A 56,059-nucleotide genomic window follows, 5' to 3' on the forward strand; every position below is an offset into this window, starting at 1 on the left:
GGCCGTGCTCGGCGGGACGTCGCTCGCACGCACCGGCAACGACATGGCCGCGAGGTTGGAGGCCTCACGCGTCGATGGCGACCTGACGGCAGCGCGTGAGCTTCTCCCTTCACTGTGTGGACGTGATCCCTCGGTGCTTGGCGAAGAGGGCCTCACACGAGCTGCACTGGAGTCGGTCGCCGAGAACACCTCCGATGCGAGCGTCGGCGCATTGTTCTGGGGCGCAATTGCGGGCGTGCCAGGTCTGTTCGTCTACCGCGCCGCCAACACACTCGACGCGATGATCGGTTACCGCTCCGAGAAGTACCTTAGATTCGGGTGGGCCGCGGCGAGGTTCGACGACTTGGTCAACATCGTCCCCGCTCGGCTCACGGGAGCGCTGACGGCCGCGTGTGCACCGGTGGTGGGCGGCTCGGTGCGCGAATCACTGACAGCGTGGAAACGCGACGCAGCGGCTCATCCAAGCCCCAATGCGGGCGTCGCGGAAGCGTCGGCGGCAGGGGCATTGGGCATTTCGCTGGGAGGCCGGACCGAGTACGCGCACGGTGTGGAGATGCGGCCCGTCCTCGGAGGTGGGCCTGCGCCGGCGCCGAACGATCTGCGCCGTGCGTCGAGGCTTTCGGCGGCGGTGCAGATCAGTGCAGCAGTGGTGGCAGCGGGTATTTCAGCGGGTATTGCCGTATCGATCGGCAAGTTTGGCTTCCTGCGCCGTCAGCGGCACTGACTCCGGTTCCGGCTTCTTACGGCGGGTGAAGGTACGAGCCGGTTCAGCGGGGGGTGCGGCAGGCGCGGACGCCGTTGCCTCTGGGGTCTTCTCGGCAGCGGCGTCGTCGGTCGCAAAGCCCTCGACAGCTGCTTGAGCTGCCTTCTCCTTGCGACGTTCGCGCCACTCCGCGCGAATGAAGTAGGCCAGTCCGAGCGGCGCCATGATGCCGAAAGCCAACCATTGGAACCCGTACGAGAGGTAGGGGCCCGCGTCGAGTTGGGGGAGCGGAATCGTGCCGAGACCGCCGGGCTGGTCGGGTTCGAGCTGGATGTACGCGTCGATCAGGTCCGTTCCGATGAACTCGCCGATGGGTTGTGCGTCGATGGAGTAGACCTGCTTCGCGCCGTCCTCGAACATCGGAACTCTGCCGGGCGCAGTGCCTTCCGAGAGGCGCACGCGGCCGTTGAGCGTCACCGGATCGGTCGGCGGCGCAGCGATGGGAGGTGCCTCGGCGCCGTTGATCGGCCGAACGTATCCGCGATTGACGAGGATCGTGCGACCGTCGTCCAGGCGGAAAGGCGTCAGGATCTCGTACGACGGCGCGCCCTCGATGGACTGCAGGCGGACGAGAATGTCGGCGTCCGGCAGATAGGAACCTGCCGCGGTGATGTTTCGCCATTCGTCGTCCGGTGCGATCGTCGAATCGGAGATGACATCACCGATCGGCACGGTTTCCGCGTTGATCGAGTTCGAGATCAGATCATTGCGATGCTCGGTCTTCGTGTTTTTGCCGAGCTGCCACGGAGCGAGCACGGTGAAGCACAGGTAGGCGAAGAGCCCGACCACAGCTGCCAGTACCAACCAACCGGGCCGCAACAGGAATTTCAGTCTTCGCACACGTCCACGGTATCCGTTGCCCGAACGGGAGTGAATTTTGCTACTGGTTCAGGCCCGCTCACGGATCCAGTCGAGTATGTCGGGAATGGCCGCTTCGATCTGGTCTCGAACCAGTTCGAAGTCCTCCTGATCCCCGTAGTACGGGTCTGGCACAGATTCGCCGTCGGCCTCGGGGTCGAACGATCGCAGTAGCCGCCGCCGCTCGGTGGGCACGCCGAGATGAGCAAGCTCACGTTCGTGGCCGGTGTCGAGGGCGACGACCAGATCGGCCGCCAGATGATCTGCATTGACCTGCGCGGCGCTGTGGCCCGTCGGATATCCGGCCGCGCGGAGCACGATGTTGGTCCGCTCGTCGGCCTCGCTACCGGTGTGAAACCCCTCGGTACCGGCGCTGCTCACACGAACCCTGTCAGCGAGACCTTCACGGCCCAGATGCGCGAGCAAGATCTTCTCTGCCATCGGAGACCGGCAGATATTGCCGGTGCACACGAAAGTCACATGGAGCGGTTCAGGCGCGGCCATCGAGTAGTCCTCCCAGTTCGGATGCCGACGATACGGAGCAAAGAGCTTGCCGCGCTTCGTCGGCGGAGCCATAGCCCCATTCGACGACGACGGTGGGAATGCCGTACTTCGCGGCGCCGAGCACGTCGTGGTCACGATCGCCGATCATGAGCACGTCGGGGGTTCCGCCGTCGGCGGCGAGGACGGGAGTAATCCCGAGTGAGGTCAGCGAGTGCGCGATCACGTCCGGCTTCGCCCGGCGCGTTCCGTCGTCGCTCGCCCCGCCGATGAACTCGAAGTGCTCGGCCAGGCCGAAATGTTCGAGGATGCGAATGGCGAACCGTTCCGACTTCGAGGTGGCGACGGCGAGCCGGGTCCCGTTCGCACGAGCCTTGCCCAGGACGACGTCCATCCCCTCGTACACAGAGTTCTCCTGCCACCCGGTCGCGTCGTATCGCTCGATGTACGCGGCGATCGCCAGGTCGACGTCGGCCGGGGGCATGCCGAGTGATCTGAAAGTGTCGACCATCGGCGGGCCGATGACCGATGCCAGCATCTCCTCCGTCGGCTCCGGCCGGCCGACGGTGGCCAATGCATGTCGGAAGCCGCCGTGAATACCGGGCGCGGAATCGGTGATGGTTCCGTCCAGATCGAACAGAACTACGGGAAAACGGTCGAGCGGTGGTGTCGTCACGGCTCTCATTGTCCCGGACGGTGGGGGTGATGTCCGCGCGCAGTGCCCGACCGTAGGCTGGCCGGGTGAGTACCGGAACGGTTGACCTGGAGAGCTTGCGACATCACGGAGATGTCGAAGCCGAGCCCGGGTTGCTCGATTTTGCCGTCAACGTTCAAGGCGCCGGCCCACCGCAGTGGCTGCGGGATCGGTTGGCGGCGCGGCTGTCGACGCTCGGTTCCTATCCGTCGGCTGCAGCGGAACTGAAGGCCCGCGAAACCGTCGCGCAGCGGCACGGGCGCCGACCCGAAGAAGTCTTGCTGCTCTCTGGCGGTGCCGAGGGTTTTGCGATGTTGCCGCGCCTGAATTCTCGCTCGGCAGCACTGATCCATCCGTCATTCACCGAGCCGGAACTGGCGCTGCGAGAGGCCGGTGTACCGGTGACGCAGGTGATTCTGGAGCCGCCTTTCGAGCTTCGGGCTGCGCAGGTACCGGAATCCGCGGACCTTGTCGTTCTGGGTAATCCGACCAATCCGACGTCCGTGCTTCACCCCGAGGCCGATGTGTTGGCACTGCGTCGGCCCGGCCGGATCCTGGTGGTGGACGAAGCCTTCGGCGACGCGGTCCCCGGCGAAACGGAGAGCGTCGCGGGTGTCGAGTCGGCGGATGTACTCGTGCTTCGCAGCCTGACAAAGACGTGGGCGCTCGCCGGATTGCGGTGTGGGTACGCGATCGGCTCTCCGGATCTTCTGGCTCGATTGGCGCACGGTCGAGCGCACTGGCCACTGGGCAGTCTGCAGATCGAAGCCATCACGGCGTGCTGCGAACCGTTCGCGGTCGAGCAGTCGAGGATCAAAGCCGAAGCGATTGCCGCAGACCGCCGAGACATGGTCCGGCGACTGACCGAGATCGGGATTGTCGTGCACGAACCCGCGGCGGGGCCGTTCGTGCTCATCGACCTCTGCGACGGTGCCGCGATGCGAGAGCACCTGCGTGCCCGCGGTATCGCCGTCCGCCGGTGCGACACCTTTCCAGGGCTCGGGCCGGATCAGTTGCGTGTAGCGGTCCGTCCAGCCGAGCAGGTCTCGGTTCTGATCGAAGCGATGAAGGAGATCTTGTGAGCGGCCCAACTCTTGCGGACGTCATAGCCGTGCTGGAATCCGCCTATCCGCCTGCCCTGGCGGAATCGTGGGATTCGGTCGGTCTGGTCTGCGGCGATCCTGCCGACGCTGTGACGAGAGTGGTTTTCGCGGTGGATCCGACCGAGGCCGTGGTCGACGACGCCATCGCCTCCGGCGCCGACCTTCTCGTTGTTCACCATCCACTGCTGCTGCGTGGGGTGGATACCGTCGGTGCTCACACCCCCAAGGGCGCGTTGGTCCACAAGCTCATCAAGGCCGGGTGTGCGCTGTTCTCGGCGCACACCAATGCGGACTCCGCCGACCCCGGAGTATCCGACGCTCTGGCGCAGGCTCTGGGCCTGACCGTGCTGCGCCCGATCGAACCCAAGCCGACGCAGCCGCTCGACAAGTGGGTCGTCATGGTTCCGGTGGAGAATGCGTCGGTCGTGCAGGACGCACTTTTCGAGGCCGGGGCTGGGCGGATCGGTGACTACAGCCAGTGCAGTTGGACCGTCACGGGTACGGGTCAGTTCCTTCCGGCCGACGGAGCGAATCCGACGATCGGGACTGTCGGCGCTGTGGAGCAGGTTCGCGAGAATCGTGTGGAAGTGATTGCCCCGCGCGGAAAGCGAGGCGCGGTACTGGGCGCGCTGCGGACTGCCCACCCGTACGAGGAACCGGCCTTCGACGTCTTCGAACTCGCAGCGTTTCCCAGTTCGCTCGGTCTGGGTCGGGTAGGTGAGCTCGAGCACCCCGAAACCTTGCGAGAGTTCACTGCGCGAGTGGCGCGCTCACTGCCCTCGACCGAGTGGGGCGTTCGCGCCGCTGGAGATCCAGACGCGACCGTTAGCAGGGTGGCGGTCTGCGGCGGTTCCGGCGACTCGTATCTGGACGTGGTGGCGGCACTGGGCGCCGACGTCTACGTCACTGCGGACCTGCGGCATCATCCCGCGGACGAGCATCTTCGCGCCGGTGGCCCGGCACTGGTCGACGTCGCACACTGGGCGAGCGAATACCCGTGGTGTGCGCAGGCAAAATCTGTGGTCGATGCCGCGTTTGCCGACAATCCGGGGTGGGAAAGCCGGGTTTCGACAATTCGCACCGATCCGTGGTGTTTGAGTGCGCATTAGTGCAGGGCTGTGCAAGGTACGGTTGCACGAACAATTCAAGAGCAGTTCTTCGAGAGCCGTCCTTCGCGAGCACTGCCGACATCGGACTTACAGCAGGAGTTATACAGCGTGAACGTCGAACCACAGGTGCAATCCAAGCTTCTCGACCTCGCCGGGGTGGATGCTGAGCTCACTCGGATCACCCACCGACGCGGAGCGCTTCCCGAGCAGCAGGAAGTCGAACGTCTCGAGGCCGAGCGGATCAGCCGTAAAGACGCGTCCGTAGCCGTCGAAATCCAGATCGACGACATCGATCGCGACATTCGCAAGCTCGAGGGCGAGGTCGACGCTGTTCGTCAGCGCGAGGACCGTGACCGCACGCTTTTGCAGAGCGGGTCGGTCGGCGCGAAGCAGCTCACCGAACTAGAACACGAACTCGGCAGCCTGGTTCGGCGTCAAGGACTCCTCGAAGACGAGTTGCTCGAAGTGATGGAGCAGCGTGAGGCGTTGCAGGCTGATCACGATCACGCCGGTGCCCAGCTCTCCCAGGCCGAAGAAGAACTGATCGACGCCAAGCGTCGCCGCGACGATGCCGTCGCTGATCTGGACAAGGCGCAGGAACGTTGCGCCGCCGATCGTGAACGACTCGTCGGCGAATTTCCCGCCGATTTCCTCGCGGTGTACGAGAAGCAGCGCACCCTGGGCGGACCGGGCGCAGCGCTACTGCAGGCCCGCCGATGCGGCGCTTGCAGGATCGAGATCGACCGCGGTGAGATCTCCCGAATCGCCGCGACGCCGGCCGACGTCGTCGTTCGTTGCCCTGAGTGCAATGCAATCATGGTGCGTACCAAGGAGTCCGGTCTGTGAGTCTCTCGCAGGTCATCGTCGAGGCCGACGGTGGATCGCGGGGCAATCCCGGTCCGGCCGGCTACGGAGCTGTGGTGTTCGACGCCTCTCGCTCGGTGTTGGCCGAACGCAAGGAAAGCATCGGAATCGCGACCAACAACGTCGCCGAGTACCGCGGACTGATCGCCGGGTTGACCGCTGCCGGTGAACTCGGCGCGTCGACGGTCGACGTCCGTATGGACTCGAAGTTGGTCGTCGAGCAGATGTCCGGGCGCTGGAAGGTCAAGCACCCGGACATGATTCCGCTGCAGCGACGCGCTGCCGAGTTGGCGACGCAGTTCTCGCGGGTGACCTACACGTGGATTCCGCGCGGCGAGAATTCTCATGCCGATCGTCTTGCCAACGAGGCGATGGACGCGGCTGCCGGCATCGAAACCGGCCCAGTCGCACCTTCGGCCCCCGCACCTGCTGCACCCGCCGCGCCGTCCGAAGAGACGTCGGAGCCGCAGATCGCCGGCTCGCCGGGATGGATCGCTACCACCGGCAAGCCGACACGCATGTTGTTGCTACGTCACGGCCAGACTGCGATGTCGGTCGATCGCCGCTACTCCGGTCGCGGGAATCCGGAGCTCACGGAGCTGGGCCGAGCGCAGGCCGCCGGCGCTGCCGGACGCTTCGGGAACCGCGGCGGTATCGACGCCATCGTCTGCTCACCTCTCGGCCGAACCCGCGAGACGGCAGAGGCATCGGCCCGCGTGCTCGGCCTACCCGTCGTCGAGCACAAGGGTTTGATCGAAACCGATTTCGGCGACTGGGACGGACTCACGTTCCGTGAGGCAGCTGAGCGTGACCCGGAGCTGCATCGCGAATGGCTCTCGGACACTTCGGTGCGTCCACCGGGCGGTGAGAGCTTCGACGAGGTGCGAGAACGAGTCCTCGCCGCGCGCGACGACCTGATCGCCACCTACGGCGGCGCAACGCTGTTGGTCGTCTCTCACGTCACCCCGATCAAGACTTTGGTGCAGTTGGCTCTCGATGCCGGGCCTTCATTGCTGTACCGGTTGCATCTGGATCTGGCGTCGCTGAGTATCGCCGAGTTCTATCCCGACGGGGGAGCCTCGGTCCGGTTGGTCAACGACACGTCACACCTGCGCTGAAAAAGCCCAGACGGCTGATCAGCCGCGGATCAGATCACCAACCACAGGGCGCTCACCGCGGCGAGCAGCGTCAGTGGTGTCGTGATGACCCCGAGCAGAGTGAACGTCACCAGCGTGGGCGGTGCGCCCGCGCTGGTGGCAACTCGTCGCCAGAGCATCGTTGCCAGTGAACCCACGTAGGTGAGGTTGGGGCCGAGGTTGACGCCGATCAACATTGCAAGCACCAGAGCTGGAGGTGCCGCCGTTCCGAGCGCGGCGATCATCAGCAGCGTCGCCGGCAGGTTGTTGACTAGATTGGACGCAACAGCCGCTACCGCGGCGACAAAGAGCAGTGAACCGTAGCTGGTGTCATTGGGGAGGATCTGCGCAATCCATTCGCCCACGGGCCCGTTCGCGACCCCGGCGACGATGATTCCGAGGACGAGGACAAACGCGCAGAACCAGAGGTCGGCAGCGTAGACCATCTTGGCGGCGGTCGTACGGTGCCGAGCCAGAGCGATCGCTCCCAGAACACCGGCACCCACCACAGCGATCCAGGCGGGTTCGATCCCGAAGAAACCCGAAACCGCGAAACCGAGAAGCGTCATAGCGATCACCGTCAGCGGCAGAAGCGGCGCGGGCGAGGAGCTTTTACTCGCCGGTGGCTCTGTTTTTTCGGGGCGGACGAGTTCGGATCGGAAGAACAGTCGGAAGATCAGATATTCGACAGCGATCGTCACGACCCACGGCAACGCCATCAATGCGGTGAAGTGTAAGAACGTCAATCCTGTTGCGGCAAATGCGATGAGGTTGGTCAGGTTGGACACCGGCAGCAGGGTCGACGCCGAATTCGACAGGTGCGCACTGGCATAGGAATGCGGCCGGGGACTTGTTCCGATGGATCGTGCGGCCGCGATCACCGCGGGTGTCAGCAGCACGACGGTGGCGTCGAGGCTCAGGACCGCCGTGGTCAGGGCGGCGGCGCCGAACACATAGATCAGCAACCGGTGCGGATCGGCGAGGGATCGTTGCTGCAGGACCTGGCTGACCCAGCGGAAGACACCGAGAGCGTCCGCGGCGTGAGCCAAAACCAGCACGGCCACCAGGAACACGACGGTAGGCGCCATGCTTGTCAGTTCTTCGCGGGCTTCGTCGATAGTGACGACACCGGTCAGAAGCACGATCACGGCTGCTGGGCCGGCAACGGTGATTTCGGGAAGTCCGCGTGGACGCACTATCGCAAAAATGAGGACGGCGGCGACGAGCAGGATGGGAAGAAGAGTCACGCGTTTGTGCTCCGCGTCGGGGCGAGCGTCATTTGAGCAGTTTGTTGAGCGTGTTCAGGTTTCGGGTTGTCGTGAACGCCTTGAACTTCGGTTTGCCGGTGTTCTTGCCGAACGCGCTCTTGACAGTCTGGCCCTTTTCGACCTCCCAATACAGGACCCCGTCGCCGGCCGCGACCCGTTCGACCGAGGCATCGAGTTGCGCTGCCGCAGCGCTCAATTCCTCGAGGACTGCCGGCTCGGAGGCAACCATCGCGTACGCGTGCCAACCTTCGCGTTCGCGCTCGAACGGATAGTTGTCCACGATCGCCTGCAGTGCCGGGATGTCGAGGACGAATACCCAAGCCTCGTAGCCGAACTCACGGGCCAGGGCGGATTCGATCTGCTTCTTCAGTGAAAGTATGTCGGTGCTCGGACTGTCGAACAGCACGTTGCCGGAGGCCAGGACGGTTTTCACGCCTTCGAATCCGAGGTCGGTGAAGACTCTCGCGAGGTCCACCATCTTGATGTTGATGCCGCCCACGTTGATACCGCGTAGCAGGGCCACGTACCGAGTCATAAGGTGACCATAGTGCCGGCCGCCGACAGGCGCCCGGTAGCATACGGGGGCGGACGAGTTGGCCGGGCGGCCGCGGCTTCTGGAACCAGCGCGTATCGCGCACAGGCCTGGGGCCGAGGAAAGTCCGGACTCCACAGAGCAGGGCGGTTGTTAACGGCAACCCGAGGCAACTCGCGGGACAGTGCCACAGAAAACAGACCGCCTGCCTTTCGAGGCAGGTAAGGGTGAAACGGTGCGGTAAGAGCGCACCAGCACCTCGGGTGACCGGGGTGGCTAGGTAAACCCCGCCCGGAGCAAGGTTGAAGGTCGCATCGCTCGCGGTGCGGCTGCGCAGGTGTTCGAGGGCTGCTCGCCCGAGCCTGCGGGTGAACCGCTCGAGGCACCCGGCGACGGTGTGCCCAGATGGATGGTCGCCACTCGGCACTTCGGTGCCGCAGGACAGGATCCGGCTTACACGCCGACTCGTCCGCCCGCGATCTGCACAGTGAGAAAAAGAAGACCCCCACCGGATCGGTGGGGGTCTTCTTTGTTCGAAAAGCTGTCAGACAGGCTTGATGACCAGCAGCGTAGCCCAGTACGTTGCCGCGTCATGGCCCATGAGCGGGAGGAGGTAATCGTAAAGAATTGCGGACATGCGCACTCCATTTTCTGTTCGTAGCTTGTGTTGGGCATTCAAGCAGAACTCACCGTTCGAATGTCCGGTTCTCACCTGCCAGGCCAAGTAGAAAGAATATCAGTCTCACAGCGATCTACAAGCTTCTATCTCACTCTGATGTCACACTGTGGATATGACTGATGAAGATCGACTCTGGTACTTCGACGTGTCCGACGGTTCTGTCACGCAGGGAAAGGGTGCGTCCTCGCTGACGAGGATGGGGCCGTACCCTGATCGGGACTCTGCCGAGCACGCTTTGAAGATCGCTGCCGAACGCAACAAGGCGGCCGATCGGGCAGACGAAGACTGGAACAACTGAGCCTGGAACAACTGGGACCGGTACAGCTGCTACACCGGCCCGAACCGATCATGGAGGATGCGTGCCCGCAAGTCGAATGATGGTGCAGGGAATCGACTTCGGAGTGGTTCGGGCGGAGTTCGATTTGCCAGGAGCATTCTCGGCCCCGGCGCAAGCCGAGGCCGAGAATGCCGTGGATCGTTTCGGCGACGGGCGTGTCGACGAAACGGCAATTGCCTTCGTGACCATCGACCCGCCCGGATCGATGGATCTCGACCAGGCAGTGCACATCGAGAAGACTTCGACGGGTTTTGTGGTGCACTACGCGATCGCGGATGTCGCGGCAGTAGTGACGCCGGGCGGCGCCCTCGACATCGAAACCCGCAAGCGGGGCCAAACTTTCTATCTCCCGGACGGTTCCGTCCCGCTGCATCCTCGTGCGTTGTCCGAGGGTTCTGCGAGTCTGCTGCCGGACGTGGTTCGCCCCGCCGCGCTGTGGCGGATCGAACTCGACGCGCAGGCCGAGCCGACGTCGTGGCAGGTGAGACGCGCTTTGGTGAAATCGGTGGCACGTCTGGACTATTCGACCGTGCAGCGCGATGCCGACGCGGGAACCTTGCATCCGTCGATCACGGCGTTGCCCGAGTTCGGCCGTCTCCGTAGTGCCTCCGCGATTGCCAGGGGAGCAATCGAGCTGAAATTGCCCGAACAGTCAGTGGTTCGGGAGCAGCCCGAGGACGAGTCTTCGGGCCGCTGGCGGATCGAGTTGGAGCCGCGCACCGAAGCTGACGACTGGAACGCCGAAGTCTCGCTGCTCACGGGCATGTGCGCCGGGCGCATGATGATCGACGCAGGTATCGGGTTGCTTCGCACCCTGCCGCCGGCCGAGGAGTCCGCGGTTCGGACCCTGCGGAGAACTGCAGTGGCGCTGGGTATCACGTGGCCGGAGGGTCACAGCGTCGGGCAGATTCTTGCCGGCCTCGATTCGAGTGAGCCGTCGACGATGGCGCTGATGTCGGTTGCGCCGTCGTTGCTGCGCGGGGCAGATTACGCGGCCTTCGACGGCCAACTACCGGAGTTGACGGTGCATGCGGGGATCGGAGCGCCCTACGCTCACGTGACTGCTCCGCTGCGCCGCTTGTCCGATCGCTTCAGCACCGAGGTGTGTCTGGCGATCACAGCTGGTACGCCGGTACCGGAATGGGTGCGCGCTGCCCTTCCCGAGTTGCCCGACATCATGAGTGGGTCCGACTCACTGGCGAACAAGGTCGACCGCGCGTGCATCGATCTCACCGAATCCACCTTGCTCGACGGCCGGATCGGCGAGGTTTTCGACGCGGTGGTGATGCGCGCCAAGGACGGAAAGCGCTCGGCGGAAGTATTTGTCCCGTCGGTCGCGGTGATCGCGAAATGCGTCGGAACGCCCGACGACGGTGAGCGCGCGAAGGTGCGGCTCACCGCCGTCGACACTCTCAAAAGGACGGTGGAATTCACGTTCCCGGCGTAGGGAGTTACCGGTAAGAATCGGTGGCTTCCACCAGGTGATGCACGATGCCGGGCTCCATGGCGGAATGTCCGGCGTCGTCGACGATCACGAGCTTGGATTCGGGCCACGCCTTGTGCAGCGCCCAGGCGCTGGTGGCCGGGCAGACGACGTCGTAGCGGCCCTGGACGATGGTCCCCGGAATGCCCTGCAGTGCGGAGCTTTTGCGTAGGAGTTGGTTCTCGTCGAAGAACCCGCCGTTGACGAAGTAGTGGTTCTCGATGCGGGCGAAGGCCAAGGCGAACCTGGTCTCGGAGTTCTGTTCGATCTTGTCTGCCTGTGGGTACAGGTAGCTTGTCGATCCTTCCCAGGCAGACCAGGCGATGGCTGCGCGGGCCGCGACGTCGGGGTCTTCGGAATGGAGCAGTTGGTGATAGACCGCGACGAGGTCTTCGCCGCGCTGCGCCTCGGGTACCGGTTCGAGGAATTTGTCCCAGCGCTCCGGAAAGATGTTTCCCGCGCCGCCGTTGTAATACCAGTCGATCTCGCTGCGACGCAGGAGGAATATCCCGCGGAGGACGAGTTCGGTGACACGCGTGGGAAACGCCTCGGCGTAGGCGATGGACAGTGTGGAACCCCAGGACCCGCCGAAGACCATCCACTTGTCGATCGAAAGATGTTCGCGCAGCGCTTCGATGTCGCCCAGCAGCTTGTCCGTCGTGTTCACCGACAGATCGGCGCCGTCGGCTACATGCGGGGTGGATCGACCGCAGCCGCGCTGGTCGAGCAGAACGATGCGGTAGGCGGCCGGATCGAAGAACTGCCGTACCGCCGGTTGCGCGCCGCCGCCGGGACCGCCGTGCAGGAACACCACCGGCTTGCCGTCTGGATTTCCGCTGACTTCCCAGTACATGCTCTGGCCGTCACCGACGTCGAGGAAACCGGTCACAAACGGCTCGATCGGAGGATAGAGATTCCGACGAACAGACGGCTGTGCTGATGTTTCGGTCATCAGAAGCCCACCAGGCCGGAGGCGAGATCGGGGATCTCGAGTGCGGAAATCGCGCCGGTACGGACGTCGGGGCACGCGGCCGAGGTTGCCGCGTCGATACTTTCGCGGTTCTGGGCGAGATCGAGCAGGTTGATGCCGTTCTGCGTCGCCCACGTGATGACGATCGTGTTCAGTCCGCCCTTGCCGAGCGTCGGGGTGACGGTACGCCAGTTCTGCAGCTGCCCTTCCATATCCGAGCACAACTGCTGGACCTGCGCGTCGGTGAAGGTGGTGCCGGACGCGGACGTTGTTGCCGGCGCCGTCGTGGTGGAACTCGCGGGCGTAGTGCTGCTGGGCGCGGGAGAGTTGGTGGACCCTCCCGCGCATCCGCTCAGCACCGTGACGAGAGCTGCCGCGCCGACTACAGCTGCGGCAGTAGAACTTCGACGGTTACCGATCATTGAACGCACCCCTGGCTGGTTGAGAGACAGGCGGCGTTCGCCGGTCTCGGATCAGAAACTGTGTTCTGCGGCCGGGAATGCGCCTGTGCGAACTTCTGATGCATAGGCTGCGGCTGCGGAACGCAGTTCGTCACCGACGTTACCGAAACGCTTGACGAACTTGGCTGTCTTACCGCTCGTGTAACCCGCCATGTCCTGCCAGACGAGTACCTGAGCGTCGCATTCGGAACCGGCCCCGATGCCGACGGTGGGGATGGTGAGTTTGCGGCTGACCTGGCCTGCGATCTCGGCCGGGACCATTTCCATGACGACGGAGAACGCTCCGGCTTCCTGGACTGCAATGGCGTCCGCCACAAGCTGCTCGGCCGCGTCGCCGCGACCCTGGACGCGGAATCCGCCGAGCGAGTTCACGGACTGCGGGGTGAATCCGACGTGAGCCATGACAGGGATGCCGGCCGAGGTGATAGCCGCGATTTGCTTGCTCATCCGCTCGCCACCCTCGAGTTTGACGGCGTGCGCGAGGCCTTCCTTCATGAATCGCGTCGCAGTCGCCAGGGCTTGCTCGGCCGAACCTTCGTACGTGCCGAACGGGAGATCGGCGACGACGAGTGCGTGCGGGGCGCCGCGCACGACGCCGCGAACGAGCGGAAGCAGTTCGTCGACGGTGATCGGCACGGTGGTGTCGTAGCCGTAGACGACGTTGGCGGCAGAGTCGCCGACCAGCAGCACCGGGATGCCTGCGTCTTCGAAGATGCGTGCCGTGGAGTAGTCGTAAGCGGTGAGCATCGACCAGCGTTCGCCGTTCTGCTTCATCTCGGCGAGGTGGTGAATGCGCGTCTTACGCTTCGGTGCATCGGTAGAGCTTGCAGTGGGTACAGAACCATAGAGAGGTGTCTCGGACATCGTTGTCCCTTTCTGGCCTCGAGGCCCTGAGCGTTGATCGCCTTCGGGTCCCCGGGTGTGGGTGATGACGTGTTCAGTCTGCCACCGGACGTCGCCGACACGAATAGCTGACAGGGTGCAATGGGTCACATCACCGCGCGCGTACCAGGTAGGCGCCGAAACGAGGCGAACCGCTGGCTACCGAGGTTTCCTGGCACCATCAATGGCATGTCGAAGTTCGTTCGCCTCTCCGGTGCCCTCGCCGGAAGCGCAGCAGTACTCGTGTTGGTTGTCGGTTGCACCAGTTCGGAAGGCGCGCCCGAATCAGTGGAATCTACTGGTTCTGCCGCGTCCGCGGTGCCGTCCGGCCTCGAGAAATTCTACGAGCAGACGCTCGACTGGGGATCGTGCGACAAATTCGTCGAAGAAGGAACTGCGCCGCTAGGGCGTGGGGTCGACTGCGCCGAGGTGAGCGTTCCCGTCGACTACGCGAATCCGAACGGCGACACCGCGAAGGTAGTGATCTCGCGTTCGAAGGCCACCGGTGACCGCATCGGTTCGCTGTTGCTGAACCCGGGCGGACCGGGTGGGTCCGGACTGTCGATGGCGACGTCGGGGTCGGGCACCGAATTGCAGGAACGCTTCGACATGATCGGTTTCGATCCGCGGGGAATCGGTGCGTCGACCCCGCAGGTGCGGTGTCTGACGCCGGAGGAGATCGATGCGGAGCGCGCAGAGGTCAACGTCGACATGACGCCGGAAGGTATCGCCCTCGCCGAGGCGGACAGCAAGGACTACGCCGCCAAGTGTGCCGAGCGGACGGGTACGGAGTTCCTCGCCCACGTCGGTACCTACGAGGTAGTGCGGGACATGGACGTCATTCGGGGCGTTCTCGGTGATCCGAAGATGAACTACCTCGGGTTCTCGTACGGCACCCGGCTCGGATCCACTTACGCCGAGACCTTTCCGCAGAACGTTCGAGCGATGGTCCTCGACGGCGCGCTCGATCCCGAGCAGGATCCGATCGACGAGGTGGTCTTGCAGGGGCAGGGTTTCCAGGGCGCATTCGACGCCTTTGTCGCCGACTGTGTCTCGCGAACGGACTGCCCGTTGGGTGACGATCCGGCGCAGGCGCAGGCACGCTTCCAGGCACTCGTCGATCCGCTGATCGAGAAGCCGGCGGAGACCACCGATCCACGCGGGCTGAGCTATTCCGACGCGATCACCGGCGTCCAGCAGGCCCTGTATTCGCCGCAGTTGTGGACTCCGTTGCGTGGAGGTCTGTCGAGTCTGGCCGACGGACGCGGGGACTCGCTGCTCAATCTCGCCGACATGTACGAAGGCCGTGAAGACGACGGCAGCTACTCCAACATCAACGACGCGTTCAACGCCATTCGCTGCGTGGACGATCCGGCAACCACCGACCGCGCCGAGGCCGGCGAATCCGACACTCGGTACCGCGAGGCGGCACCGTTCCTCGACGACGGACGGGGGACCGGTCAAGCGCCGCTCGACCTGTGCGCGTTCTGGCCCGTTCCGGCAACCGGCAGCCCCCACGCGCTCGACCCTCAGGCGCTCGCTGACGCCGGTCTGCCGCAGCTGGTCGTCGTATCCACGACGCAGGATCCGGCGACCCCGTATCAGGCCGGAGTGGATCTCGCGAAGCAGTTGGGCGCCGCCCTCATCACGTTCGACGGAACCCAGCACACGGTGGTTCTGGACGGAAACTCCTGCGTCGACGATGCCGTCGTTGACTACTTCGTTTACTTGAAGGCTCCGGAAGAAGGTCTCACATGTTAGCCGGCGCGAGGCCGTACGCTGCGCCTATTCGATGGTGACCAATCACTCTGTTAACCGGGACCACTGATGTAACACAGATTTAACGTGGCTTGCTTAGTCTCGCGTGCATGGATCGCCAAAAAGAATTCGTGCTTCGTACCCTGGAAGAGCGCGACATTCGGTTTGTCCGCTTGTGGTTCACCGATGTTCTCGGGTACCTCAAATCGGTGGCGATCGCCCCCGCCGAACTCGAAGGTGCCTTCGAGGAGGGAATCGGATTCGACGGTTCCGCCATCGAGGGATTCTCGCGAGTCTCCGAAGCCGACACCGTCGCCCGACCCGACGCTTCGACATTCCAGATCCTGCCGTGGGCCCACAAGGACGGTGCGCAGCATTCCGCGCGCATGTTCTGTGACATCACGATGCCCGACGGTTCACCGTCGTGGGCAGATCCGCGCCACGTCCTGCGTCGCCAGTTGAGCAAGGCCAGCGATTTGGGCTTCAGCTGCTACGTTCACCCGGAAATCGAGTTCTTCCTGCTGGAAAACGGTCCGATCGACGGCACCCCGCCGATCCCGGCCGACTCGGGTGGATACTTCGATCAGGCCGTCCACGATTCGGCTCCGAACTTCCGCCGCCATGCCATCGACGCACTCGAGTCGATGGGCATCTCGGTCGAGTTCAGCCACCACGAGGCCGCGCCGGGGCAGCAGGAGATCGATCTGCGCTACGCCGACGCACTCTCGATGGCCGACAACGTCATGACGTTCCGGTACGTCGTGAAGGAGGTCGCGATCGGTGAAGGCGTGCGGGCGAGTTTCATGCCCAAGCCGTTCAGTGATCAGGCCGGCTCCGCGATGCACACCCACATGAGCTTGTTCGAAGGCGATACCAACGCCTTTCACAATCCTGACGATCCGATGCAGCTCTCCGAGACCGGCAAGGCATTCATCGCCGGCATCCTCGAGCACGCCAACGAGATCAGTGCGGTCACGAACCAGTGGGTCAACTCGTACAAGCGGCTCGTTCACGGGGGAGAGGCTCCCACCGCCGCGTCGTGGGGCCCGTCCAACCGATCGGCTCTCATCCGCGTCCCGATGTACACGCCCAACAAGGCGTCCTCGCGCCGCGTCGAGATCCGTAGCCCAGACTCGGCTTGCAACCCGTATCTGACCTTCGCGGTCCTGCTTGCTGCCGGTCTTCGCGGCATCGAGAAGGGCTACACCTTGCCGCCCGAGGCAGAAGACGACGTGTGGTCGTTGACCTCCGCCGAGCGTCGCGCCATGGGTTACAAGGAACTGCCGAGCAACTTGGACAGCGCTCTGCGCGAGATGGAGAAGTCGGAACTGGTGGCCGAAGCACTCGGCGAGCACGTCTTCGATTTCTTCCTGCGCAACAAGCGTCGTGAGTGGGAGGAATACCGCAGCCACGTGACGCCGTTCGAGCTCAAGACCTACCTCGGTCTGTGACGGTGAAACCGCCCGCTGCGAGATCAGCAGTTCCAGGACCGGGTCGACTCGGGCTGGTCGAGCCCACCGCTGCCGACGAGTTGCGTCAGCTCGGTTGGGTCGACGCCGAGAGCATCGAACTCTTGTGGTCGCTGTCGCGTGCCGCGAACGCCGACCTCGCTCTGCGCACCCTTGTGCGGATCAAGGACGGGCTCGGCGACGGGTGGCGCGAACTCGATCAGGCATTGCGCAAGGACAAGAGCCTGCGCGGCCGTTTGTTCGCGCTGGTGGGTGCGTCGTCGGCATTCGGCGATCACCTGGCGGCGGATCCGATCGGTTGGAAACTGCTCGACGGCACCGCTCTGCCGACCAAGGACGAGGCGACTGCGGCCTTGCTCGAGGCCGTGGGTGCCACGCTGGACGAAGGCGCCACCGAAGGCTCATTAACCTACCGTGCCTCCGTGACCGGACCGGAAGCTGTTGTGGCTCTGCGTAAGAGCTACAAGGATCAGCTGATGCTTCTGGCCGCGGCTGATCTTGCAGCGACCGTCGAGAACGAACCGGTGGTGCCGTATCAGACTGTGGGGCATCAGCTTTCCGACCTGGCTGACGCTGCGCTGACCGCTGCACTCGCGGTAGCCATTGCAACGGTGTGCCCTGAGGGTAGTTGTCCGATCCGGCTCGCAGTGATCGCCATGGGCAAATGTGGTGCGCGCGAGCTGAACTACGTCTCCGACGTCGATGTCGTGTTCGTGGCCGAACCGGCCGACGCGACGGCAAGCCGCGTTGCCGGTGAGATGATGCGTATCGGAACCTCCGCATTCTTCGAGGTCGACGCTGCGCTGCGTCCCGAAGGTAAGCGCGGAGAACTGGTTCGCTCGCTCGAATCCCACATCACGTACTACAAGCGTTGGGCCAAGACCTGGGAGTTCCAGGCGCTGCTCAAGGCTCGTCCGATGACGGGCGACATGGAGCTCGGTCGCCAGTACTCCGAGGCGATGAGCCCGATGGTGTGGATCGCCTCCGAGCGCGAGGACTTCGTCCCCGAAGTTCAGGCCATGCGTCGACGCGTCGAGGAAATGGTTCCCCCCGAACTGCGTGAGCGTGAACTCAAACTCGGCCGCGGAAGCCTGCGCGACGTCGAATTTGCCGTCCAGCTCCTGCAATTGGTGCACGGACGGGCCGACAGTTCGTTGCACGTGCAGAGCACTGTCGATGCGCTGACCGCCTTGGCCGCGGGTGGATACGTCGGCCGCGACGACGCCGCGAACCTGACCGCGTCGTACGAATTCCTGCGTCTGCTCGAGCACCGTCTGCAGTTGCAGAAGCTCAAGCGCACGCACACTCTGCCGCCGCCGGACGACGAGGAAGCGCTGCGCTGGTTGGCGCGCGCCGCACACATGCGACCCGACGGTCGGCTGGATTCCCTCGGAGTCCTGCGCGCCGAGATCAAGCGGAATTCGCATCGTATTCGCCGCCTGCATGCCAAATTGTTCTACCGCCCGCTTCTCGAATCGGTAGCGCGGATGGACAAGGAAGCGCTGGTCCTGGGGCCCGAAGCCGCGGTGAGGCAGTTGGCCGCTCTCGGTTACACGGCGCCCGAGCATGCACTCGGACATCTGACCGCACTGACCAGTGGCGCTTCGCGCAAGGGTCGTATTCAAGCGCTCCTGCTGCCGACTCTGCTCGAATCCCTCGCGGACACACCGGATCCCGACGCCGGTCTGCTCGCCTACCGCAGGCTCTCGGATGCGCTCGTCGACCAGACGTGGTTCCTGCGCCTGCTCCGTGACGAGGCTGCGGTCGCCGAGCGTCTGATGACCGTGCTGGGCTCGTCCGCGTACCTGCCCGACCTGCTCATCAAGGCTCCCGACGTGATTCGCTTGTTCGCGGATTCACCGAGTGGACCGCGCCTGGTCGAGCCGAAGCCCGAGGATGTCGCTCGCGGGATCCTCACAGCCTCCGGTCGACACAGTGATCCGAATCGCGCTGTTGCCGCGGCCCGCTCGCTGCGCCGACACGAACTTGCACGCATCGCTTCTGCCGACATTCTCGGCATGCTCGATGTTCCTGCAGTCTGCAAGGCACTGTCCTCGGTCTGGGCTGCGGTGCTCAACGCGTCGCTCTCCGCGGTGATCAAGGCGAGTGTCACCGAACTCGGGAGCGAAGCGCCGGCCAGTTTCTCCGTCATCGGCATGGGCCGATTGGGCGGCGGCGAACTCGGATACGGATCCGACGCGGACGTTCTGTTCGTGTGCGAACCCCGCGAGGGCGCCGACGAGACCGTTGCGGTCAAGTGGGCCAACAGCATTGCCGACAAGGTGCGCAAGCTTCTCGGGGCACCGAGTACAGATCCACCGCTCGAGGTCGACACCGGACTGCGCCCCGAAGGTCGCAACGGACCGATGGTACGAACGCTGGAGTCTTACGACGCGTACTACGCGAAGTGGGCTCAGGCGTGGGAGATTCAAGCACTCCTTCGTGCGCACCCGGTGGCCGGTGATCCTGAATTGGGACTGCGGTTCCTGCACATGATCGACAAGACCCGCTACCCCGAAGGCGGCGTCAGTGACGCGGCGGTGCGCGAGATCCGGCGTATCAAGGCGCGTGTCGATTCCGAAAGGCTTCCTCGCGGAGCCGATCCGGCAACGCACACCAAACTGGGTCGCGGCGGTCTGGCCGACATCGAGTGGACTGTGCAGTTGCTGCAGTTGCGGCACGCCGACAAGATCGAGTCGCTGCACAACACGTCGACGCTGGAGACTCTCGACGCCATCGGCGCCGCGGAACTGCTCAGCGAAGGCGACGTCGAACTGCTTCGTGACGCCTGGATCACCGCAACGAAGGCACGCAACTGCCTCGTTCTGGTCCGCGGTAAGCCGACCGATCAGCTTCCCGGCCCCGGACGCGTCCTCGCGGCCGTGGCGCAGGTCGCCGGATACGGCGACGACGCAGGGGAGTTCCTCGACAACTACCTGCGCATCACGCGTCGGGCAAAAGCTGTGGTGGAGAGGGTGTTCGGCGGCGAGTAGAGCTCTCGCTCAGTCCTGCCGAACAGGTGCGTTCGCGGCGAACTTACGCACTTCGGCGTCCTGCCATACGTGGGCGGGAACGCCGCCGCCGAGAAGCTCGCGCGCGAGCGCGGGTTGCCCGCCGATCGGTAGGGCGCTGCCCGCGATGATCATGTTGCCGTAGCGGCGACCCTTGAGCATTGCGGGATCAGCAATGATCGCCATGTGTTCGAACTGTGCGCCGATGGTCGCGGCCTCGCTCCGAGCGCCCTGCAGATCCGGGGTGTCGCCGCAGTTGACGATGTAGATACCGCCCGGGGCAAGTATGCGTCGTACATGGGTGGTGAATTGAGCCGTCGTCAGCGGAGTCGGAGTTGTGCTGCCGGCGAAGACATCTCGAATCACGATGTCGCGGGTGGACTCGGTGAGAGTTTCCGTGACGGCGCGGGCCTCGCCGACACGAATGCGCAGCAGTGGTGCGCGCGGAAGGTCGAACCAATCGCGCACGAGTTCTGCCAGAGCGCCGTCGATTTCGACCACCACCTGACGTGCGTCGGGGTAAGTGGCGGCGAAGTACCTGGCCATGGAGCAGGCACCGCCGCCGAGATGCAGGACCCGCAGACGCTCGGCCTTGTCACGTTCGGAATCGACCAGATGCGCGATCCACCGCATGTATTCGAAATCGAGCACCGTGGGATCCGCGACGTTCACGTGGGAACTGGGCACTCCGTTGATCTGGATGATCCAACTGTCGTCGGAGTACTGATCGCGAACAAGCTCGCACGTCCCGGTATCGATGGGGAAAGTGCCGGCGACTGGGCCGGACTCGCCTCGCTCGGGAGCACTGCTGCGAGTTCTGGTCTTGCGAGTTCCCTTGGCCACTGTGTCCATGTTAGCCGTGCGCCTTTTTGGTGGCGCCCTCTACCAAAAAGGCGCACAGACGGGCAGTATTCTCGCGCTACTTCAGGCACACTCGTACCTGGAGTGTGATCGGTGACACAAATGCCGGCGCGTTCTTTCGTCGTCCGTGCATCACGAAGAATTTCGAGGAGTGCAGGTGAAGGTCAAGGCAGCGGTAGTCAAGGCGCCAGGTCAGGCATGGGAGATCGAAGAGGTCGAGCTGGGCGACCCGGTCTCGGGTGAGGTGCAGGTCCGACTCGCCGCATCGGGACTGTGCCATTCGGACGAACATTTGCGTACGGGCGCCAGCCCGCTGCCCTTCTACCCGGCCTTGGGCGGGCACGAAGGCGCCGGAGTGGTGACGAAGGTCGGCCCGGGTGTCGCGAGCGTCGAAGAAGGCGACCACGTGGTTCTCGCCTTCATACCGGCGTGCGGACGTTGTCCGTCGTGCGCGAAGGGGCTACAGAACATCTGCGACGAGGGAGCCGGCCTGTTGACCGGGCAGGCGATCTCCGACAAGACGTACCGCGTCACCCTTAACGACGAGCCGGTCATCCAGATGTGCCTGCTCGGAACATTCTCGCCGTACGTGACCGTCAACGAGGCGTCGGTGATCAAGATCGAGAAGGACATCCCGCTCGACAAGGCGGCCTTGCTCGGCTGCGGTGTCGCCACCGGCTGGGGATCGGCCACCGCGATCGGTGGAGCCAAGGTCGGCGACACGGTGGTGGTCGTCGGCGTCGGCGGCGTCGGAATCAACTCGGTGCAGGGTGCGGCGTCTGCCGGAGCACGATTTGTGATCGCGATCGATCCCGTCGAGTTCAAACGCGACAAGGCAAAGGAATTCGGCGCCACACATACGTTTGCCTCACTCGAGGAAGCGCTACCGGTGATCGGCGAGATCACCTGGGGCAAGATGGCCGACGTCACCGTGATCACCGTGGGCGAGATTCACGGCGACATCATTCAGCCCGCGCTCAGTGCGACGGGCAAGGGTGGCCAGGTTGTTGTCGTCGGAATGGGGCATTACGCGGATTCGCAGGTGACGCTCAGTCTCTTCGAGCTGACCCTTCTGCAGAAGCGTTTGCAGGGAGCCATCTTCGGTGGGGTCGGGCCACGGTCCCAAATTCCCAAGTTGCTCGATCACTACCGAAGCGGCGCACTCAAACTCGACGAGTTGGTGACCAAGACCTACAAGCTCGAGGAGATCAACGAGGGTTACGCCGACATGCTGGAGGGAAAGAACCTGCGCGGCATGATCGTCTACACGGAGAACGATTACTGATCGTTTCCCTTTGACTGAAGGCTCCGGCCCGGCACCACGCTTCGTGGTGTCGGGCCGGAGCCTTCTGCCCCCACGCACATTTCTGTCGATCGATGCGTCGATCGCGCCCGTAGTGGGCACTCGCAGGGTGAGGAAGTCGGGCAGCGTGTCCGGGCTTCAGTCCACGACTCGACAGAGAAGAGCAGAACATGCCCTACATCACCACCTCCGACGGAACCGAGATCTACTACACCGAGCACGGCACCGGCCGGCCGATCGTCCTGAGTCACGGGTGGCCGCTGAGTTCCGACGCATGGCAGGTCGAGATGAAGCTGTTCGCCGACGCAGGCTACCGGACAATTGCCCACGATCGTCGAGGACACGGTCGCTCGTCGAAGACGTACACCGGCAACGACATGGATACATATGCCAAGGACCTGGCTGAGCTGATCGACACCCTCGACCTGAAAGACCTGATCCTGGTTGGCCATTCGACCGGCGGCGGAGAAGTGGTCCGTTACGCGGCGCAGCACGGCAAAGGGCGCGTCGCCAAGGTGGTCACTGCCGGCGCCGTTCCACCGATCATGGTCCAGTCGGACAGCAACCCCGAAGGCACACCGATCGAGGTGTTCGACGGAATCCGCAAGGGCGTGCTTGGGGACCGATCGCAGTTCTACAAGGACCTCAGCGAGAGCTTTTACGGCGCGAACCGCGAAGGCTCCGATGTCTCGCAGGGAGCGAAGGACGACTTCTGGCGACAAGGGATGTTGGTTAACCTCGCCGCGGCCTACGACTGCGTCAAGGCATTTTCGGAGACTGACCAGACTGCCGATCTCGAATCCATCGACGTTCCGATCTTCATCGCTCAGGGGGACGACGATCAGATCGTGCCGATCGGCGCGGCGGCGGAGAAAGCAATCAAGCTGGTGAAGAACGGCACGCTGAAGGTATATCCGGGTGCACCGCATGGGATCTACGGCTCGTATCAGGAGACCCTCGACCAGGACATTCTCGCCTTCATCGAGGACTGACGTCAGCGAGGCGGAAGGACCGGAGTCGGAAGGACCACAGTCGGAAGGATCAAATTGCCATGACCACACACGTTGCTTCGCTGCGCCATGGTCCCAGCGTCTTCGAGAACGAACTCGGCTCGATCTCGCAGCTCGACACGAGTTCGTTGCCGATCCTGTCCGGTCTGTCGATCAAACGAATTGTTCTCGGCGCCGGCGCGATCCGCGAACCACAATGGAACGTCAACGCGAACCAGATCGCCTACGTCACCAGCGGAACTGTTCTTGTCTCGATGTTGGGCAATGCCGACGAGTTCGCAAGTTTCGTGGTGCGAGCGGGGCAGATGTATCACGTCGAATCCGGGGCGATCTATCACATCGAGAATGTCGGCGAGGGAGAGGCGGAGATCATCGCTGCCTTGCGAACTTCTCTCCCGCAGCACTTCTCGTTGCAGAGTAGCGTCAGCGCAATGTCGAACGCGGTGCTCGGCAATACCTACGACCTCGCCGCATCAGCCTTCGATGTCTTCGGTAGAGCCGATGCGTCCCAGATAGTGCGGCGCGGCCGTGCGGCCGTAATTCCCGATACCGCCGGCCTTCCCAACGCGCATCTCTTCGACCTCGACGGCCAGATTGCCCCTCTCGCCTATGCGTACGGACAGGCGAAGGTGGCGCGCAAGCAGTATTGGGCGGCACTGGAGGATCTTTCGATGTACTCGTTGACTATTCGCGAGAGTGGGATGCGTGAGCCACACTGGCATCCCGTCACTGCCGAAATGGGATACGTGCATCGTGGTCATGGGCGGATGACAGTCCTCGATCCCGACGGGTCCCTCGACACCTACCTGCTCGAACCGGGTCAGGTGTATTTCGTTCCGCGTGCCTATCCTCATCACATCGAGGTTCTAGGTGACGAGGACATCAACTTCCTCATCTTCTTCGACCAGCCGACGCCGGGCGACATAGGCTACCGTGCAACGGCTTCCGCGTTCTCACGCAGCGTTCTCTCGGCCTCCTTCGGCGTTCCGGAACGCGATCTGCCACACTTCCCTTTCACTCCGATCGATCCGCTCATCGTCTCGCGGAACAATCCGATCGACCAGGACTGACCGGCAAGGACGCCCATCATGACCAGTACGCTCACCGTGACCGATCACGGGACGACGCTCGACTTCACGTACGAGGATGCCCTCCGCTATCACGGTCCGCAGGCCCCGGGCGGCGTGGCGCATGCCTACAAGGTTCTGGAGCGCGCTCTCGGTGTGTTCGGTGGGGAAGGCTCCGTCGAGCGTCGCGAGCTGGTCGTCACCACCGCACACGGCGGACCAGGAGTGCGCGATGCGTTCGAGTTGGTCACGCGCGCGGTGACAGAAGGACGGTACACCGTCGACAGTTCCCTGGCCAGACCTGAACGTGGAAATGCACTCGCACTGTATGTATTTCGGGTCGACTACCGCGGCGCGAGCGTCACGCTGACTGTTCGGGAGGGATTTGTCGTCGAAGAGTTCATCACTCTCGCCCGCAAAGGTGACCGGACGGTCGAAGACGAGGCGCGGCTGACAGTGCTCAAGCAGGAGATGGCGGACCGAGTGATGTCGAGCCCGGCCGAGAGCGTGTACGACGTCGAGACCGGCACGCTCCCCGCGTGACAGACGGGCGGCGTAGGCGTCGGCGCGCAGAACTCTGGGCTGTCTGGAGTCCGCGACTCTGGACTGTCTGAGATCAGCGGCTGGCGAACATCCTTATCCGCTGGTCACGGCTGCGCTCGAGATGGTTGCGCATGCGACCACGAGCTGACGATTCGTCCCTGGCGCGGATGGCGTTCAGGATCTCTTGATGCTCCGAATTGAGCAGGTCCGGTTCGCCGTAGTTCGACGGCGGTCCGCTGTCGTAGATTCGCAATTGGGTGGTGAGGCGGATCAGCAGTGAGGTGATCGTGGAATTGTGGGCGGCCTGCCAGAGGGCTTCGTGGAACTTGAAGTTCCCGGACCGAACCTCCGTGCCTTCTGTTGCAGTGCAGCAGAACTCGTGCAATCCGTCCAGGCGGGCAAGGTCGAGATCGCTGTGACGGAGTGCGGCCGCGCCGGCGGCTTCCGATTCGAGGGCAACCCGCGCTGCGTAGATTTCGATGACGTCTTCGGGAGTGCCGGAGCGGACCCGAAAACCGCGGGCGGCTCGTTCGAGTAGGCCGTCGTGTGCGAGCCAGTTGAGTGCCTCACGGATCGGGGTGCGGGATGCGCCGTACGATTCGCACAATTGAGTCTCGTGCAGCGGAGCGCCCTGGGGGAACTTGCCGGCCAGGATGTCGGCACGCAGGCGCAGGTACTGCCGCGAGGTCTGATCGGACCGCCCGAGCGCAGCCTCCGGCACCAGTAGATCGGTGGTGCTCGTATCGGCGTCGAGATCCATGTGTCCCCATTCCTGTGCATGCAAGTAGAGCGCGTTCGATTATGCCATCGACGACGAGTGAGTACTTGCGTATACGCTAGTACTCATTTAGGTTCGTGATTGTTCGTTTCCGAGGGAGAGGGTCCGAAGTGGCTGGAGAGACCGCGTCGCCGCTGGTGGGTGCCGCTGAACTCGACGCGATGCTGCGTGAGGGAGGCGTCTCTGTGCTCGACGCGACGGTTCACTTTCCTCCCGCACGATTCGATGGTGACTACCGACCTGAGTCCGGGTACGCCGGCTGGGCCTCTTCTCACATTCCGGGTTCTCGGCACGTCGACCTCATGGACGTCTTCTCCGATAGGGAAGCGGCGCTGCATTTCACGCGTCCGTCACCGGAGCAGTTGGTTACCGATCTTCAATCGAGCGGTATCGAGCCGGGTGCGACAATCGTGATCTACGACCAGGGATCGACCACCTGGGCATCACGGCTCTGGTGGGTGTTTCGCAACGCCGGCATCGAAGCAAGAGTCCTCGACGGTGGCCTCGCCGACTGGACTCGACGCGGCTTCGCTCTCGCGCGCGACGACGACGAAACCCACACGTCGGCGTCGACGCGTTGGAGCGTGACGGATCTGGGCCTCTGGGTCGATTTACCTCGCGTTGCGTCGCTGTCCAGCGGCGGCGAAGCCGGAACGCTGGTGTGCGCCCTGGCGCCTGAGCAGTACGAGGGAACGGAGAAGACGCGGTATTCGCGACGCGGACACATTCCGTCAAGTGTGAATTTGTCCGCGAAGAGCCTTCTCGACGCCGACGCCCGGATGCTTCCGGTGGACGAAGTTTTGTCGAGATCGGCCGACGTTCTGCCAGCCGTCACCGATCCTGTCGTGATCTATTGCGGCGGTGGAGTTTCGGCGTGCTTGACCGCACTTGCACTGATCCGAAGCGGCCACGTGGATGTCAAAGTCTACGACGGCTCGTTGGAGGAATGGACTGCAGATCCGACCCTGCCGATGGTTGTCGGCAGTGAGCCTGACGGCGCGATTGCAGATGTTCGATGTCCGCGGTCCTGAATCGCCGCAGTCCCCAACTACTTTCCGTCCTGAAGGAATTCTCATGTCTGACACTGTCTCTGTCGAAACCGTGGCGTCGGCGATCGACGCACTCCGCGATCAGGTACCGCTCGTTCAATCGCTGACGAACATCGTTTCGGCAAACTTCTTGACCAACGTCCTGCTCGCTGCCGGCGCAAGCAATGCTCACATCGACAATGTCCACGAAGCGGGTGGGTTCGCCGCCATCGCCGGGGGAGTTCTGGTCAACCTCGGAACCCCGGACGACGGAACGGCAGAGGCCTTCCTGGTTGCTGCAGAAGCGGCCAGAACTGCCGGTACGCCATGGGTTTTGGATCCCGTCGGTGTCGGCGGACTGCCCTGGCGTAGCGGTATCGCACTGGACCTGCTGCGCTTTCACCCCAGCGCAATCCGCGGAAATGCTTCGGAGATCATCGCTCTGGCCGGACTCGGTGGCGACACTCGCGGCGTCGACAGTGCCTCGGACTCCGTCGATGCCGTGCCGGCCGCACTGTCTCTTCTGAAGCATGCCGACGCAGTGTCGGCATCAGGACCGGTCGACTACATCGTCGGACGTGATGCGGGCGGTGACACCCGGGGCATCCGAGTCTCCGGTGGCAGCGCACTGTTGCCGCGCGTGACCAGTACCGGTTGCTCTCTGGGCGGCCTGGTCGCCGCCTACCTCGCCGTGACGCCGACCGCGCTGGACGGATTGGTTGCTGCGCACACGCATGTTGCCGTGGCATCGGAGATCGCCGAGGAAAATGCCTCGGGCCCCGGGTCTTTCGCAGTCGCATACCTCGATGCGCTCTACAACGTGAATGCGGACACCATCCGCTCGCGGGCCCGAATCGAATCGTTCGACCTGCCGGCTGGAGTGCAGAACTGATGGGCGTCAAGACATTTTGGTATCTCACCCAGGCCGACGGGGACTACCCGTGGAGCCCCGGTGGGCTGTTCCCCGTGGACGGGGCCAGGCAGATCGAGCTCGCAAAGACCATCGACGACGGCGGATTCGAAGGCGCTCTGGTTGCCACCTGGCCGAACGATCCGTTCATCTCGGCGACCTGGGCCGCAGCGCACACCACGCGCATGAAGTTCCTTGTCGCTGTATACGCGAACATGACTCCGGCTCGACTGCTTGCGGAGAAGGCATTGACCTTCGACGCCTTCAGCGGTGGCCGACTGTTGATCAACTCGGTCAACGGACGCGAGAACATCCTGACCAAGTACGACATGAACGTGCCCCACGACGAGCGTTACGAGTTGGGGGAGCAGTACTGGGCAGACTTCCGCCGCATCTACTCCGAAGGGACCGAGTCGAACTTTCCCAACACGCCGCTGCGTATCGACGCGCCCACGGGGCATCAGGTTCCGCTGTGGGGTACCGGTGATTCGCCTGCAGGCCTGGCGAATTCAGGCAAGGTTCTCGATACCTACTTGGCGATGCTGCGCGAAACTTCGTTCATCGAGGACAAGTTCTCTGCCGCACGGGTGGCGGCGGAGGCCGCCGGACGCGAATTCATCGACTTCGGTGCGCTCACCGGAGTGATCGTTCGCCCCACCAAGGCGCAGGCGCACGACCGGTTCCGCTCCTTGTTCGAGAAAACAGGCGTCGAGCAGATCGCCCATGTCTTGGACAACGCAGTGCGTCGTCGTACTCAGGGGAAACAGGACCTCAAAACTTTCACTGCTCGCGACGCACAGCGACAGGGCTGGGCGGACAAGATTGCGGCCGGCCGACTTCCGGAACCGGAGGAGTTGTACGTCGGTGACGGTCTGTACGCAGGTATCACGGCGTGGTCGCCGCTCGACATCTTCGGCACCGGGTCGTCGGCGGTGTACTACGTCGGTGATCCGGATTCGATCACGGACTCGGTGCGCACGCTTCGCAGCCGAACCGGTTTGACTGCACTGATTCTGGCGGGCTGGCCGCTGATCGAGGAAGCGAAGTGGGTTGCGGAGTATCTTGTTCCGCGATTCGACGAACTCAGCTGACAGCGCGTTGCAGGATCGTGGCACCGAGGCCTAACGTGTCACGGAGAAATGCTGCAGCAGTGTCGATTTCATCCGCAGTGCATTCGAGAAGGATTTTGACTTCCACGTCCTTCTTGACGATGTCGGCAATAACAGCCACGGCGATAACGCCGGTTCCGACGGCCGAGCCTCGGAACAGATCGATCCCGTCGCCGTCCGCGCTGACCGTGCCGTCGAGATAGCCGTAATCGAGCGGATAGATCGCCGCGGGGTACCGCGGGTGTGCCGACCCGCGGGGCCGATCGATCACGACGGTCGACGTGGCAGCCAGGTGATCGAGGGCCGAGAACAGATCTTCGTTCATCCCTACCGGTGCTCGCGCAGTAGCTGAGTCGGCGTCAGACCGGCCAGCGTTCGCGTATCGCGCGCGAGGTGGGCTTGGTCGGCGTATCCGGCGCGGTCGGCCAGCGAGGACAACGTGAGATCTGCGCTGCGGCTGAGAGCTAGTACATTCTGCATGCGTTGTACCTTCTGAATCAGCTTGGGGGACAGTCCGACCGAAGACGTGATCGAGCGTCGGAAATGACGTTCGGAAACACCGAGGTCTGCGGCGATCTCTCGTATCGGCGTCGAAGGGGAGGAGATGAGCGCGGAGTATCCACGCTCGATTCCCTGGTCGGATTCCAGTCCGCGCCACAACTCGCCCAGAAGGTGCGCGTCGACTGCCTCGTGGCGAAGGGCATCGGCAAGCACCCGAGCTTGTCGGGAAGTCAGGATGTCGTCGAAGGCGATCTTCGAATCCTGCACCGCGTCGGCCGCGGCGCCGAGCAGGCTCCGCAGAGCGGGCGGTTTGATGCGGATGCCCCACATCGTCGTACCGGCGGCGACCGAAACCAGATCGGCACCGGTGGCCGGTCCGACGAGCCACGACTTTCCGGTGCTGTCGACGATGAAGTCGGCGCAGAGATCGGGAAGAATTCGCTTTGCTTCCGTGGGCGTATGGGCTTCGGTAGTGCTTTTCCACGTGCAACTGAAGAGGCCGGCGGAATCGGTGATCCGAGTTTCGACATAGGTGTGGCCGTTTTGTTCAAGACTCGACGCTACCGTCCGACTACCGTCAAGAGTGAGGGTGTCAGTGCCGGTCATCAGATCATCGTCACACACTCGCCGATCACTTCTCGACCCGAAACAGGAGAAATACCGTGTCCGTCTCTCCGAGACTCGATCTCGTCGGAATCGTCACCAACGATCTCGCTCGTTCCCTCGCGTTCTACCGAACCCTCGGGCTTGACATTCCGGAAACGCCCGCGGATGCTCCCCATGTGGAGTTCACTTTCGACGGTGGGCTTCGGCTGGCCTGGGACGCGCTGTCCACCATCGCAAGCTTCGATCCTGACTTCGCTGTCGGGGAGGGGCGATACCCTGTCGCTTTGGCATTCGATTTCGGCACACCTGCTGCCGTAGACGAGGCGTATCAGCGCATCACAGCCGACTTCCCCGGACACAAGGCGCCGTTCGATGCCGTGTGGGGGCAGCGTTACGCCGTTCTTCTCGATCCCGACGGCAATACCGTGGATCTCTTTGCCGCGCTCTGATTTCGAACGACGCAGGCCTCGACCGATTGTCGGTCGAGGCCTGCGGTTGTCGGTGATCGAGTAGTTGTCAGTTCACCAAGCGTTCAGGGTGTCGAGGATCTGGCCTCGGGCCTTCCACAGTTCTGCACCCCAGTACGGCCACGAATGAGTGCCGTTGGCCGGGAAGCTGTACGTTGCCGGAATTCCCAGGGAGTTCATGCGCAGTTGGAATGCCCGTGAGTTCATCAGGGCAAGGGCCTCGAGCCCGATGGCACTACCGGTATTCACGAAGTCGACGGGCCGACGCGGTTGATCGAACTGCCCGGGCAGGCCGCTCGCAGCGGATATGTACAGGGAGAGCCCAGCCAGTTCGGGTGCAAACACGAAGGGGTCGTTGCGGAGCCAAGCGGGGTTCCATGGCGGTCCCCACATGGCATCGACATTGAAGGACCCGGCGCTGACCATGGCCACGCGGATTGCTTCACGCATGCCTGGAGCCGAGATGTTGAGGTATCCCGAGAGCGATCCGGCGAACTTGAACTGATCGCGGTGATAGGCGGCGAGCGTCAGTGCCGCGCTGCCACCCATGGACAATCCGAGCACACCGTTGTTGGTTCGGGAGACTCCGCGCGATTCCAGATAGGCGGGAAGTTCCTGGGTGAGGAAGGTTTCCCATTTGTACGTGACCGGTTGGCGATTCAAATTGCTGTTCGCATACCAGTCGGAGTAAAAGCTGGACTGCCCGCCGACCGGCATGACCAGGGTGACGTTGTCGCCGCGATACTGCTCGAGAGCGTTGGTCTCGAAACTCCATGCGTTTCGGTCGTCGCGTGCACGCAAACCGTCGAGAAGGTAGAGAGCCGCGTTGCCGCCGCGCGAAGCCCACTGGATCTGAACCTTGATCGGGCCCATCGAGGAGTCGACGAATACGTCCTCGTAACCACCGGCCGGGGCGGTGCGAGCAGGTGCCGCGCTTGCTACTGATCCGCTGATCAGGCCTGCGGTCAGGGGGAGCGCGAGTGCTGTCGCTGCGAGGCCGAGGATCCGACGCCTGATTCGTTTCGAAATTCGCTTCTTCGAAGAATCTCGGTTGTTTGCAAGATCCCTACGTACCTCGTGCATAAATCACTCCCGCCCCAACGGTGCTTGCACACCGAAATCCGACCGAGCCCCCCGAGGCACGGAATTCCTGATGACACTAAGTGGTCTGTATTGGCCCCGACGGCTCCGTTATCGGTTCGTTATCAAACTGGTCCGATTTACGAAGTGCCGTCAGGAGTCGTCTACCGGAGGTTGAGCGTCGATTTTCCAACCTCCACGAATCAGATGTTCCCGTACCCGAGCGACATCCGATTCGTGCGGCATGTCGTCGGTGACTTTGGTGATGAGGACGCCGATGTCGATCGGATCGACCGGAATCGGAAAGTCGATCGGATCGACAGGGACCGGAAACTCGGCGACGAGATCGTCGGCAAGAACGGCGATCTCTGCGTCGGACAACTGCCGCCGGAGCAGGGCCATCAAAGGGACGTAGTCCTGCTCCGGCACACCGTTCGGATACCCGGCACGCAGCCAGCCGAGTATCGAAGCCAGAAGTGGTGGAAGGCTCAACGGAGCGAGCTTCAGTCGTTGTCGAGATCAGCGAGTGGCCACCCGGCGGCAGCCAGGACCGAGGCAACGCGCGCGATGTCCTCGTCCGAGGGCGTCTGGCTCGTCAGATCTGCGATCTGAGCGCTGATCTCGTCGCTCGAGATCACCTGGTCACTGTTGATATCGCTCAGTTCTGCGAGTGCAGCGCCGATGGCGATTTCTCGAATTTGCGCGTCAGAGAGCTTGCGTCGTAGCAATGCGACCAACGGAATGCGATCCTTGGGCGGTATGCCTTCGGGGTAGCCGGCGCGAAGCCATTCCAGTATGGACTGGGGCAGGGATGGAGTCGGTGCAGTCACGGTGATGTCCTTCCGCTCGTGAGGGCGCACGGGATCAGAAGATCTCGATGCCGAATGTGTGGCTGAGGAAGCCCTGCATGATGAAGAGGATTCCGGTGACGATCGCGATCAGCACTACCGCGAAGCACACCACTGCACCTGCCACGGCCAACGGACTGCGAGCCGCGACTGCAGTGCTCCCGCCCCCACTGCCACGTTGCCCGGCGTCGAGGGATTTCAGGCCGATCGCGAAGATTGCCGGGAGTCCGGCGCCCAGCAGGAGGCCGACCAGTACGACCTGCCAGAGCGAGTCGACGGTGTTTTTCAAGATATCCATGTCGATTCCCTCTTTCAGGCTTTGACGTCGGTGGTGACGCGGGCGTCCGGACCGGGGACCTCTGCGGGTACCAGGCCGCCGTCCCATTCGGCGTTGACATTGCTCGGATCGATGGGCTCCTTGCGGGAGCGCAGGTACATCCAGCCGGCCAACGCGATGAGCACGGCGAAGACGACCAGGACACCGGGTAGGCCGCCGACGATGTCGGCCAGTCCCCAGCACAGAGCGCCGACGATCGCAGCGGACGGGAGAGTGATCAACCAGGCGACCGCCATACGTCCGGCGACACCCCAACGAACTTCGGCACCCTTGCGTCCCAGACCGGTTCCCATGATGGAACCCGTCGCCACATGGGTGGTGGAGAGAGGAAGGCCGAGGTGGCTGGACGTGAGAATGATTGCAGCAGAGGATGCTTCGGCTGCCATTCCCTGTGGTGCAGCGATCTCGACCAGTCCCTTGCCTAGTGTGCGGATAACTCGCCAACCACCGAGGTAGGTTCCGGCAGCGATCGCGAGCGCGCAGGTGAGCTTGACCCAGAACGGCATGTCCGCGTCGGCGGAAATGGTTCCGTGGGCGACTAGGGCGAGGAAGATGACGCCCATGGTCTTCTGAGCGTCGTTGGTGCCGTGGGCGAGGGAAACGAGCGAAGCCGAACCGATCTGGCCGAGTCGGAAACCTTTGTCCTTGGTTTCCTCACCGACGTTGGAGGTGATGCGGTAGATGAGCCAGGTTCCGGCCGCGGCAACCAAGCCGGCTACGACGGGGGCGAGAACTGCGGGGATGACAACCTTGCTGAGGACGCCGCTCCAGGCGACACCGCTCATTCCGAGAGATGCGATGGCGGCGCCGATCAGACCGCCGAACAACGCGTGCGAGGAACTCGAGGGGATTCCGAGCAACCACGTTGCCAGGTTCCAGATGATGCCGCCGACAAGGCCGGCGAAGACGATGGTGAGCAGCGCTTGGCCGCCCACATTTCCGAGGTTCACCACGCCCTTGGCCACGGTGGCAGCAACCTCTACCGAGAGGAAAGCTCCGACCAGGTTCAAGGAAGCAGACAGAGCGACTGCCACCTTGGGCTTGAGGGCGCCGGTTGCAATCGACGTGGCCATAGCGTTGCCAGTGTCATGAAAACCGTTGGTGAAGTCGAACCCCAGAGCGGTTACGACGACGACGAGGAGAACGATGAGTTCCGCATTCACGAGAAGTCATGTTCCAACATCGGCGGGCCACAAATCGACCTGAGATGGGGTCGTTCCGCGACATTTCCACCACTCGGCACTTGTTGTTCATCTTCGTCCGGATAATTGTCCGTTTTGAAACTCCTGGGGTAGAGAAAATTCATTCGCGTGCATGGTCGTGGAGTTTGTGGAGGCATACGCTCGTTTCATGTCCCTGGGCGAAGAAAAGACGATCTCGGTCACCACATTCCGTAAGGGTGGTGACGGTGTGGCCACGCCGACCTGGGTCGTGCCGCTGTCCGACGGACGTATCGGGTTCTGGACTTCCTCGAAATCGGGTAAGGCGAAGCGGCTGCGGAACAACACACGGGTTACCGTCGTGCCATGCAGCAATCGCGGGAAGGTTGTCGACGGCACTTCGCCGGTCGCCGGGACCGCGCAGTTGGTGAGCGGTGGAGCAGAATTCGACGAGATCCGCAGCAAAGTCAAGGCGAAATACGGTGTGATGGTGCCTATTTCGAAATTCTTCAACACACTCGGTCACATCGGTAAGGGGCCGTTCCCGTACGGCGATACCGGCGTGATCATTTCCGTCGATCCATAGTCGGCGTTGTGCACCGGAGTAACCTGGAGGCATGGAACCCACGACCGGGCGCCTCTGCCTGACGGTTCCACGAATCCTCCGTCAAGGAGCCTCGTCATGGCGCACATCAGCACTCTCGACTATGCAATGGAAGCACCGCAGCGCCATGTCGGGCAACCTTTCCCTTCGCCGACGCGGACCCCGCGGTTCCTGCTTCGTGGGCAAGGTGCCCTCAAGGCTTCGGTGGACGGCGCGTGGTTCCCGTGGACCACGAACGTCACGGCGGAGCTTCACGATCTGATATCCGCACTTTCGTTGCGGCTGGGGCCGATCGCGAGAGTTGCGTTCGACTGGAACACGATCAGTAGCGCGCAGCGACGTATCGACGAGGTCGACGGACTGGAAGTGCAGGGTCCGTACCCTGGCCAGCCCCACGATTTGATGTATCTCGACGACATCTATGGTCGTCAACTCGTTTTGATGATGATTCCGCCGTACACGGATCCGGACCGCGCGTGCGAGGTCATGCGGCGGTTGGTGGATCCTGTCCGCAGCGAAACCTATCGGGTGCAGTGAGATCTTTCTGACGGGTGGAGTCGAATTCTTCGATTCCTGAACATGCGTCCAGTTTGTCTGGTTTGATGGTCGCGGAACCACAATCTCAGGCGCATTCCTTCCGGTCAGCGCTTGGGCGCGGCAGCTTGACTCCCTGCCGTGTCGTCGGTCCGGCATGTCCACCACCCTCCCACTGTGCGTGAGTGCCGGACCGAAGGAAGCCCCACCCTCCCCACGGGGGTGGGGCTTCTACTTTGTCCCGGTGCAGGGGTCCGCGCCCGAGCCCAAGGTGATGATCCGTCTGCCGTTCGCTCTGACGCATTTTCAGCCGTCACAGATCGGACCGGACGATGACCTGATCGACCTCGGTGCCGTGCGGCAAGCGGTGTTGGACACAGCCCGATCGTTGCACCCGGGAGCGGCTATAGAAGGGGGTGAATCGTTCTTCCGTCGAGTACCCGTCAGCAGGGTGTCGGGATCAGTTGGCTCGTCGGGATCGGCAGGGAGGCGGCCACTTTCGTGTCCGTTGTCACGGGTATCGGCAACGAGGTGATCGTTCACGAGCTACCAGGAGATGGCAGCGCCACCTTCGTGTTCGACGAGTGATGCCCGATCCGCTGGGGCCGCCGGGGTGTGTGGACCCCAGCGCACAACACCGAGAGATCGACACTGGTAGACACAGTCATGACGGAAATCGAGGAGCCTGAGGCAGTGAGCACAACGAGTGCAGCGGATACGTTGTTGTCGGGGCCACGCGGACGGCGGATGCTGCTTGACTACGTGATGGATGCCGAACGGATCCGGCGACCCGAGCCGCATGACGACTCGTTCCGTTCCGCGGTTTTTCTGGCGTCGCATCACCTCGACCCCGAGCGAGACTCAAGCGTGACGTATTCACGCGTGGCGTACGAGTCCGGCGCTGAAGAGCCTCCCGAAGAGCCTGTACGTGCCGTTGTCACTGCCGCCGATGTGGCGCACCGCCTGTCCGAGGTACCGCTTCCCGAGGTGACCGAGGTTGCACTCCGTTCGGCCCTCTCCGCAGCGACGGACACAGCGCGCTACTGGCAGGACCCCGACGGTGAAGACATCCTCGTCGCAACCGAGCCGGTACGGCGTGAGCTTCGACGAGTCGCCGAGCACATCGCACGATCCCCACACACGCAGTGGTGGACGACCGCGCTCGCCGAGACCGACCAATGGTTGATAGTGAGCCGCGACGACGACAGCCCCGATACCTTTGAGTCGACGGCCGCAGAACTCCTGAGCGACTGGCACGAGCACACTCTCTCAGCGGAAGCGCGAGCCGCTGATCGTGCGACCGATCCGAAGGCGAACTGGTCCGGTTACTGGTGGTCGAATCCGTCTGTTCGGTGTTCGACACGGGCACTGTTCGACGGGACCCCGGCAGAATTGTGGTTCGTCGAAGACGGCATGGGTTGGAAACGCATCGCCGTGCGACAAGTCGACGCACCCGCCGGCGCTCGCATATACGAGATCGACGGCGCGCAGGCGTGGGCGGAACTCTGCAGACGGTTCCCCCTCGAGGTCACCGCGGATAAACGACACGACTGGTACCGGACCACCGGACGATCAGGGCGCTGGGTCATCCCCAACTGGCAGCTCGTCGCTGAGAGCTACACGGGCGTGCATCTCACCGTTATGGGATACCTGGCCGCGGCGGGAACCGCGATCGGAGTCGACGACGAGACGGCGAGCGTCATCGCCGGGTGGGCGCCCGACGCAACATGCTGGCTCACTGACCCCGACCGCATCGGCGACGAATCCCGTACCTGGGTGCTCGACGACAGCCGCGAACACCCCGACTGGGTCGAAGAAACGCAACAATGAGTGACAGCCAACGTGTTCGCTGTGCAATGTCCACTCGGTGAGCATCGCGGAGTGCAAGTCGAGACGGGTAACCCCACCTACGCGGACGAGGTGAGGGGCTGTGTCCGCTCTAGTCCTTGGTCACGGTTGAGTGCTTCTATCAATTTGGCAATGCCAACAGCCGCCTCGTCCTCAGCACCGATATCGGGCGTGCTCGGTTACAGTGCCGTGCATGAGCGGGACAGACTGGTGCAGTCGGCTGTGTGGCGTCGTGGATGTCAGCGATGAGTGACGTTTCGCCGGCAGGTCACCGTTCATCATTTCGACGCTTTCTCACGGCCGCGGTGATCAGTTCGGCCGGCTCGTCGGTGACAGCTGTGGCGATGCCCATTTTGGTAGTGCAGCTTTTGGACGCGACGCCGTTCGAAGTGGGTGTGGTGAACGCGGCTCATTTGATCCCGTATGCGGTGCTCGGGTTGGTCGCGGGGGTCTACGTCGATCGGTGGCGGCGCAAGCCAATTCTCGTGTGGGCCAGCGTCGGTCGGGCAGTTGTGCTCGGTGCCGTCCCGCTTCTGTGGCTCGCCGGGCTTCTGCACATCTGGGTTCTGGGCATCGTGTTGCTGCTGTTCGGCTCCTTCTCGGTGTTCGGCTTCGCTGCGATGCAGTCCTTGTTGCCCCGGCTGGTTCCACGCAGTCAACTGGTGAAAGCAAACGCTCGACTCGACCAAGCCGACGCAGCGGCAACGACATTGGGGCCAACGGTTGGAGGCGCACTCGTAGGCTTGCTCGGCGCTCCCGTGGTGATTGCCGTCGACGCAATCAGCTATTTCGCTGATGCCGCACTCAATTTCGGGCTCGACGTCGACGAGCCTCGATCCGTTTCTCGCTCCCGAAACCTGATGAACGAAGTGCGTGAGGGTCTGAGATTCACGTATCGCCACCGCACTCTCAACCCGCTCGCGATATCGACACACGTGTGGTTCCTTGCCAACGGAGCTGCGTTGACTGTGCTGTCGCTGTTCGCTCTCCGCTCGCTCGGGTTCAGCGCCTACACATACGGTTTGCTGCTGACGACGTTCGGTGTAGCAAGCCTCCTCGGCACATCCTGCGCTCACGCGCTCGGCACGCGCATCGGATCAGGACGAGCAGTCATCCTCGCCCGCACGGTATACCCCGTCACCTGGCTTCTCGTTGCCTTCGCGCCGGACACAGGTGTCGGCCATGTGCTGCTCTTCGCAGCACTGGGCCTGCAAGGGTTGGCAGCAGGCGCGGAGAACGCGAACGAGATGGGCTATTGGCAAACACTCACCCCCGATGAGCTTCTCGGGCGTGTGAATGCCGCCCGACGCTCCGTCAACCGCACCATGGCTGCGCTCGGCGCAGTGATAGCAGGTCTGCTGGTCGGCGCGATCGGTGAACGCCTAACCCTGCTCGGCGTCGCTGTTGTGTTCGCTATCGCCGTAGCCACATTGGGGTTCTCTCCGATGCGCCATCCGGCGCGCGAATTCTGACTTCGAGACGAGCACCAGCCGCACCTTGGAACCGTTGTTAAAATTGCGGAAATGCGTGACCCGCGACGGAGCGATTGCACAGAGTTCCCGGGAAGAGTGTCGAGGCGGACCGCAACAGATAATTCAGTCTTTTCAAGGCAACTGGTCGGTACCCGGCCGTCCCATCCGTGATCCCACCGGGCGTCCGCGTCCGTCAGTTCACCTGAAAATTGGATTGGGCGGGACATCCGTCAATCTCCGGTACCAAACCGGTCGCACGCTGACTTCCGCGCCACCACTGCCTGCGAGACCCGCACCTGTTCCGCTGGACGCACGAACGCTCAGGCTCAGGCGAACGTCATTTCAACGAGGTTGACGGCTCCCAGGTCGGCGTGAGTGACCTTTGCGAAGGGAAAGTCGGGCGAGGTGATCGATTCACCCACGAGGGTTAGCTGGAGCGCATCACCGACAGGAAAGAACGATGCGCGCAGTTCGTCCCCTGGATTGAGCTTCACCAGGAGGCCCAGAATGTAGGTAGCTACGGATTGGGCGGTTTCCTCATCTCTGATGTCAACATCGCCGAGCTGCAAGAAGAATGACACGCCGAGATCGCGGGCACGTGCGAGAGTCGCAGGAAAGGCCCTACTGAGGTTTACAAGATGTGGACTGATGTGAATAAGCTGCCGTAGGTACCGCTCTTCGACCCCACACGCTCGACGCGTCGCCTGCGAAGCTGGATCCCTAGTGATCCGCCCGATCTCGTCGAGCAAATTGATCGCCGACTCGAGCCCCGCGTCCATCCACCTCTGATTGCTCTTCTGCGCGGCTTCCTCGACTTCGGCCTGGAGCAACGCTTCGTGCGCTTCCCGTTCTGATCTCACGGCTTCTTTGCCGAAAGTCGCAAGAAGGTGCTGCAGCATCGCCCATAGTCCGCAGAAACCGATCCCTACCGCCCCGGCCACCACGACGATCCGTGCTGCCGTCACGGAATAGGAAAGGCCCACGAGGGCAGTTGCGAGAGCACCCGCCCCGCAGACGTGGGACGGGTGCACTCGGTACTCGCAGGTCTGACTTACGTCAGGATGCGGATCACACGTCGTAGTAAAGCTCGAACTCGTACGGGTGCGGACGCAGGTTGACCGGAGCGATTTCCTGCTCACGCTTGAGCGAGATCCAGGTCTCGATCAGGTCGGTGGTGAAGACGCCACCCTCGGTCAGGTACTCGTGATCGGCTTCGAGGCGGTTGATGACCGTTTCGAGGCTGGTCGGAGCCTGCGGGATGTTGCGAGCCTCCTCCGGGGGAAGCTCGTAGAGGTCCTTGTCGACCGGAGCCATCGGCTCGATCTTGTTCTTGATGCCGTCCAGGCCGGCCATCATCTGTGCAGCGAAGTTGAGGTACGGGTTACCCGAGGAGTCGGGTGCGCGGAACTCGAGACGCTTTGCCTTCGGGTTGTTGCCCGTGATCGGGATACGGACAGCTGCCGAGCGGTTGCGCTGGCTGTACACGAGGTTGATGGGGGCTTCGTAGCCCGGCACCAGACGGTGGTACGAGTTGATCGTCGGGTTGGTGAAGGCCAACAGCGACGGAGCGTGGTGCAGGATACCGCCGATGTAGTGGCGAGCCATGTCCGAGAGGCCCGCGTAGCCGGACTCGTCGTGGAAGAGGGGCTTGCCGTCCTTCCACAGGGACTGGTGGACGTGCATGCCCGAACCGTTGTCACCGAAGAGCGGCTTCGGCATGAAGGTGGCGGACTTGCCGTGCTGCCAGCAGGTGTTCTTGACGATGTACTTGAACAGCTGCAGGTCGTCGGCCGCTGCGAGCAGCGTGTTGAACTTGTAGTTGATCTCCTGCTGTCCGCCGGTGCCGACCTCGTGGTGGCCGCGCTCGAGCTCGAAGCCCGCGTTGGTCAGGTTGGTGGAGATCTCGTCGCGCAGGTCCACGTAGTGGTCGTACGGAGCGACGGGGAAGTAGCCACCCTTGGCGCGAACCTTGTAGCCGAGGTTCGGGGAGCCGTCGGCGTTGGTCTCTGCGCCGGTGTTCCAGGAACCGGAGATGGAATCCAGCTCGTAGAAAGCGGAGTTCATGCCGGAGTCGTAGCGAACCGAGTCGAAGATGTAGAACTCGGCCTCGGCGCCGAAGAATGCGGTGTCCGCGATGCCGGTGCTGACCAAGTACTCCTCGGCCTTGCGGGCAACGTTGCGCGGGTCGCGGCTGTAGGACTCACGGGTGAACGGGTCGTGCACGAAGAAGTTGATGTTGAGGGTCTTCGCCTTGCGGAAGGGATCGATCTGCGCCGTGGTGACGTCGGGAAGCAACATCATGTCGGACTCGTGGATCGACTGGAATCCGCGGACCGAAGATCCGTCGAATGCGAGGCCGTCCTCGAACACGTCCTGGTTGAAAGCAGACGCCGGGATCGAGAAGTGCTGCTGGACGCCGGGCAGGTCGCTGAACCGAATGTCGACGTACTCGATGTTCTCGTCCGCGATGTACTTGATGACCTCTTCGGCCGTGGTGAACGCCACGCTTGTGCTCCTTAAGTCGCTTCAGCCAAGTGATGTCGGTTGAATCCGTCGAGGCAGACGGTAGGGAGCTGGTGTTGCCCGCTCGTCAACCCTTTGTTTCGGCAGTGTTACGCGTCGCAGCATCCTGGGGATTTCCGAAGTCCATGTGACCGGCCACACAGTTAAAACCCGGCAAATCTGGACTACGGTGCTGCGACGCCTATCCTGGACAGCATGGCACGAATCACCGGAACTTGGCTCTCTGGGCCTGAAGCAGCTTTGCCGAAGAATGCGGACGGTCGTGAGCAGTCTTATCGCGGCGAGTTTCTCGGCTTCCCCCAGGAGGGCCCCGGATCGCTGGTCGGTTCGGGCCGTCGTATCGCCGCACTGTTGGTGGATTGGGTTATGGCCGTGGGAGTGGCCTCGCTCATCACCGGCGACTTCTTCGACGGTATGACCTCCACGATCACGTTGATGGTGTGGTTCGCCGTCGGCGTCGTCACCGTGGCGCTGTTCAACTTCACACCGGGGCAATTCGTACTCGGACTTCAGGTTGCGCGAATCGAAGGCCCGATCCGAGTGGGCTTCGTGCGCGCGCTCGGGCGTCAGGCACTTCTCGTGTTCGTGATTCCCGCGACGATCACCGACATCGACGGTCGCGGTATGCAGGACCGAGCGACCGGCACTCTGCTCGTGAAGTCGCGCTGACACGAACTTCTCGAACGAAGAAAGACCCGGGTCCGTATGGGCCCGGGTCTTTCGTTTTGCAGTGGGGGAGTGTCAGCGACGACGAATGGTTCGCTGCATGCCCTTCATCTTCGCGCCTCCGGGCATCGGGCCCTTGGGAAGCGCTGCTCCGCCGCCGCGTGCGCTGAGCGCAGCGAGTCGGCCTTCGATGTTGTCCATGCGCTTGGTGTCGATGTTGCGCGGCAGCTTGTTCAGGTAACGCTGGAGCTGCGAGAGCGGAACCTGACCTTCGTCGTTTCCGATGATGATGTCGTAGATCGGGGTGTCGCCGATGAGGCGCGCAGTCTTCTTCTTCTCCTGCGCGAGGAGGCCCTTGACGCGTTGCGGCGAGCCCTCTGCGACGAGGATGACACCCGGTCGTCCGACAACGCGGTGAACGGCGTCGAGCTGAGTGGTGCCGGCGACGGCGTTCGTGACGCGCCACGCCCCCTGCATGTTGTCGAGTGCCCACGCGGCGGCGCCGGCCTGGCCCTCAGCCTTCTTGTACACCGATTTCTGGACGCGGCGACCGAAGATGATGAAGGCGCCGAGGAGGCCGAGAACGATGCCGATCGGCAGCAGGAACCACTGAAGGCCCCAGATGAGACCGACCAGGAAGAAGACCAGAGCCGCACCCACCAGGGTGCCGATCATCAGCGGCAGAAGGAGCTTGTCGTCCTTGCGCTGCATCTGGAACGCCTGCCAGAGCTGAGTTCTGCGTTCCTTGGAAGCCTGCTTGCGGGCAGCCTTCGCTGCAGCCTTTGCCTCTTTGGTGGGTTTGCCCTTACCGGATTTGCTGCCGTTCGCCATGTACCCAGGATACGTCCATTGCTGTGCGCCTTTACTAACCGCCCGCGGTTAATAAAGGCGCACAGCAAAAAGTGGATCAGCGATTCAGGCGCGCCATGAGTGAGCTGGCTTCCTGGGAAGCGTCGCCGCCTTCGGTGAGATGACGCTGCGCCTCGGGAAGTTCACGGCCGTGATGTGCCATGGCCTGCGCATACAGGCGGCCGGCACGGTACGACGAGCGAACCAACGGACCGGCCATGACGCCGGCGAAGCCCATCTCTTCTGCAGCCTTCGAGTGTGCGACGAACTCCTCGGGCTTGACCCACCGCTCGACGGGGTGGTGCCGAGGTGAGGGGCGCAGGTACTGGGTGATGGTGAGGATGTCGCAGCCGGCGGCGTGGAGATCTGCCATCGCCTCGGTGACTTCTTCCGGGGTTTCGCCCATGCCGAGGATCAGGTTGGACTTGGTGACCAGTCCGTACTCGCGTGCCGCAGTGATGACGTCGAGGCTGCGCTGGTACCGGAAAGCGGGACGGATCCGCTTGAAGATGCGGGGAACGGTCTCGAGGTTGTGTGCGAGCACCTCGGGACGAGAGGCGAAGACCTCGTCGAGCAGTTCCGGCTTGCCGTTGAAGTCGGGAACCAGATTCTCGACGCCGGTGCCCGGGTTGAGTTCGTGGATCTTGCGGACGGTCTCGGCGTAGAGCCAGGCGCCGCCGTCCGGGAGGTCGTCGCGGGCGACGCCGGTGATCGTGGAGTACCGAAGTCCCATGGCCTGAACGCTTTCGGCGACGCGACGGGGCTCGTCGCGGTCGAGGGCTTCGGGCTTGCCGGTGTCGATCTGGCAGAAGTCACAGCGGCGTGTGCACTGCTCGCCGCCGATCAGGAAGGTGGCTTCGCGGTCTTCCCAGCATTCGTAGATGTTGGGGCAGCCCGCTTCCTCGCAGACGGTGTGCAAACCTTCACGCTTGACCAGGCCCTTGAGCTCCGAGTATTCGGGGCCCATCTTTGCTCGGGTCTTGATCCAGTTGGGTTTGCGTTCGATGGGCGTCTCCGCGTTTCGGATCTCGAGACGGAGCAGCTTACGTCCTTCTGGGGCGATAGTCACGACAGTGATCCTACGCCCGGTGATTACTGCAACGGGGTTCGGGCGAGCCCGTCAGCTGTACTGAACGGTAGTAAAAGTCGGAGTAGGCGAGGCGCTTTCGAAGGTGACGCGCTCGACGTTGCATTCGGTGACGGGCATCGTTCCGTCGAGAGCAGCGATCACGGCCATGGTGACGGCGGGAGTGACCTCGTCCACTGTGACGTCGCGACCGAGTTCGTGTGTCAGCGTCGTCACCCCCGCGTCACGGATTCCGCAGGGAATGATGTTGTCGAATCCGGTCAGCACCGAATTGCAGTTCAGGGCGAAACCGTGCAGCGCGACACCACGTTGAACGCGAACGCCGATGGCTGACACCTTGCGTTCGGGCTTCCATTGCCCGTTGGCGAGTTCTGCAGGCAGCCAGACGCCCGAGCGGCCGTCGATCCGCCCGCAGTTCAGGCCGAGTTCCGTGCACACCGTGATCAGCGCTTCCTCGATGCGGCGCACATATCGCACCACGTCGATGGGCTCGGCCAGCTTCACGATCGGATACCCGACCAGTTGACCGGGGCCGTGCCAGGTGATTTTCCCGCCGCGGTCGACATCGATGACCGGTGTGCCGTCGACAGGTCGATCTTCCGGTTCCGTGCGTCGCCCAGCCGTGTACACCGGGGGATGTTCGAGGAGGAGGAGCGTGTCCGGCCCGATGTCGTCTGCCCGCGCTGCCGCGAGCTCACGCTGACGGTCCCACGCGGCGTTGTAGTCGATCGATCCGAGTTGCTCGACGGCGATCGGCAGTTTCGAGAACCGGGCGGAGACGGCAGCGCTGCTCATGGAAGTAGAGATTACGCCCGACTTCGGACTCAACCCAGTGCGGCCGCCAGCGCTTCGCCGATCGTGTTGTGGCGGAAGGAGAATCCCGCCTTTTCCAAAGCTGCGGGAATGGCGCGCTGGCCACCGAGGATGCCGCTCTTGGCGAATTCTCCGATCAAGGCTTCGAGGGCGAACCCGGGCACGATCCACGGCGCCGGGCGGTGAACTGCGCGGGACATGGCGTCGTTGAACTGGGCGTTGGTGACAGGCGCCGGACCGGTCAGGTTGACGGGACCGGAGAGTTCGGGATTGGTGAGCGCGAACTTGATCGCGTCGCACTCGTCCTCGAGTGAGATCCACGGAAAGTACTGACGACCGTTGCCCAGTCGCCCACCGAGACCGAACGAATAGATCCGCCGAAGTCGACCGAGCATGCCGCCGTGGGGTGAAATCACGACGCCCGAGCGCAGATTGACGACGCGAGCACCCGCCCTGCGCGCGGGCTCGGTGGCAAGCTCCCAGTCTCGACACGTCGTGGCGAGAAAGTCGGTGCCTGCCGGCGAATCCTCGTCGACGATCTTGTCGCCGGTGTCGCCGTAATAGCCGACGGCGCTGGCGTTGGCGAGGACGGGAACCTTCTGGCTCGCGACAGCTTCGGCCAAGACGTCGGTGGCAACTATGCGGCTGTCACGGATCGCTTGCTTGTAAGAACCCGACCACCGTTTGTCGCCGATGCCGACACCACAAAGGTTCACGACGGCGTCAGCGCCTTGCAGGACGGAGAGGTCCAGACGGTCGTGGTCCGGGTCCCAACGCGATTCGTCGGGGCCGGCGGTCGACCGTCGCACCAGACGTACCACGTCGTGGTTGTCGGAGCGCAACGATGACACCAAGGCCGTTCCGATCAAACCGGACGAGCCGGCGATGACTACTCGCATTCGGAAAGCCTCCTTCGATTCAGCCTGCTTCGATATCCGAACGTATATCTCCGACCGTACTGAAAAAGCCGGGGCGCCACCTCCTGATGGAGATGACGCCCCGGCTGGAAGAGCAGTTGCTTACAGGCCCAGATCAGCTTCGAACGAGGCTTCTTCCAACCGCTGCTTCACAGTGGTGAGGAATCGGCCGGCGTCGGCGCCGTCGACGAGACGGTGATCGTAGGTCAGCGGCAAGTAGATCATCGAACGAACGCCGATGGACTCGTTGCCGTTCTCGTCGGTGACCACCATCGGACGCTTGACAATAGCGCCGGTTCCGAGCATGGCCGCCTGCGGCGGTACCAGGATCGGGGTGTCGAACAGCGCGCCCTGGCTGCCGATGTTGGTGATGGTGAAGGTGCCACCCGAGAGCTCGTCCGGCTTCAGGCCACCCGAGCGTGCACGCTTGGCGATGTCGGCGATGGCGCGGGCCAAGCCGGCCAGGCCGAGATCACCGGCGTTGTGGATGACGGGGGAGAGCAAGCCCTGATCGGTGTCCACTGCGATGCCGAGGTGCTCGGCGTCGTAGTAGGTGATCTGCTTGGCAGCTTCGTCGTAGCTGGCGTTGATGTTCGGGTGCGACTTCAGTGCCTCGACGACTGCCTTGGCGAAGAACGGGAGGAACGTCAGGTTGACGCCTTCCCGCTCGATGAAGCCGGCCTTGGCGCGGGCCCGCAGGGCGACGATCTTGGTGACGTCGACCTCGAAGGTCTGCGTGAGCTGAGCGGTGTTCTGCAGCGACTCGCGCGTCTTGGTGGCCGTGATCTGCCGAATACGGTTGGCCTTCTGCGTGGTTCCGCGCAGGTGTGCCAGTTCCGGTCGGACGCCGGCAGCTGCGGAGGCAGCCGGTGCGGCCGCGGGTGCTGCAGCAGCAGGAGCAGCGGCTGCGGGTGCCTTCTTGGCCTCCGCAGCGGCGAGCACATCCTGCTTGCGGATGCGGCCGCCGACGCCGGTGCCGGTGACGGTGGCGAGGTCGACGCCGTTGTCCGTTGCGAGCTTGCGCACGAGCGGGGTGACGTACGGGCTGCTGTCACCCGAAGCTGCGGGTGCAGCCGCCGGTGCGGGAGCCGCAGCGGGCTTCGGTGCGGGTGCGGCCGCAGGCTTGGGTGCCTCAGCCTTGGGTGCTTCGGCCTTCGGGGCCTCGGCCTTGGGAGCGGGCGGTGCTGCGGGCGCGGCGGGAGCAGCCTTGGGTGCCGGAGCCGCGGCGGGTGCGCCGGATCCGACGACGGCCAGCTGGCCACCGATCTCGACGGTGTCGTCTTCCTGTGCATTGATCTCGAGCAGGATTCCGGCGACGGGCGACGGGATTTCGGTGTCGACCTTGTCGGTCGAGACTTCGAGCAGCGCCTCGTCGACGGCAACTTCGTCGCCGACGGCCTTGAGCCAGCGGGTGACGGTGCCTTCGGTGACGGACTCGCCGAGGGCGGGCATCGTCACGGCGGTACCTTCAGCGGAACCGCCGGAAGCAGCGGGTGCCTCGGCAGCGGGAGCTTCCTCGACGGGTGCCTCGGCAGCCGGAGTTTCCTCGGCGAGAGCTTCTTCTGCGGCCGGGGCGGGTGCCTCTGCCGCGGGAGCTGCGGCTTCGCCGGCTTCACCGATCTGGGCGAGCTCGCCACCGATTTCCACGGTGTCGTCTTCCTGCGCGACGATCTTGGTCAGGACGCCGGCGACGGGAGACGGAATCTCGGTGTCGACCTTGTCCGTGGAGACTTCGAGCAAGGGTTCGTCGACTTCGACCGTGTCTCCTTCCTGCTTGAGCCACCGTGTGACAGTTCCCTCGGTGACGCTCTCACCTAGGGCTGGCATCTGGACGGAGAAGGCCATGTCTTTTGACTCCTCGACAGTTGTGTTCGGGTTGTTGAATTTTGTCGACTTGTGGTCGTAATGCATTGTGCTCGAGTGGCGCGCGACGTGCGGCTACTTGTAGCTATTTTGCCGATGTCGACGCGCGGACGCGGCGTCACCGTCGTTCATCTTTCCATTGATACGCCGGGCGTGTCCGATGAGGGGGATGCCGTCCGTTTCGGGTGTGTCGGCTACTGGCGAGTAGGTATGCGTCGGGGGTTCGGTTGTAACGTCGTAAGCGGACCAAACGGTATGTCGTGCGCAGGCACAACGGACATTGCCTGGCAAACTTGACATATCGCCGGGGTGCATCCGCGGCGTCGGTACCGAGGAGGGTACGACCGTGGGACTGTTCGATCGTTTCAAGCGTCCGCCGAGTGCGGCTCAGGCCGCAGCGCAAAGTGATGCGGATCATCTGGCGAACTGGGCGCACTCACATGAAGGCGTCGAGGCGTACGTGGAACCTCAGACGACGGTGACCGAGGTGACCGTCGTCCTCGTCGCGAAGGACGGGGAGTGGACTCGTCGTCGCGTCGGCGGTGAACGCGGTGCCCGCAAATTGGGACAGGACTTGAAGATCCCGGTCTACGACGTCCGTAAAACGGGATATCCGCAGCGTATGCGCGATCACGACGAGCGTAAGCGAATCGAACGCAAGCGTGCCCGCGAGCAGGAATTGCGCGACGGCGCCTGAACCGCTGTGCGCCTTTATCAACCGCGGGGGGTTAATAAAGGCGCACAGCAAGGGGTCAGCCGTTGACCGCAATGTCCTCCAGGACAGAGATCATCGTGCGAACCGGAACTCCGGTGCCGCCCTTGCCGGTGTAACCCCACGGTCCTGACGTGTTGTACGCCGGACCCGCGACGTCGATGTGCGCCCACTGGACACCCTCGGGAACAAATTCCTTGAGGTAATGAGCCGCGACCAGCATGCCGCCCCAACGGTGCGGGGTGACATTGGCCATGTCGGCGACCTTGGAGTCGAGATCTCCACGCAGTTCCTCGGGTAGCGGCATGGCCCAGCCGTTCTCGCCGACGTTCTGCGAGATGGAGGCGACGCGGTCACGGAACTCGTCCGTGCCCATGACGCCGGGCGTGCGGTTGCCGAGCGCCACCATCTGCGCACCGGTCAGGGTGGCGGTGTCGATCATGTAGTCGGGGTTGTCCTCACCCGCGCGGACCATCGCGTCGGCAAGGATCAAACGGCCCTCGGCGTCCGTGTTGACGACCTCGATGGTGATTCCGCCGTACTGGGTCAACACGTCGCCGGGACGCTGCGCGGTCGCGGATGGCATGTTCTCGGCCATCGGTACGTATGCGACGACGTTGACGGGCAGGCCGAGCTTGGCGGCAAGCACGACGGTGGAGATGACGGCTGCGGCGCCGCCCATGTCCGAGGTCATGTTCTCCATTCCGGCGGCGGGCTTGATGGAGATTCCGCCGGTGTCGAAGGTGATGCCCTTACCCACCAGTGCGACCTTGCGGGCGCCACGCTTCTTCGACGCGTATTCGAGGCGGACGAGACGCGGCTGGCGTGACGAGCCCTTGCCGACGCCGATGATTCCGCCGTAGCCACCCTTCTCGAGTGCCTTCTCGTCGAGAACCTGGACGGTGAGCCCGGCCTCGACGCCCAGTGCCTTGGCACGCGCGGCGAACTCGGCAGGGTAGAGGTGGCTCGGGGGAGTGTTGACGAACTCGCGTGCGGTGGCGACGGCCTCGGCGATGGCAGCCGACCGTGCCAACGTTGCCTTGGTCTCCTTGGCGCGCGGCGACGGCGCCAGAAGTTCGACTCGGGCAAGTGGCTGCGAATCGGGACCGGGAGCCGTCATGGACGACTTGAATTCGGTGAAGCTGTACGCGCCCAACGCAAATCCCTCGGCGGTTGCACCGAGGTCGAGGATCGAGAGCGTGGTTGCGACGGTGTCGATGCCGGACAGCGAGCGAGCTGCGGCGCCGGCGGACTTGCGGATCTGCTCACTGCCGAGCTTGTCGGCGGAGCCGAGTCCGACGGCGAGGACGCTGGTGACCGACAGTGCGCTCGGTGCCGGGACGCGGGTGAGCTGCTCGGGCTTGCCGGTGGCGCCGACGGCGATGAGGCTGTCGAGGATCTCGGCGAGCACGTCTTCGTCGACGATGCCTTCGCTGAGTGCTATTTCGGGGCCGTCCGGACCCGACGTCAGGCCGATGACCAATATCTCTGCGCGCTTGGCGACTGTGCCGGCGAGAACGAGGTCGGGTCCCAACGATCGGGCTGTGCGAGTGCTCAAGGTGTCTCCTGTGAGGTGAGTGCGATGCGTCCGGTTCTGGCGGATGCCTGAGTCGATGTTAGGCCCTTGGCGGATTCCGGACGGGGGATCGTCGCGGCCAGGTGAGCTCTCACTGCGGACATGTTTCGATCGGCGAAGTCCGATAGGTTGTGGGCCATGACCGACGAACAACTGTTGCAGGGCCCGATCCACCCCGTCCACGTCGAACTCGGCGCGACGTTCGCGCCGTTCGGGGGGTGGCAGATGCCGGTTTCGTACGCGGGCGTCGTGGCCGAACACACCTCTGTGCGTGAGAATGTCGGACTCTTCGACGTCAGTCACCTCGGCAAGGCTGTCGTGCGTGGGGCGGGCGCCGCGGAATTCGTGAACTCCGCGCTCACCAACGATCTGAACAAGATCGGACCGGGTAAGGCTCAGTACACGTTGTGCTGCAACGAGTCCGGTGGCGTCATCGACGACCTCATCGCGTACTACGTCAGCGACGACGAGATCTTCCTCGTCCCGAATGCGGCCAACACCGCGGACGTCGTTGCGGCTCTGGTCGCCGTCGCACCCGACGGAATCACCGTCGAGGATCAGCATCGTGCGTACGGAGTGCTGGCGGTGCAGGGTCCGAAATCGGTGGCGGTTCTGACGGCTCTCGGGCTTCCCACCGAGATCGAGTACATGGCGTACGAAGACGCGGAATGGAACGGCGTGCCCGTGCGTGTGTGCCGCAGTGGTTACACCGGTGAGGTCGGCTACGAACTCCTGCCGCGCTGGGAGGACAGCGAGCCGTTGTTCCGCGCGCTTCTCGAGGCAGTCCGCGCCGAGGGTGGGCAGGCCGCCGGGCTCGGAGCCCGCGACACTCTTCGTACCGAGATGGGCTATCCGCTGCACGGGCACGAGCTTTCGCTCGAGATTTCCCCGCTCGAAGCGCGCTGCGGATGGGCGATCGGTTGGAAGAAGCCGACATTCTGGGGCAAAGAGACCCTGACCGACGAGAAGGCCGCCGGTCCGGCCCGCAAACTCTGGGGGATCAAGGCTCTCGACCGCGGTGTGCTGCGGGCCGGCCTCGGTGTTCTGCGTGACGGCGAGGCAATCGGCGAGACCACCTCCGGAACGTTCTCACCGTCGCTCAAAGTGGGAATTGCGTTGGCGCTCCTGGATTCCGGCGCCAATATCGCAGCCGGCGACGAGATCGAAGTCGACGTCCGTGGTCGTGCTCTTCGGTGCGTCGTGGTGTCTCCTCCTTTCGTGGAGACCAACACCAAGTAGAGAGCTTTTTCACGTTCGATAGGATTGCGCCCATGACAGGTGCCGCCGATTTCGTTCGTGTTCAGAGCTCGTCCCCGAAGTCCGACGCCGAGCGCCGTGACATTCTGGCGGCGCCCGGCTTCGGGCGGCACTTCACCGACCACATGGTCTCGATCGACTACACCGCGGGCAAGGGCTGGCACGACGCCCAGGTGTTGCCGTACGGAAACATCGAGCTCGATCCGGCCGCAATGGTTTTGCACTACGGACAGGCCATCTTCGAGGGCCTCAAGGCATACCGTCAGCCGGGTGGCGAGATCAGTTCGTTCCGCGTCGAGGCCAACGCCGAGCGTTTCGCAGCATCTGCGCGCCGTCTGGCGATGCCCGAACTGCCGGCACAGATGTTCGTCGATTCCATCACCGAACTGATCGACGTCGATCTCGACTGGGTTCCCGCTGCCGGCGGCGAGGACGCGCTCTACCTCCGTCCGTTCATGTTCTCCACCGAAGCCGGCCTCGGTGTCCGTCCCGCCGACGAGTACCGCTACCTGCTGATCGCATCGCCCGCCGGCGCGTACTTCCCGCGTGGCGTCAAGCCGGTCAGCGTGTGGCTGTCCACCGAATACGTTCGCGCGGCGCCCGGTGGCACCGGCGCGGCCAAGTTCGCCGGCAACTACGCCGCTTCACTCCTCGCCCAGGCGCAAGCCGCCGACGAGGGTTGCGACCAGGTGGTGTGGCTCGACGCCATCGAGCGCACGTACGTCGAGGAAATGGGTGGAATGAACCTGTTCTTCGTCTTCGGCTCCGGTCCCGACGCTCGCCTCGTGACGCCGTCGCTGTCCGGATCTTTGCTGCCCGGCATCACGCGCAACTCGCTGCTCGCCCTCGCCGCCGATTCCGGCTTCTCCGTCGAAGAGCGCAAGATCAGCACCGACGAATGGCGCACCAAGTGCAAGAGCGGTGAAATCACCGAGGTCTTCGCTTGCGGCACAGCAGCAGTCATCACTCCTGTCGGACGAGTCAAGTCCGCCGAGGGCGAGTTCACCATCGCCGACGGCGAGCCGGGTGAAGTGACGATGGCACTGCGCGACACCCTCACGGGTATCCAGCGCGGTACCTTCGCCGACACCCACGGCTGGATGACCAAGCTTCACTGATCGCTGGTTCGTTCCGCGAGCAATCGCTCGCAGAAGAACTGCAGAATCTCGTCTCGTGCGACGGTGGTGGGTGATCCCGCCTCGTCGACGAGGTGAGCCGTCACCACGCTGTGTGGATTGGCAATGACGTGTTCGAAGAACGGCGACGTTGCCGCGTTGGCCGCTTCGTCGGGTAGTACCTTCCCGACGAAGCGCTTACCCAAGGCCGCCCTGTAGGCCGCGAATCGTTGTGCGCGGCAGAACGAGTCACCTTGAAAGCGGTAGGCAAGCACCGTGAGGTCTTCGGCCTCGAGTCTCGAGCGCACGGCGTCGAGTTCTTCGGGCCCGCTGTCGGTTTCGCCTGGTCGATCGAGCGGTAACGACGGTTGGGCGAGGACCGGCGCGATAACTGATGGTTCGAGCATCATCGACAGCGCGAAGTTACCGGTGAAGCACATCCCGATCACGCCGACTCCAGGGCCACCGCACTCCTCGTGGGCCGAAGCGGCGAGCGAACGCAGCCAACGGACCGCTGGACTCGGTTCGTCAGCAGCGAGAGCGCGGAACTCTGCGCTGACGCAGGCTCTCTTGAAAACGGAGACTCCCTCGTCCACTGTGGGAACCGCGCCGTCGCGGCCGAAAAGCGACGGAACAAACACCGTGAAACCGGCGTCGCGCACCCAGCGGGCGAATCGCGCAACATGTGGGCTGATGCCCGGCATTTCCGGCATGACGATTACTGCGGGTCCGGTGCCAGCCACGTACACGGACTTCGACACCGCGTCGATCGTGATGGTTCGCCGGTCGAAGTCTTCGATCGGATCATCTTTTGTCATGCTTCGGTTCGGCACGGCGGGCCCTCTCAATTGGTCGAAGTTTCTCCTCTGCACAGTCTTTCGGTGCGGGATCAATTACAGAAGAGGGCGGTTCGCCACGTTTGCGGGCGGGCTCGCCACGCGCGACTTATCGGGTGCCGCCGTCGCGGAACCGCTTTCGATAGTCCGCCGGGCTGATTCCGACACGGTCGGCGAACAGTCGACGGAAGGTTCCAGGATCCTGATAACCGATGTGTCCCAAGATTTTTCCGAGTGGCCAATCGGTTGATTCCAACAGGCGTTTGGCCTTTCGCACCCGTGCACGCTGTAGGTAGGCGCGCGGCGATTCCCCGGTCTCGTCTCCGAACTTCCGAAGCATTGTTCGGGTGCTGACGCGGAAAGCTGCCGACAGCTGATCCAAGTCGTAAGGCTCCGCTATCCGTTCGACCAACCAGCTTCCGACGGCCTCGGCAAACTGTGTGTGTTTCACGGGCAGCATCGAGTCGACGACGTACGGAGATTGACTGGTTCGGTTCTCCGGCGCCAGAGTAATTCTTGCCGTCGTTCGCGCAATCTTGTCGCCGAGATGCTCGCGCACGAGTGCTGTGGCGAGGTCGAGCGCTGCAGTGAACGCCGCAGTGGTGGTGACGCCGTCGTCATCGACGATCAGCGAATCGGTTCGAATCGTCGCATCGGGATATCGACTCGCGAGGTCGGCACCGTACAGCCACGACGTCGTAGCGCGGCGTCCGTCGAGAAGTCCGGCCTCGCCCAGCAGATATGCGCCGACGCACACTGACGACACACGAACGCCCCGCGCCTCGCAGGCACGGATGAACTCGATTTCTCTGTCCCACAGCGACAAGCGCGTCGCGGGATCTTCGGACGGTACAAGTTCGAACCCCGGCACCACCAGGTGATCGATGTCGTGATGCCCCTCCTGTGCGCCGATCGAAAATCCGCCCGCCGCAACGACGGGCGAGCCGGACGCGGCGATGACCGATACCTCGAAGGGGTCGGTGGACGCTCCATCGGCGACGCGATTGGCGATCAGCAGAAGATCCGTGAAAACGAAGATCTCGGCCGCCAGGCAACCCTCGTACGCCAGGACTCCGACTCGCACGACGTCAGGTCACAGTCCGAGAGTGAGGCCGACGGCCGTCAGCGTCACCGTGAGTTCGAGCGCGAATCCGAGAACATCGCCGTTGAGCCCGCCGAATCGCCGGACGCAGTGACGCACACACAGCACACTGATCAGCAGCGCCGACGCGGTGACGAGAGGGCCGAGCCACCACCGGTCGGTGGCAAAGGCAGAAACGGCGATCAGCGGAACCGACCATCCGAGTGCGGCCCACAGCGGTTGCGAATCGGCGACGAGCGCACCGAATCCGCTCGGGCTCGACGCGAGAACGCCTCGGCGGCAGGCAAAAACGACGGCGACTCGGCCCGCAGCGACAGATACGAGGACCGCGATCCACTGCGTGGGGGAGTCGGCAACAGCAAGGACGCCGAAGGAGACCGATTGCAGACCAAGGAAGATGAACAGTGCGGCGACCCCGAAGGGTCCGGCGCCGCCGCTGTGCATGACCTCGCGGGCGCGCTCCGGTGGACCGTAACAACCCAGTCCGTCGATGGAGTCCGACAGTCCGTCCACGTGCATCCCGCGGGTTCCGAGAGCGAGTGCGCCGACCGTCAGTAAGCCCGCGAGATAGGGATTCAGGCCGATGCTGGTTGCGCCCCAGAGTAGGAACGTCGCGGCAATGCCGAGAGCGATGCCGGTCAGCGGAGCGGCGGTGATGGCGCGACGCCCGGCAGTGCGATCGATGTCGGAGGGGCCACGAACCGGGAGGACCGTCAGCCACGAGAAGGCCAGTGGCACACCGGACAGCGGGCCCGCCACGCTCACTCCGCCGTAACGGTTTTGGTCAGGTCGATCGACTCCGGCTCTTCAGCGGGCGCGCTGCCCTGAGTGCTGACACCGGCCTCGGAGAAGGTCGCCATCTTGCTCAGGATCGCCACTGCGCCCTGAAGGATCGGGAGCGCGGTGACTGCGCCTGACCCTTCGCCGAGTCGCATGTCGAACTCGACGATCGGTTCGAGACCCATTCGCGTCAACGCGATGGTGTGTGCGGGTTCCGTGGAGCGGTGCCCGGCGACCCACCATTCACGTGCGCCGAAAGCCAGCTCGTCGGCGACCATGGCGGCTGCGGTGACGACGACGCCGTCGAGGATCACCGGCGTACGACGCGACGCTGCCTGGGCCAGGAAGCCGGCCATCGCTGCGAGGTCGGCACCCGAAGACGTGCGCAGCAGCGCGACTGTGTCGCGAACGTGCGGACGAGCGCGTCGGAGGGCATCGCGAATCGCGGCAGTCTTGCGGATCCACCCGGCGTCGTCGATACCGGTACCGCGACCCACGACCGCCACAGGTTCACTGTCCGTCAGGGCGGCGATGAGCACGGTAGCGGGTGTGGTGTTGCCGATGCCCATGTCGCCGGCGATGAGAAGGTCTGCGCCCCCGTCGATTTCCTCGTCGGCGATCGCTCGGCCGGCAGCGATGGCCTGGAGGGTTTCCTCATTCGACATGGCATCTTCGCGGTCGATGGACCCGGAAGACCTGCGTACCTTGTGGTTCGAGACGGCCGGATCGGTATCGCCGTCCACCGCGATGTCGACGACGCGAACGGTGGCGCCGGCAACCTCGGAGAGGACGTTGACTGCCGCGCCGCCCCCGAGGAAGTTGGCGACCATCTGTGCGGTCACTTCCGGCGGATAGGCGGAGACGCCGTTGCGGGCGATTCCGTGATCACCCGCGAACACGACGACGCGAGGCCGAGCGAATGCGTTTGGGGGACAAACTCCTTGGCAGGCTGATGCCCAGCCTGCGAGAGCCTCCAGTCGGCCCAGCGAACCGGCCGGCTTGGTCAGATCACGCTGACGCGCATCGGCCTGCGCACGCACCTCGCGGTCGGGCGGGGTGACGGGTTCGAAGTCGGCGCTACTGGCAGGCGCGACGTCAGGGTTGGATTCTGGGTCGGCAACTGGATTCGCCCCTGGATTGGCCCCTGAATTGGCGTCGGTACTCACATCGTGCCTTCCGGTTGTGCAGCAGTATCTTTCAAGACGAGCGGTAACCCTGCAACCACTAGTACGACACGATCGCACACCGCGGCGATACGAGCGTTGAGAGTGCCGATCTCGTCGCGGAACAATCGTCCTGACCGGGTCTCGGGAATCACGGCCAAACCCACTTCGGGGCTGACCAGTACCAGGGATCCGCGGTAGTTCTCGACGCCGGCGACAAGGCTGTCCGCAGCGGGCGTGATGGTGCCGCGCGGTGCGTCCCAGGCGCTCTGACGGTCCAGTTCCGTGGTCAGCCACGTTCCCAGATCGTCGACCAACGTCGCTGTGTGTGAATCGCTTTCGAGCTGTGCCGCGAGGTCACCTGCATCCGCGGTCTCGACGGTCGACCAGTGAGAAGGCCGTCTGCTCCGGTGCTGATCGATCCGGCTTTCCCAGTCGGCGTCGGAGTTATCGCGCTTCGCTGTCGCCAGGTACCGGATCGGTGCCGAATCTTCGGGTAAATGGCCTGCACAAACCAAATCCTCGGCGTGCGCGGACTTGCCAGACCGCGCGCCGCCGAGGACCAAAGTTCTATACGTCTTCGTCACACTCAGATTGCGTCGCCCGGCCCCACACGAGGCTTCGGTGCGCGCAGTTTACGGATCTGCGACGCGCGAACAAACGCGTACCAGCCGAGCTTGAATCCGCCGTCGGTGCTGTCGGGGAAGCGCTCGGCGACGCGGTTGTTGATCATGCGTCCGAGCCAGATGCCTTCACCGACCATGAAGAGCATCATCACGAGCATTGCCAGCGTGACGATCTGCTGGAGTGCGGGCGTGACGAACATCGTCATGATGAGGATCAATGCGAGCGGCAT

At 63.6% G+C, this 56,059-nt stretch carries 57 protein-coding genes and 1 other RNA gene (2 of these 58 running past the window's edge); 27 read left to right on the forward strand and 31 right to left on the reverse strand.

Going from position 1 to position 56,059, the window contains the following annotated elements; genetic code table 11:
* Positions 1-724, forward strand: the 3' portion of a protein-coding gene (locus ACFWAD_RS20070; RefSeq protein ID WP_378546943.1) for a cobalamin biosynthesis protein. It extends 296 nt beyond the left edge of the window; only the last 724 of its 1,020 coding nucleotides appear in the window; the start codon falls outside the window, past its left edge; the stop codon is at positions 722-724.
* Here the strand turns inward: ACFWAD_RS20070 and ACFWAD_RS20075 are convergent.
* From ACFWAD_RS20075 to ACFWAD_RS20085, 3 genes are read right to left on the reverse strand one after another with little or no spacing between them, the layout of a single operon-like run.
* Positions 665-1,603, reverse strand: a complete 939-nt coding sequence (locus ACFWAD_RS20075; protein WP_378546946.1) for an SURF1 family protein — start codon at positions 1,601-1,603, stop codon at positions 665-667. The two genes, ACFWAD_RS20070 and ACFWAD_RS20075, sit on opposite strands and share 60 nt — an antisense overlap.
* Before the next feature lie 48 nt (positions 1,604-1,651).
* The gene (locus ACFWAD_RS20080; protein ID WP_378546949.1) at positions 1,652-2,125 is read right to left on the reverse strand and encodes a low molecular weight protein-tyrosine-phosphatase; all 474 of its coding nucleotides are present in this window, start codon (positions 2,123-2,125) and stop codon (positions 1,652-1,654) included.
* Positions 2,112-2,807, reverse strand: a complete 696-nt coding sequence (locus tag ACFWAD_RS20085; protein WP_378546952.1) for an HAD hydrolase-like protein — start codon at positions 2,805-2,807, stop codon at positions 2,112-2,114. The genes ACFWAD_RS20080 and ACFWAD_RS20085 overlap by 14 nt, the downstream gene beginning before the upstream one ends.
* A gap of 56 nt (positions 2,808-2,863) precedes the next feature.
* Between ACFWAD_RS20085 and cobC the strand changes: the two genes are divergently transcribed.
* From cobC to ACFWAD_RS20105, 4 genes are all read left to right on the forward strand, one after another.
* The gene (gene cobC, locus ACFWAD_RS20090; RefSeq protein ID WP_378546955.1) at positions 2,864-3,898 is read left to right on the forward strand and encodes an Rv2231c family pyridoxal phosphate-dependent protein CobC; all 1,035 of its coding nucleotides are present in this window, start codon (positions 2,864-2,866) and stop codon (positions 3,896-3,898) included.
* Positions 3,895-5,028: a Nif3-like dinuclear metal center hexameric protein gene (locus ACFWAD_RS20095; RefSeq protein WP_378546958.1), complete on the forward strand. Its 1,134-nt coding sequence runs from the start codon at positions 3,895-3,897 to the stop codon at positions 5,026-5,028. The genes cobC and ACFWAD_RS20095 overlap by 4 nt, the downstream gene beginning before the upstream one ends.
* 108 nt (positions 5,029-5,136) lie before the next feature.
* Positions 5,137-5,874: a zinc ribbon domain-containing protein gene (locus tag ACFWAD_RS20100; protein ID WP_019748955.1), complete on the forward strand. Its 738-nt coding sequence runs from the start codon at positions 5,137-5,139 to the stop codon at positions 5,872-5,874.
* Positions 5,871-7,010 carry a bifunctional RNase H/acid phosphatase gene (locus ACFWAD_RS20105; protein ID WP_378546961.1) on the forward strand — a complete coding sequence of 380 codons (1,140 nt, stop codon included), beginning with the start codon at positions 5,871-5,873 and terminating at the stop codon, positions 7,008-7,010. The genes ACFWAD_RS20100 and ACFWAD_RS20105 overlap by 4 nt, the downstream gene beginning before the upstream one ends.
* Before the next feature lie 29 nt (positions 7,011-7,039).
* Here the strand turns inward: ACFWAD_RS20105 and ACFWAD_RS20110 are convergent, their stop codons facing one another.
* Entirely contained in the window at positions 7,040-8,275 is a 1,236-nt protein-coding gene (locus ACFWAD_RS20110) for an SLC13 family permease (protein WP_378546964.1), read from the reverse strand.
* A gap of 28 nt (positions 8,276-8,303) precedes the next feature.
* Entirely contained in the window at positions 8,304-8,831 is a 528-nt protein-coding gene (locus ACFWAD_RS20115; protein WP_378546967.1) for a DUF1697 domain-containing protein, read from the reverse strand.
* 54 nt (positions 8,832-8,885) lie between these two features.
* On the opposite strand from ACFWAD_RS20115, the gene rnpB reads away from it, so the two are divergent.
* From rnpB to ACFWAD_RS20130, 3 genes are all read left to right on the forward strand, one after another.
* Positions 8,886-9,300: RNase P RNA component class A (rnpB, locus tag ACFWAD_RS20120), an RNA gene on the forward strand.
* 319 nt (positions 9,301-9,619) lie between these two features.
* Positions 9,620-9,805 carry a hypothetical protein gene (locus tag ACFWAD_RS20125; RefSeq protein WP_007735457.1) on the forward strand — a complete coding sequence of 62 codons (186 nt, stop codon included), beginning with the start codon at positions 9,620-9,622 and terminating at the stop codon, positions 9,803-9,805.
* Between the two features lie 76 nt (positions 9,806-9,881).
* On the forward strand, positions 9,882-11,291 hold the full coding sequence (locus tag ACFWAD_RS20130) for an RNB domain-containing ribonuclease (RefSeq protein ID WP_378538908.1): 1,410 nt from the start codon (positions 9,882-9,884) through the stop codon (positions 11,289-11,291).
* Positions 11,292-11,295: 4 nt separating this feature from the next.
* Here the strand turns inward: ACFWAD_RS20130 and pip are convergent, their stop codons facing one another.
* The 3 genes from pip to panB are packed head-to-tail and all read right to left on the reverse strand — an operon-like array spanning position 11,296 to position 13,622.
* Positions 11,296-12,279, reverse strand: a complete 984-nt coding sequence (pip, locus tag ACFWAD_RS20135) for a prolyl aminopeptidase (RefSeq protein ID WP_378546970.1) — start codon at positions 12,277-12,279, stop codon at positions 11,296-11,298.
* Positions 12,279-12,719 carry a hypothetical protein gene (locus ACFWAD_RS20140; RefSeq protein ID WP_230813774.1) on the reverse strand — a complete coding sequence of 147 codons (441 nt, stop codon included), beginning with the start codon at positions 12,717-12,719 and terminating at the stop codon, positions 12,279-12,281. Before ACFWAD_RS20140 ends, pip begins: the two co-directional genes overlap by 1 nt.
* Positions 12,720-12,770: 51 nt before the next feature.
* On the reverse strand, positions 12,771-13,622 hold the full coding sequence (panB, locus tag ACFWAD_RS20145; protein ID WP_003941624.1) for a 3-methyl-2-oxobutanoate hydroxymethyltransferase: 852 nt from the start codon (positions 13,620-13,622) through the stop codon (positions 12,771-12,773).
* Between the two features lie 207 nt (positions 13,623-13,829).
* Between panB and ACFWAD_RS20150 the strand changes: the two genes are divergently transcribed.
* The 3 genes from ACFWAD_RS20150 (at position 13,830) to ACFWAD_RS20160 (ending at position 19,860) form a co-directional block, all read left to right on the forward strand.
* Positions 13,830-15,401, forward strand: a complete 1,572-nt coding sequence (locus tag ACFWAD_RS20150; RefSeq protein ID WP_378546973.1) for an alpha/beta hydrolase — start codon at positions 13,830-13,832, stop codon at positions 15,399-15,401.
* A 107-nt stretch (positions 15,402-15,508) separates the two neighbouring features.
* Entirely contained in the window at positions 15,509-16,849 is a 1,341-nt protein-coding gene (locus tag ACFWAD_RS20155; protein ID WP_003941637.1) for a glutamine synthetase family protein, read from the forward strand.
* Entirely contained in the window at positions 16,846-19,860 is a 3,015-nt protein-coding gene (locus ACFWAD_RS20160; protein ID WP_378546976.1) for a bifunctional [glutamine synthetase] adenylyltransferase/[glutamine synthetase]-adenylyl-L-tyrosine phosphorylase, read from the forward strand. The genes ACFWAD_RS20155 and ACFWAD_RS20160 overlap by 4 nt, the downstream gene beginning before the upstream one ends.
* Before the next feature lie 9 nt (positions 19,861-19,869).
* Here the strand turns inward: ACFWAD_RS20160 and ACFWAD_RS20165 are convergent, their stop codons facing one another.
* Positions 19,870-20,730 carry a spermidine synthase gene (locus tag ACFWAD_RS20165; protein ID WP_378546978.1) on the reverse strand — a complete coding sequence of 287 codons (861 nt, stop codon included), beginning with the start codon at positions 20,728-20,730 and terminating at the stop codon, positions 19,870-19,872.
* Between the two features lie 166 nt (positions 20,731-20,896).
* Here ACFWAD_RS20165 and ACFWAD_RS20170 point away from each other — a divergent pair, with 166 nt between their 5' ends.
* The 4 genes from ACFWAD_RS20170 (at position 20,897) to ACFWAD_RS20185 (ending at position 24,662) form a co-directional block, all read left to right on the forward strand.
* Positions 20,897-22,024, forward strand: coding sequence for an NDMA-dependent alcohol dehydrogenase (locus ACFWAD_RS20170; protein ID WP_378546980.1), 1,128 nt, complete (start codon positions 20,897-20,899; stop codon positions 22,022-22,024).
* Positions 22,025-22,212: 188 nt separating this feature from the next.
* Positions 22,213-23,034, forward strand: coding sequence for an alpha/beta fold hydrolase (locus ACFWAD_RS20175; RefSeq protein ID WP_378538884.1), 822 nt, complete (start codon positions 22,213-22,215; stop codon positions 23,032-23,034).
* Between the two features lie 59 nt (positions 23,035-23,093).
* Positions 23,094-24,122, forward strand: a complete 1,029-nt coding sequence (locus ACFWAD_RS20180; RefSeq protein WP_378546983.1) for a cupin domain-containing protein — start codon at positions 23,094-23,096, stop codon at positions 24,120-24,122.
* Between the two features lie 18 nt (positions 24,123-24,140).
* Complete coding sequence (locus ACFWAD_RS20185; RefSeq protein ID WP_378546986.1) at positions 24,141-24,662, forward strand: hypothetical protein; 522 nt, start codon at positions 24,141-24,143, stop codon at positions 24,660-24,662.
* Between the two features lie 73 nt (positions 24,663-24,735).
* Here the strand turns inward: ACFWAD_RS20185 and ACFWAD_RS20190 are convergent, their stop codons facing one another.
* Positions 24,736-25,422, reverse strand: a complete 687-nt coding sequence (locus ACFWAD_RS20190; RefSeq protein WP_378546989.1) for a GntR family transcriptional regulator — start codon at positions 25,420-25,422, stop codon at positions 24,736-24,738.
* A 128-nt stretch (positions 25,423-25,550) separates the two neighbouring features.
* Here ACFWAD_RS20190 and ACFWAD_RS20195 point away from each other — a divergent pair, with 128 nt between their 5' ends.
* The 3 genes from ACFWAD_RS20195 to ACFWAD_RS20205 are packed head-to-tail and all read left to right on the forward strand — an operon-like array spanning position 25,551 to position 28,469.
* Positions 25,551-26,471: a sulfurtransferase gene (locus ACFWAD_RS20195; RefSeq protein ID WP_378546992.1), complete on the forward strand. Its 921-nt coding sequence runs from the start codon at positions 25,551-25,553 to the stop codon at positions 26,469-26,471.
* Between the two features lie 43 nt (positions 26,472-26,514).
* Positions 26,515-27,360, forward strand: coding sequence for a hydroxyethylthiazole kinase (thiM, locus tag ACFWAD_RS20200; RefSeq protein ID WP_378546995.1), 846 nt, complete (start codon positions 26,515-26,517; stop codon positions 27,358-27,360).
* The gene (locus ACFWAD_RS20205) at positions 27,360-28,469 is read left to right on the forward strand and encodes an LLM class flavin-dependent oxidoreductase (protein WP_378546998.1); all 1,110 of its coding nucleotides are present in this window, start codon (positions 27,360-27,362) and stop codon (positions 28,467-28,469) included. Before thiM ends, ACFWAD_RS20205 begins: the two co-directional genes overlap by 1 nt.
* On the opposite strand, the gene ACFWAD_RS20210 is transcribed toward ACFWAD_RS20205, so the two are convergent.
* Complete coding sequence (locus ACFWAD_RS20210; protein ID WP_378547001.1) at positions 28,462-28,812, reverse strand: inorganic pyrophosphatase; 351 nt, start codon at positions 28,810-28,812, stop codon at positions 28,462-28,464. The genes ACFWAD_RS20205 and ACFWAD_RS20210 overlap by 8 nt on opposite strands.
* A gap of 2 nt (positions 28,813-28,814) precedes the next feature.
* Positions 28,815-29,594, reverse strand: a complete 780-nt coding sequence (locus tag ACFWAD_RS20215; protein ID WP_378547004.1) for a helix-turn-helix domain-containing protein — start codon at positions 29,592-29,594, stop codon at positions 28,815-28,817.
* 56 nt (positions 29,595-29,650) lie between these two features.
* On the opposite strand from ACFWAD_RS20215, the gene ACFWAD_RS20220 reads away from it, so the two are divergent.
* On the forward strand, positions 29,651-30,043 hold the full coding sequence (locus ACFWAD_RS20220; RefSeq protein ID WP_378547007.1) for a VOC family protein: 393 nt from the start codon (positions 29,651-29,653) through the stop codon (positions 30,041-30,043).
* Positions 30,044-30,115: 72 nt separating this feature from the next.
* Here the strand turns inward: ACFWAD_RS20220 and ACFWAD_RS20225 are convergent, their stop codons facing one another.
* From ACFWAD_RS20225 to ACFWAD_RS20245, 5 genes are all read right to left on the reverse strand, one after another.
* Positions 30,116-31,144, reverse strand: a complete 1,029-nt coding sequence (locus ACFWAD_RS20225) for an alpha/beta hydrolase (protein WP_378547010.1) — start codon at positions 31,142-31,144, stop codon at positions 30,116-30,118.
* A 150-nt stretch (positions 31,145-31,294) separates the two neighbouring features.
* On the reverse strand, positions 31,295-31,633 hold the full coding sequence (locus ACFWAD_RS20230) for a DUF3349 domain-containing protein (RefSeq protein WP_378538868.1): 339 nt from the start codon (positions 31,631-31,633) through the stop codon (positions 31,295-31,297).
* A gap of 11 nt (positions 31,634-31,644) precedes the next feature.
* Positions 31,645-31,971, reverse strand: a complete 327-nt coding sequence (locus ACFWAD_RS20235; protein ID WP_378547014.1) for a DUF3349 domain-containing protein — start codon at positions 31,969-31,971, stop codon at positions 31,645-31,647.
* Between the two features lie 34 nt (positions 31,972-32,005).
* Complete coding sequence (locus tag ACFWAD_RS20240; protein ID WP_003941641.1) at positions 32,006-32,287, reverse strand: hypothetical protein; 282 nt, start codon at positions 32,285-32,287, stop codon at positions 32,006-32,008.
* A 14-nt stretch (positions 32,288-32,301) separates the two neighbouring features.
* A complete protein-coding gene (locus ACFWAD_RS20245) occupies positions 32,302-33,489 on the reverse strand; it encodes an inorganic phosphate transporter (RefSeq protein ID WP_047270833.1) in 1,188 nt (395 codons plus the stop codon).
* Between the two features lie 187 nt (positions 33,490-33,676).
* On the opposite strand from ACFWAD_RS20245, the gene ACFWAD_RS20250 reads away from it, so the two are divergent.
* The 4 genes from ACFWAD_RS20250 to ACFWAD_RS20265 all read left to right on the forward strand — a co-directional run bounded on the left by ACFWAD_RS20250 (position 33,677) and on the right by ACFWAD_RS20265 (position 37,944).
* Positions 33,677-34,072 carry a PPOX class F420-dependent oxidoreductase gene (locus tag ACFWAD_RS20250; RefSeq protein WP_378547018.1) on the forward strand — a complete coding sequence of 132 codons (396 nt, stop codon included), beginning with the start codon at positions 33,677-33,679 and terminating at the stop codon, positions 34,070-34,072.
* A 96-nt stretch (positions 34,073-34,168) separates the two neighbouring features.
* Positions 34,169-34,627: a DUF5994 family protein gene (locus ACFWAD_RS20255; RefSeq protein WP_378547021.1), complete on the forward strand. Its 459-nt coding sequence runs from the start codon at positions 34,169-34,171 to the stop codon at positions 34,625-34,627.
* Positions 34,628-35,317: 690 nt separating this feature from the next.
* Entirely contained in the window at positions 35,318-36,454 is a 1,137-nt protein-coding gene (locus ACFWAD_RS20260; protein ID WP_378547024.1) for a hypothetical protein, read from the forward strand.
* A 263-nt stretch (positions 36,455-36,717) separates the two neighbouring features.
* Entirely contained in the window at positions 36,718-37,944 is a 1,227-nt protein-coding gene (locus tag ACFWAD_RS20265; RefSeq protein WP_378547027.1) for an MFS transporter, read from the forward strand.
* Positions 37,945-38,270: 326 nt separating this feature from the next.
* Here ACFWAD_RS20265 and ACFWAD_RS20270 read toward each other — a convergent pair whose 3' ends face one another.
* Both ACFWAD_RS20270 and glnA read right to left on the reverse strand, forming a co-directional pair.
* Entirely contained in the window at positions 38,271-38,888 is a 618-nt protein-coding gene (locus ACFWAD_RS20270) for a hypothetical protein (protein ID WP_378547030.1), read from the reverse strand.
* 124 nt (positions 38,889-39,012) lie between these two features.
* Complete coding sequence (gene glnA / locus ACFWAD_RS20275) at positions 39,013-40,449, reverse strand: type I glutamate--ammonia ligase (RefSeq protein ID WP_003941609.1); 1,437 nt, start codon at positions 40,447-40,449, stop codon at positions 39,013-39,015.
* Positions 40,450-40,662: 213 nt separating this feature from the next.
* Here glnA and ACFWAD_RS20280 point away from each other — a divergent pair, with 213 nt between their 5' ends.
* Positions 40,663-41,136, forward strand: coding sequence for an RDD family protein (locus ACFWAD_RS20280; RefSeq protein ID WP_172932084.1), 474 nt, complete (start codon positions 40,663-40,665; stop codon positions 41,134-41,136).
* 72 nt (positions 41,137-41,208) lie between these two features.
* Here the strand turns inward: ACFWAD_RS20280 and ACFWAD_RS20285 are convergent, their stop codons facing one another.
* The 5 genes from ACFWAD_RS20285 to sucB all read right to left on the reverse strand — a co-directional run bounded on the left by ACFWAD_RS20285 (position 41,209) and on the right by sucB (position 46,644).
* Positions 41,209-41,964 carry a DUF4191 domain-containing protein gene (locus ACFWAD_RS20285; protein ID WP_003941625.1) on the reverse strand — a complete coding sequence of 252 codons (756 nt, stop codon included), beginning with the start codon at positions 41,962-41,964 and terminating at the stop codon, positions 41,209-41,211.
* Positions 41,965-42,040: 76 nt separating this feature from the next.
* The gene (lipA, locus tag ACFWAD_RS20290) at positions 42,041-43,051 is read right to left on the reverse strand and encodes a lipoyl synthase (protein WP_378447986.1); all 1,011 of its coding nucleotides are present in this window, start codon (positions 43,049-43,051) and stop codon (positions 42,041-42,043) included.
* A gap of 51 nt (positions 43,052-43,102) precedes the next feature.
* Entirely contained in the window at positions 43,103-43,864 is a 762-nt protein-coding gene (lipB, locus tag ACFWAD_RS20295; protein WP_378547033.1) for a lipoyl(octanoyl) transferase LipB, read from the reverse strand.
* Positions 43,865-43,893: 29 nt separating this feature from the next.
* The gene (locus ACFWAD_RS20300) at positions 43,894-44,781 is read right to left on the reverse strand and encodes a TIGR01777 family oxidoreductase (RefSeq protein WP_378547036.1); all 888 of its coding nucleotides are present in this window, start codon (positions 44,779-44,781) and stop codon (positions 43,894-43,896) included.
* Positions 44,782-44,901: 120 nt separating this feature from the next.
* On the reverse strand, positions 44,902-46,644 hold the full coding sequence (gene sucB, locus ACFWAD_RS20305) for a 2-oxoglutarate dehydrogenase, E2 component, dihydrolipoamide succinyltransferase (RefSeq protein WP_378547039.1): 1,743 nt from the start codon (positions 46,642-46,644) through the stop codon (positions 44,902-44,904).
* A gap of 364 nt (positions 46,645-47,008) precedes the next feature.
* On the opposite strand from sucB, the gene ACFWAD_RS20310 reads away from it, so the two are divergent.
* Positions 47,009-47,359: a hypothetical protein gene (locus tag ACFWAD_RS20310; protein ID WP_003941713.1), complete on the forward strand. Its 351-nt coding sequence runs from the start codon at positions 47,009-47,011 to the stop codon at positions 47,357-47,359.
* Positions 47,360-47,414: 55 nt separating this feature from the next.
* On the opposite strand, the gene ACFWAD_RS20315 is transcribed toward ACFWAD_RS20310, so the two are convergent.
* Positions 47,415-48,932, reverse strand: a complete 1,518-nt coding sequence (locus tag ACFWAD_RS20315; protein WP_378547042.1) for a leucyl aminopeptidase — start codon at positions 48,930-48,932, stop codon at positions 47,415-47,417.
* Between the two features lie 156 nt (positions 48,933-49,088).
* Between ACFWAD_RS20315 and gcvT the strand changes: the two genes are divergently transcribed.
* Both gcvT and ACFWAD_RS20325 read left to right on the forward strand, forming a co-directional pair.
* Positions 49,089-50,189, forward strand: a complete 1,101-nt coding sequence (gene gcvT, locus ACFWAD_RS20320; protein WP_214888016.1) for a glycine cleavage system aminomethyltransferase GcvT — start codon at positions 49,089-49,091, stop codon at positions 50,187-50,189.
* A 32-nt stretch (positions 50,190-50,221) separates the two neighbouring features.
* Positions 50,222-51,325, forward strand: a complete 1,104-nt coding sequence (locus tag ACFWAD_RS20325) for a branched-chain amino acid aminotransferase (protein ID WP_378538854.1) — start codon at positions 50,222-50,224, stop codon at positions 51,323-51,325.
* Here the strand turns inward: ACFWAD_RS20325 and ACFWAD_RS20330 are convergent.
* From ACFWAD_RS20330 to ACFWAD_RS20355, 6 genes are all read right to left on the reverse strand, one after another.
* Positions 51,319-52,140, reverse strand: a complete 822-nt coding sequence (locus ACFWAD_RS20330; protein ID WP_378547045.1) for a dienelactone hydrolase family protein — start codon at positions 52,138-52,140, stop codon at positions 51,319-51,321. The genes ACFWAD_RS20325 and ACFWAD_RS20330 overlap by 7 nt on opposite strands.
* Positions 52,141-52,267: 127 nt before the next feature.
* Positions 52,268-53,242: a GlxA family transcriptional regulator gene (locus tag ACFWAD_RS20335; protein WP_378547050.1), complete on the reverse strand. Its 975-nt coding sequence runs from the start codon at positions 53,240-53,242 to the stop codon at positions 52,268-52,270.
* A gap of 9 nt (positions 53,243-53,251) precedes the next feature.
* The gene (locus ACFWAD_RS20340) at positions 53,252-54,019 is read right to left on the reverse strand and encodes an adenosylcobinamide-GDP ribazoletransferase (protein WP_378547053.1); all 768 of its coding nucleotides are present in this window, start codon (positions 54,017-54,019) and stop codon (positions 53,252-53,254) included.
* Positions 54,020-54,021: 2 nt separating this feature from the next.
* A complete protein-coding gene (gene cobT, locus ACFWAD_RS20345) occupies positions 54,022-55,080 on the reverse strand; it encodes a nicotinate-nucleotide--dimethylbenzimidazole phosphoribosyltransferase (RefSeq protein WP_378547274.1) in 1,059 nt (352 codons plus the stop codon).
* A gap of 122 nt (positions 55,081-55,202) precedes the next feature.
* A complete protein-coding gene (cobU, locus tag ACFWAD_RS20350) occupies positions 55,203-55,790 on the reverse strand; it encodes a bifunctional adenosylcobinamide kinase/adenosylcobinamide-phosphate guanylyltransferase (RefSeq protein WP_378547056.1) in 588 nt (195 codons plus the stop codon).
* Between the two features lie 2 nt (positions 55,791-55,792).
* Positions 55,793-56,059, reverse strand: the 3' portion of a protein-coding gene (locus ACFWAD_RS20355; protein ID WP_007730051.1) for a DUF3043 domain-containing protein. Its footprint extends 390 nt past the window's final position; only the last 267 of its 657 coding nucleotides appear in the window; its start codon lies off the right edge, out of view — the gene reads right to left on this strand; its stop codon occupies positions 55,793-55,795.

This window comes from Rhodococcus sp. NPDC059969 (assembly GCF_042738325.1).
Lineage (GTDB): Bacteria > Actinomycetota > Actinomycetes > Mycobacteriales > Mycobacteriaceae > Rhodococcus_F.

Excerpts from the sequence above, each read along its gene's own strand:
- ACFWAD_RS20080 (WP_378546949.1), bottom strand. The coding sequence starts at position 2,125 with ATGGCCGCGCCTGAACCGCTCCATGTGACTTTCGTGTGCACCGGCAAT.
- ACFWAD_RS20085 (WP_378546952.1), bottom strand. The coding sequence starts at position 2,807 with ATGAGAGCCGTGACGACACCACCGCTCGACCGTTTTCCCGTAGTTCTG.
- ACFWAD_RS20115 (WP_378546967.1), bottom strand. The coding sequence starts at position 8,831 with ATGACTCGGTACGTGGCCCTGCTACGCGGTATCAACGTGGGCGGCATC.
- ACFWAD_RS20125 (WP_007735457.1), top strand. The coding sequence starts at position 9,620 with ATGACTGATGAAGATCGACTCTGGTACTTCGACGTGTCCGACGGTTCT.
- ACFWAD_RS20130 (WP_378538908.1), top strand. The coding sequence starts at position 9,882 with ATGATGGTGCAGGGAATCGACTTCGGAGTGGTTCGGGCGGAGTTCGAT.
- pip (WP_378546970.1), bottom strand. The coding sequence starts at position 12,279 with ATGACCGAAACATCAGCACAGCCGTCTGTTCGTCGGAATCTCTATCCT.
- ACFWAD_RS20140 (WP_230813774.1), bottom strand. The coding sequence starts at position 12,719 with ATGATCGGTAACCGTCGAAGTTCTACTGCCGCAGCTGTAGTCGGCGCG.
- panB (WP_003941624.1), bottom strand. The coding sequence starts at position 13,622 with ATGTCCGAGACACCTCTCTATGGTTCTGTACCCACTGCAAGCTCTACC.
- ACFWAD_RS20150 (WP_378546973.1), top strand. The coding sequence starts at position 13,830 with ATGTCGAAGTTCGTTCGCCTCTCCGGTGCCCTCGCCGGAAGCGCAGCA.
- ACFWAD_RS20155 (WP_003941637.1), top strand. The coding sequence starts at position 15,509 with ATGGATCGCCAAAAAGAATTCGTGCTTCGTACCCTGGAAGAGCGCGAC.
- ACFWAD_RS20165 (WP_378546978.1), bottom strand. The coding sequence starts at position 20,730 with ATGGACACAGTGGCCAAGGGAACTCGCAAGACCAGAACTCGCAGCAGT.
- ACFWAD_RS20175 (WP_378538884.1), top strand. The coding sequence starts at position 22,213 with ATGCCCTACATCACCACCTCCGACGGAACCGAGATCTACTACACCGAG.
- ACFWAD_RS20180 (WP_378546983.1), top strand. The coding sequence starts at position 23,094 with ATGACCACACACGTTGCTTCGCTGCGCCATGGTCCCAGCGTCTTCGAG.
- ACFWAD_RS20185 (WP_378546986.1), top strand. The coding sequence starts at position 24,141 with ATGACCAGTACGCTCACCGTGACCGATCACGGGACGACGCTCGACTTC.
- ACFWAD_RS20190 (WP_378546989.1), bottom strand. The coding sequence starts at position 25,422 with ATGGATCTCGACGCCGATACGAGCACCACCGATCTACTGGTGCCGGAG.
- thiM (WP_378546995.1), top strand. The coding sequence starts at position 26,515 with ATGTCTGACACTGTCTCTGTCGAAACCGTGGCGTCGGCGATCGACGCA.
- ACFWAD_RS20205 (WP_378546998.1), top strand. The coding sequence starts at position 27,360 with ATGGGCGTCAAGACATTTTGGTATCTCACCCAGGCCGACGGGGACTAC.
- ACFWAD_RS20210 (WP_378547001.1), bottom strand. The coding sequence starts at position 28,812 with ATGAACGAAGATCTGTTCTCGGCCCTCGATCACCTGGCTGCCACGTCG.
- ACFWAD_RS20215 (WP_378547004.1), bottom strand. The coding sequence starts at position 29,594 with ATGACCGGCACTGACACCCTCACTCTTGACGGTAGTCGGACGGTAGCG.
- ACFWAD_RS20225 (WP_378547010.1), bottom strand. The coding sequence starts at position 31,144 with ATGCACGAGGTACGTAGGGATCTTGCAAACAACCGAGATTCTTCGAAG.
- ACFWAD_RS20240 (WP_003941641.1), bottom strand. The coding sequence starts at position 32,287 with ATGGATATCTTGAAAAACACCGTCGACTCGCTCTGGCAGGTCGTACTG.
- ACFWAD_RS20250 (WP_378547018.1), top strand. The coding sequence starts at position 33,677 with ATGTCCCTGGGCGAAGAAAAGACGATCTCGGTCACCACATTCCGTAAG.
- ACFWAD_RS20255 (WP_378547021.1), top strand. The coding sequence starts at position 34,169 with ATGGCGCACATCAGCACTCTCGACTATGCAATGGAAGCACCGCAGCGC.
- ACFWAD_RS20265 (WP_378547027.1), top strand. The coding sequence starts at position 36,718 with ATGAGTGACGTTTCGCCGGCAGGTCACCGTTCATCATTTCGACGCTTT.
- ACFWAD_RS20280 (WP_172932084.1), top strand. The coding sequence starts at position 40,663 with ATGGCACGAATCACCGGAACTTGGCTCTCTGGGCCTGAAGCAGCTTTG.
- ACFWAD_RS20285 (WP_003941625.1), bottom strand. The coding sequence starts at position 41,964 with ATGGCGAACGGCAGCAAATCCGGTAAGGGCAAACCCACCAAAGAGGCA.
- lipB (WP_378547033.1), bottom strand. The coding sequence starts at position 43,864 with ATGAGCAGCGCTGCCGTCTCCGCCCGGTTCTCGAAACTGCCGATCGCC.
- ACFWAD_RS20300 (WP_378547036.1), bottom strand. The coding sequence starts at position 44,781 with ATGCGAGTAGTCATCGCCGGCTCGTCCGGTTTGATCGGAACGGCCTTG.
- sucB (WP_378547039.1), bottom strand. The coding sequence starts at position 46,644 with ATGGCCTTCTCCGTCCAGATGCCAGCCCTAGGTGAGAGCGTCACCGAG.
- gcvT (WP_214888016.1), top strand. The coding sequence starts at position 49,089 with ATGACCGACGAACAACTGTTGCAGGGCCCGATCCACCCCGTCCACGTC.
- ACFWAD_RS20325 (WP_378538854.1), top strand. The coding sequence starts at position 50,222 with ATGACAGGTGCCGCCGATTTCGTTCGTGTTCAGAGCTCGTCCCCGAAG.
- ACFWAD_RS20330 (WP_378547045.1), bottom strand. The coding sequence starts at position 52,140 with ATGACAAAAGATGATCCGATCGAAGACTTCGACCGGCGAACCATCACG.